The organism is Streptomyces sp. NPDC054765 (genome assembly GCF_053612065.1).
This window is the reverse complement of the sequence record NZ_JBSHBP010000002.1, coordinates 1-57,545: the sequence shown is the minus strand read 5'-3', so window position 1 is coordinate 57,545 and position 57,545 is coordinate 1. Positions and strand designations below refer to the sequence as shown.

General features: G+C 71.0%; 45 protein-coding genes and 1 pseudogene (1 of these 46 running past the window's edge). 28 read left to right on the top strand and 18 right to left on the bottom strand.

What is annotated here, in order from left to right:
- From ACWGJY_RS01825 to ACWGJY_RS01815, 3 genes and pseudogenes are all read left to right on the top strand, one after another.
- Nucleotides 1–76, top strand: the end of a protein-coding gene (locus tag ACWGJY_RS01825; RefSeq protein WP_453259043.1) for an NUDIX domain-containing protein. Its footprint begins 422 nt before the window's first position; only the last 76 of its 498 coding nucleotides appear in the window; its start codon lies off the left edge, out of view; the stop codon is at nucleotides 74–76.
- 102 nt (nucleotides 77–178) lie between these two features.
- Nucleotides 179–940: a TrmH family RNA methyltransferase gene (locus tag ACWGJY_RS01820; RefSeq protein WP_453258830.1), complete on the top strand. Its 762-nt coding sequence runs from the start codon at nucleotides 179–181 to the stop codon at nucleotides 938–940.
- 51 nt (nucleotides 941–991) lie between these two features.
- A pseudogene (locus ACWGJY_RS01815) lies at nucleotides 992–1,414 on the top strand (TrmH family RNA methyltransferase); the annotation flags it as partial.
- A 73-nt stretch (nucleotides 1,415–1,487) separates the two neighbouring features.
- Here the strand turns inward: ACWGJY_RS01815 and paaN are convergent.
- Nucleotides 1,488–3,170: a phenylacetic acid degradation protein PaaN gene (paaN, locus tag ACWGJY_RS01810; protein ID WP_453258829.1), complete on the bottom strand. Its 1,683-nt coding sequence runs from the start codon at nucleotides 3,168–3,170 to the stop codon at nucleotides 1,488–1,490.
- A 146-nt stretch (nucleotides 3,171–3,316) separates the two neighbouring features.
- On the opposite strand from paaN, the gene ACWGJY_RS01805 reads away from it, so the two are divergent.
- Nucleotides 3,317–4,828 carry a 3-hydroxyacyl-CoA dehydrogenase gene (locus tag ACWGJY_RS01805; protein ID WP_453258828.1) on the top strand — a complete coding sequence of 504 codons (1,512 nt, stop codon included), beginning with the start codon at nucleotides 3,317–3,319 and terminating at the stop codon, nucleotides 4,826–4,828.
- An 11-nt stretch (nucleotides 4,829–4,839) separates the two neighbouring features.
- Complete coding sequence (locus ACWGJY_RS01800) at nucleotides 4,840–5,430, top strand: TetR/AcrR family transcriptional regulator (protein ID WP_453258827.1); 591 nt, start codon at nucleotides 4,840–4,842, stop codon at nucleotides 5,428–5,430.
- Between the two features lie 159 nt (nucleotides 5,431–5,589).
- Here ACWGJY_RS01800 and ACWGJY_RS01795 read toward each other — a convergent pair whose 3' ends face one another.
- Nucleotides 5,590–6,108, bottom strand: a complete 519-nt coding sequence (locus ACWGJY_RS01795; RefSeq protein WP_453258826.1) for an Lrp/AsnC family transcriptional regulator — start codon at nucleotides 6,106–6,108, stop codon at nucleotides 5,590–5,592.
- A 225-nt stretch (nucleotides 6,109–6,333) separates the two neighbouring features.
- Here ACWGJY_RS01795 and pdhA (ACWGJY_RS01790) point away from each other — a divergent pair, with 225 nt between their 5' ends.
- The 5 genes from pdhA (ACWGJY_RS01790) to ACWGJY_RS01770 all read left to right on the top strand — a co-directional run bounded on the left by pdhA (ACWGJY_RS01790) (nucleotide 6,334) and on the right by ACWGJY_RS01770 (nucleotide 13,498).
- Entirely contained in the window at nucleotides 6,334–7,527 is a 1,194-nt protein-coding gene (gene pdhA, locus ACWGJY_RS01790; protein ID WP_453258825.1) for a pyruvate dehydrogenase (acetyl-transferring) E1 component subunit alpha, read from the top strand.
- Complete coding sequence (locus tag ACWGJY_RS01785; RefSeq protein WP_453258824.1) at nucleotides 7,524–8,558, top strand: alpha-ketoacid dehydrogenase subunit beta; 1,035 nt, start codon at nucleotides 7,524–7,526, stop codon at nucleotides 8,556–8,558. The genes pdhA (ACWGJY_RS01790) and ACWGJY_RS01785 overlap by 4 nt, the downstream gene beginning before the upstream one ends.
- Nucleotides 8,558–10,270, top strand: coding sequence for a dihydrolipoamide acetyltransferase family protein (locus ACWGJY_RS01780; RefSeq protein WP_453259042.1), 1,713 nt, complete (start codon nucleotides 8,558–8,560; stop codon nucleotides 10,268–10,270). Before ACWGJY_RS01785 ends, ACWGJY_RS01780 begins: the two co-directional genes overlap by 1 nt.
- A 253-nt stretch (nucleotides 10,271–10,523) precedes the next feature.
- Complete coding sequence (locus ACWGJY_RS01775) at nucleotides 10,524–11,627, top strand: DUF6457 domain-containing protein (protein WP_453258823.1); 1,104 nt, start codon at nucleotides 10,524–10,526, stop codon at nucleotides 11,625–11,627.
- Nucleotides 11,624–13,498 (top strand): molybdopterin molybdotransferase MoeA, encoded by a 1,875-nt coding sequence (locus ACWGJY_RS01770; RefSeq protein WP_453258822.1) that lies wholly within the window; start codon nucleotides 11,624–11,626, stop codon nucleotides 13,496–13,498. Before ACWGJY_RS01775 ends, ACWGJY_RS01770 begins: the two co-directional genes overlap by 4 nt.
- Before the next feature lie 38 nt (nucleotides 13,499–13,536).
- Here ACWGJY_RS01770 and ACWGJY_RS01765 read toward each other — a convergent pair whose 3' ends face one another.
- Entirely contained in the window at nucleotides 13,537–14,646 is a 1,110-nt protein-coding gene (locus tag ACWGJY_RS01765; RefSeq protein ID WP_453258821.1) for a potassium channel family protein, read from the bottom strand.
- A 474-nt stretch (nucleotides 14,647–15,120) separates the two neighbouring features.
- Here ACWGJY_RS01765 and ACWGJY_RS01760 point away from each other — a divergent pair, with 474 nt between their 5' ends.
- From ACWGJY_RS01760 to ACWGJY_RS01750, 3 genes are all read left to right on the top strand, one after another.
- The gene (locus tag ACWGJY_RS01760) at nucleotides 15,121–16,098 is read left to right on the top strand and encodes an NAD(P)H-quinone oxidoreductase (protein ID WP_453258820.1); all 978 of its coding nucleotides are present in this window, start codon (nucleotides 15,121–15,123) and stop codon (nucleotides 16,096–16,098) included.
- A gap of 211 nt (nucleotides 16,099–16,309) precedes the next feature.
- The gene (locus ACWGJY_RS01755) at nucleotides 16,310–17,200 is read left to right on the top strand and encodes a hypothetical protein (protein WP_453258819.1); all 891 of its coding nucleotides are present in this window, start codon (nucleotides 16,310–16,312) and stop codon (nucleotides 17,198–17,200) included.
- A gap of 137 nt (nucleotides 17,201–17,337) precedes the next feature.
- Nucleotides 17,338–17,889 (top strand): bacterial proteasome activator family protein, encoded by a 552-nt coding sequence (locus ACWGJY_RS01750; RefSeq protein ID WP_453258818.1) that lies wholly within the window; start codon nucleotides 17,338–17,340, stop codon nucleotides 17,887–17,889.
- A gap of 158 nt (nucleotides 17,890–18,047) precedes the next feature.
- Here the strand turns inward: ACWGJY_RS01750 and ACWGJY_RS01745 are convergent, their stop codons facing one another.
- Complete coding sequence (locus ACWGJY_RS01745) at nucleotides 18,048–19,721, bottom strand: protein kinase domain-containing protein (protein ID WP_453258817.1); 1,674 nt, start codon at nucleotides 19,719–19,721, stop codon at nucleotides 18,048–18,050.
- A 311-nt stretch (nucleotides 19,722–20,032) separates the two neighbouring features.
- Here ACWGJY_RS01745 and ACWGJY_RS01740 point away from each other — a divergent pair, with 311 nt between their 5' ends.
- Nucleotides 20,033–21,658, top strand: coding sequence for a protein kinase domain-containing protein (locus ACWGJY_RS01740; protein WP_453258816.1), 1,626 nt, complete (start codon nucleotides 20,033–20,035; stop codon nucleotides 21,656–21,658).
- Between the two features lie 25 nt (nucleotides 21,659–21,683).
- On the opposite strand, the gene ACWGJY_RS01735 is transcribed toward ACWGJY_RS01740, so the two are convergent.
- The 3 genes from ACWGJY_RS01735 to ACWGJY_RS01725 all read right to left on the bottom strand — a co-directional run bounded on the left by ACWGJY_RS01735 (nucleotide 21,684) and on the right by ACWGJY_RS01725 (nucleotide 23,983).
- Nucleotides 21,684–22,727 (bottom strand): phosphotransferase, encoded by a 1,044-nt coding sequence (locus tag ACWGJY_RS01735; protein ID WP_453258815.1) that lies wholly within the window; start codon nucleotides 22,725–22,727, stop codon nucleotides 21,684–21,686.
- A 52-nt stretch (nucleotides 22,728–22,779) separates the two neighbouring features.
- Nucleotides 22,780–23,196, bottom strand: coding sequence for a pyridoxamine 5'-phosphate oxidase family protein (locus ACWGJY_RS01730; RefSeq protein WP_453258814.1), 417 nt, complete (start codon nucleotides 23,194–23,196; stop codon nucleotides 22,780–22,782).
- A 127-nt stretch (nucleotides 23,197–23,323) separates the two neighbouring features.
- Complete coding sequence (locus tag ACWGJY_RS01725; RefSeq protein WP_453258813.1) at nucleotides 23,324–23,983, bottom strand: response regulator; 660 nt, start codon at nucleotides 23,981–23,983, stop codon at nucleotides 23,324–23,326.
- A gap of 328 nt (nucleotides 23,984–24,311) precedes the next feature.
- On the opposite strand from ACWGJY_RS01725, the gene pdhA (ACWGJY_RS01720) reads away from it, so the two are divergent.
- The 5 genes from pdhA (ACWGJY_RS01720) (at nucleotide 24,312) to ACWGJY_RS01700 (ending at nucleotide 29,439) form a co-directional block, all read left to right on the top strand.
- Nucleotides 24,312–25,529 (top strand): pyruvate dehydrogenase (acetyl-transferring) E1 component subunit alpha, encoded by a 1,218-nt coding sequence (gene pdhA, locus ACWGJY_RS01720; protein ID WP_453258812.1) that lies wholly within the window; start codon nucleotides 24,312–24,314, stop codon nucleotides 25,527–25,529.
- 2 nt (nucleotides 25,530–25,531) lie between these two features.
- Nucleotides 25,532–26,515, top strand: coding sequence for an alpha-ketoacid dehydrogenase subunit beta (locus ACWGJY_RS01715; RefSeq protein WP_453258811.1), 984 nt, complete (start codon nucleotides 25,532–25,534; stop codon nucleotides 26,513–26,515).
- A 23-nt stretch (nucleotides 26,516–26,538) separates the two neighbouring features.
- A complete protein-coding gene (locus ACWGJY_RS01710; protein WP_453258810.1) occupies nucleotides 26,539–28,035 on the top strand; it encodes a dihydrolipoamide acetyltransferase family protein in 1,497 nt (498 codons plus the stop codon).
- A 72-nt stretch (nucleotides 28,036–28,107) separates the two neighbouring features.
- Entirely contained in the window at nucleotides 28,108–28,965 is an 858-nt protein-coding gene (locus ACWGJY_RS01705; RefSeq protein WP_453258809.1) for a helix-turn-helix domain-containing protein, read from the top strand.
- A 51-nt stretch (nucleotides 28,966–29,016) separates the two neighbouring features.
- Nucleotides 29,017–29,439 carry a VOC family protein gene (locus tag ACWGJY_RS01700; RefSeq protein WP_453258808.1) on the top strand — a complete coding sequence of 141 codons (423 nt, stop codon included), beginning with the start codon at nucleotides 29,017–29,019 and terminating at the stop codon, nucleotides 29,437–29,439.
- Between the two features lie 26 nt (nucleotides 29,440–29,465).
- Here the strand turns inward: ACWGJY_RS01700 and ACWGJY_RS01695 are convergent, their stop codons facing one another.
- Nucleotides 29,466–29,642, bottom strand: a complete 177-nt coding sequence (locus ACWGJY_RS01695; RefSeq protein ID WP_453258807.1) for a hypothetical protein — start codon at nucleotides 29,640–29,642, stop codon at nucleotides 29,466–29,468.
- 207 nt (nucleotides 29,643–29,849) lie between these two features.
- Here ACWGJY_RS01695 and ACWGJY_RS01690 point away from each other — a divergent pair, with 207 nt between their 5' ends.
- The 3 genes from ACWGJY_RS01690 (at nucleotide 29,850) to ACWGJY_RS01680 (ending at nucleotide 32,908) form a co-directional block, all read left to right on the top strand.
- Nucleotides 29,850–30,722, top strand: a complete 873-nt coding sequence (locus ACWGJY_RS01690; RefSeq protein ID WP_453258806.1) for a GNAT family N-acetyltransferase — start codon at nucleotides 29,850–29,852, stop codon at nucleotides 30,720–30,722.
- A 159-nt stretch (nucleotides 30,723–30,881) separates the two neighbouring features.
- On the top strand, nucleotides 30,882–31,565 hold the full coding sequence (locus ACWGJY_RS01685; RefSeq protein WP_453258805.1) for a GntR family transcriptional regulator: 684 nt from the start codon (nucleotides 30,882–30,884) through the stop codon (nucleotides 31,563–31,565).
- Entirely contained in the window at nucleotides 31,562–32,908 is a 1,347-nt protein-coding gene (locus ACWGJY_RS01680; RefSeq protein ID WP_453258804.1) for an MFS transporter, read from the top strand. The genes ACWGJY_RS01685 and ACWGJY_RS01680 overlap by 4 nt, the downstream gene beginning before the upstream one ends.
- Before the next feature lie 167 nt (nucleotides 32,909–33,075).
- On the opposite strand, the gene ACWGJY_RS01675 is transcribed toward ACWGJY_RS01680, so the two are convergent.
- Entirely contained in the window at nucleotides 33,076–33,900 is an 825-nt protein-coding gene (locus ACWGJY_RS01675; protein ID WP_453258803.1) for a maleylpyruvate isomerase family mycothiol-dependent enzyme, read from the bottom strand.
- A 151-nt stretch (nucleotides 33,901–34,051) separates the two neighbouring features.
- Complete coding sequence (locus ACWGJY_RS01670) at nucleotides 34,052–34,582, bottom strand: LURP-one-related/scramblase family protein (RefSeq protein ID WP_453258802.1); 531 nt, start codon at nucleotides 34,580–34,582, stop codon at nucleotides 34,052–34,054.
- Between the two features lie 64 nt (nucleotides 34,583–34,646).
- On the opposite strand from ACWGJY_RS01670, the gene ACWGJY_RS01665 reads away from it, so the two are divergent.
- Complete coding sequence (locus ACWGJY_RS01665; RefSeq protein WP_453258801.1) at nucleotides 34,647–36,488, top strand: NHL domain-containing thioredoxin family protein; 1,842 nt, start codon at nucleotides 34,647–34,649, stop codon at nucleotides 36,486–36,488.
- 68 nt (nucleotides 36,489–36,556) lie between these two features.
- Here the strand turns inward: ACWGJY_RS01665 and ACWGJY_RS01660 are convergent, their stop codons facing one another.
- The 5 genes from ACWGJY_RS01660 to ACWGJY_RS01640 all read right to left on the bottom strand — a co-directional run bounded on the left by ACWGJY_RS01660 (nucleotide 36,557) and on the right by ACWGJY_RS01640 (nucleotide 44,167).
- Nucleotides 36,557–37,204 carry a DUF4232 domain-containing protein gene (locus ACWGJY_RS01660; protein ID WP_453258800.1) on the bottom strand — a complete coding sequence of 216 codons (648 nt, stop codon included), beginning with the start codon at nucleotides 37,202–37,204 and terminating at the stop codon, nucleotides 36,557–36,559.
- A gap of 408 nt (nucleotides 37,205–37,612) precedes the next feature.
- Entirely contained in the window at nucleotides 37,613–38,458 is an 846-nt protein-coding gene (locus ACWGJY_RS01655; RefSeq protein WP_453258799.1) for a DUF4232 domain-containing protein, read from the bottom strand.
- A 158-nt stretch (nucleotides 38,459–38,616) separates the two neighbouring features.
- Nucleotides 38,617–40,737 (bottom strand): BTAD domain-containing putative transcriptional regulator, encoded by a 2,121-nt coding sequence (locus tag ACWGJY_RS01650; RefSeq protein WP_453258798.1) that lies wholly within the window; start codon nucleotides 40,735–40,737, stop codon nucleotides 38,617–38,619.
- A gap of 1 nt (nucleotide 40,738) precedes the next feature.
- A complete protein-coding gene (locus ACWGJY_RS01645; protein WP_453258797.1) occupies nucleotides 40,739–42,034 on the bottom strand; it encodes a M18 family aminopeptidase in 1,296 nt (431 codons plus the stop codon).
- 306 nt (nucleotides 42,035–42,340) lie between these two features.
- Nucleotides 42,341–44,167, bottom strand: coding sequence for an acyl-CoA dehydrogenase (locus ACWGJY_RS01640; RefSeq protein WP_453258796.1), 1,827 nt, complete (start codon nucleotides 44,165–44,167; stop codon nucleotides 42,341–42,343).
- Between the two features lie 163 nt (nucleotides 44,168–44,330).
- On the opposite strand from ACWGJY_RS01640, the gene ACWGJY_RS01635 reads away from it, so the two are divergent.
- From ACWGJY_RS01635 to ACWGJY_RS01625, 3 genes are all read left to right on the top strand, one after another.
- Nucleotides 44,331–44,804 (top strand): SseB family protein, encoded by a 474-nt coding sequence (locus ACWGJY_RS01635; protein WP_189096659.1) that lies wholly within the window; start codon nucleotides 44,331–44,333, stop codon nucleotides 44,802–44,804.
- 280 nt (nucleotides 44,805–45,084) lie between these two features.
- Nucleotides 45,085–46,041: a pirin family protein gene (locus ACWGJY_RS01630; RefSeq protein ID WP_453258795.1), complete on the top strand. Its 957-nt coding sequence runs from the start codon at nucleotides 45,085–45,087 to the stop codon at nucleotides 46,039–46,041.
- Between the two features lie 98 nt (nucleotides 46,042–46,139).
- Nucleotides 46,140–47,276: an AI-2E family transporter gene (locus ACWGJY_RS01625; RefSeq protein WP_453258794.1), complete on the top strand. Its 1,137-nt coding sequence runs from the start codon at nucleotides 46,140–46,142 to the stop codon at nucleotides 47,274–47,276.
- Here ACWGJY_RS01625 and ACWGJY_RS01620 read toward each other — a convergent pair.
- Nucleotides 47,216–49,366 carry an ATP-binding SpoIIE family protein phosphatase gene (locus ACWGJY_RS01620; protein WP_453258793.1) on the bottom strand — a complete coding sequence of 717 codons (2,151 nt, stop codon included), beginning with the start codon at nucleotides 49,364–49,366 and terminating at the stop codon, nucleotides 47,216–47,218. The genes ACWGJY_RS01625 and ACWGJY_RS01620 overlap by 61 nt on opposite strands.
- A 278-nt stretch (nucleotides 49,367–49,644) precedes the next feature.
- Here ACWGJY_RS01620 and aspS point away from each other — a divergent pair, with 278 nt between their 5' ends.
- A complete protein-coding gene (gene aspS, locus ACWGJY_RS01615; RefSeq protein ID WP_453258792.1) occupies nucleotides 49,645–51,441 on the top strand; it encodes an aspartate--tRNA ligase in 1,797 nt (598 codons plus the stop codon).
- 273 nt (nucleotides 51,442–51,714) lie between these two features.
- A complete protein-coding gene (locus ACWGJY_RS01610) occupies nucleotides 51,715–53,439 on the top strand; it encodes a hypothetical protein (RefSeq protein WP_453258791.1) in 1,725 nt (574 codons plus the stop codon).
- Between the two features lie 176 nt (nucleotides 53,440–53,615).
- On the opposite strand, the gene metG is transcribed toward ACWGJY_RS01610, so the two are convergent.
- Nucleotides 53,616–55,334, bottom strand: coding sequence for a methionine--tRNA ligase (gene metG / locus ACWGJY_RS01605; protein WP_453258790.1), 1,719 nt, complete (start codon nucleotides 55,332–55,334; stop codon nucleotides 53,616–53,618).
- A 369-nt stretch (nucleotides 55,335–55,703) separates the two neighbouring features.
- Nucleotides 55,704–57,179 carry a DHA2 family efflux MFS transporter permease subunit gene (locus ACWGJY_RS01600; RefSeq protein ID WP_453258789.1) on the bottom strand — a complete coding sequence of 492 codons (1,476 nt, stop codon included), beginning with the start codon at nucleotides 57,177–57,179 and terminating at the stop codon, nucleotides 55,704–55,706.
- Nucleotides 57,180–57,545 lie beyond the last annotated feature (366 nt).

Here is a 57,545-nt window from a genome sequence, read left to right as displayed (position 1 = left end):
CCGAGCCCAGGCACACACCGCGTACCTGGAACACGGCGAGCCGCCGAAAGCCGAGCAAGACCGCGACACCCCCTGACCGGGACACCGAGGCAGCCTGATCCAGCCCGAGCGTGCAGTGCACCTGACGCCAGTTCTGGGTGAAGGCCCTGGTAGCGGCCGTCAGCCGTAGTCTGATGTGGTGAGCGAGGACGAGATCACAAGAGTCGTAGGACAGTGGCGGGACGCTGCGCCTGAGATGGTGCTGCTGGACGGGTTTCATGCCATGAAGCACGCTCTTCGCTTCGAGGCGGACATCCGCCTTGCGATCTCCAGCGACAAGGGCGCTGTCCTCACACTGGCCGACGAACTGGCCGATGACCTCACGAACCGGGTCGGGGATCTTGTGATCGAGGTGCCGGCCGAAACGTACCGGGATCTTGTGCCCAGGGTGCACCCCACGCAAGTGGCGGGTCTGGCTGTTCGACCCGACCCCCAACAAAATCTGGAAACCCTGTCGGGGATTCCGCGGCCGGCTCCGATTGTCGTCCTGGAGAACCCCCGCAACCTGGGGAATGTCGGCGCCGTGGTCCGGCTCGCTGCCGGGTTCGGGGCCACCGGGGTTGTCACTACCGGTGACATGGACCCGTGGCACCCCAACGTGGTGCGCGCAGCAGCGGGCCTTCATTACGCGACCGCGGTCGAGAGTCTCCCGCTCGACGACCTACCGCCGGGGCCGGTGTACGCGCTGGACGCGGAGGGAGACGACATCAGATCTGTGGTGCTTCCTGATGACGCGCTGCTGGCGTTCGGTTCCGAGCGGCACGGGATCTCTCCGGAACTCCGGAAGCGGGCCACCAAGCTCGTAGCCCTTCCGATGAGGCCCCAGGTGTCCAGCTACAACCTTGCTACGAGCGTCGCCATGGCTCTCTTCCACTGGGGAGGGCCACCGCCAGCGCTGTGAACAGCCATGATGACGGACTGGGCTCCACGCCCGTTATGTAACGGATACGTCAACATCGGCTCGGTCGTACGGGCCGCGAATGCGTTCCTGGCCCAGGAGATCCATATCGTCGGGCAGCGCCGCTGGAACCGCCGCGGCGCGATGGTGACCGACCGCTACCAGCATGTCCGCCACCACCCGGACACCGCGGACCTCACCGCTTGGGCGGCGGCCGAGGAGCTGCCGATCATCGGGATCGACAACCTCCCTGGCTCCGTGCCCCTGGAGACGACCGAGCTGCCGCGGCGGTGTGTGCTGCTGTTCGGTCAGGAGGGGCCGGGGCTGACGGAGGAGGCGCGCCGGCATGCCTCGCTGGTCTGCTCGATCGCGCAGTTCGGCTCGACCCGCTCGGTCAATGCAGGGGCCGCGGCCGCCATCGCGATGCATGCCTGGATCGGCCGCCATGCGCGGATCGAGGGGCCGGACGGTCTCTGACGGAGCCTGTGCCCCGTCGGCCGCGGGGCCCCGAGACCCGGGAGAACGCCCCGGGCCCCGTCGTCCCCATCCGTCACGCCGGCCGTCGTACCTCCACCGTGCGGAACCGGTTGGCCACGAAGGCGCCGTCGCACAGCGCCGCATTGGCCGCCGGGTTGCCGCCCGAGCCATGGAAGTCCGAGAAGGCCGCGGTCTGGTTCACATAGACCCCGCCGGTCAGATTCAGCGACAGCTGGGCGCACTCCTCCAGGCACGCCTCCTCCACCAGCTGCTCGACCTCGGCGGAGGTGGTGTACGCGCCGACCGTCATGGCGCCCTTCTCGCGGACCGTGCGCCGCAGCAGATCCACGGCGGCAGCCGCGGAATCGACGGCCACCGCGAAGGACACCGGACCGAAGCACTCCGACAGATATGCCGCCTCGGAGTCCGGCTCGGCCCCGTCCAGCTTGACGATCACCGGCGTACGGACCGTGGCCCCGGGGAACTCGGGGTTGGCCACCTCACGGGACGCCAACGCCACCTCGCCGAGCCCGGCCGCCGCGTCGATCCGCTCCTTGACCTGCGGATTGACGATGGCGCCCAGGAGGGCGTTGGCCCGCGCATCGTCGCCGAGCAGTCCGCTCACCGCGGCCGCGAGATCGCTGACGACCTCGTCGAACGGCTTCGGTCCGGCGTCCGTGGTGATGCCGTCGCGCGGGATCAGCAGATTCTGCGGGGTGGTGCACATCTGGCCGCTGTAGAGCGACAAGGAGAAGGCGAGGTTGCTGAGCATGCCCTTGTAGTCATCGGTGGATTCGATGATGACGGTGTTGACGCCGGCCTTTTCCGTGAAGACCTGTGCCTGCCGCGCGTGCGTCTCCAGCCAGTCGCCGAAGGCGGTCGAGCCGGTGTAGTCGATGATGCGGACCTCGGGGCGGACCGCCAGTGTCTTGGCCAGCCCCTCGTCCGGCCTGTCCACGGCCAGGCACACCAGGTCGGCGGGGAAGCCGGCCTCCGAGAGCACCTCGCGGGCCACCTTGACGGTCAGCGCCAGCGGGAGCACGGCGCGCGGATGCGGCTTGACCAGCACCGGGTTGCCGGTCGCCAGCGACGCGAACAGGCCCGGGTAGCCGTTCCAGGTCGGGAAGGTGTTGCAGCCGATCATCAGGGCCACACCGCGCGGCACGGCCGTGAAGCTCTTGGCCAGTTCGAGGGGGTCGCGCTTGCCCTGCGGCTTGGACCAGGGCGCCTGCTGTGGGGTGCGGACCTGCTCGGCGTACGCATACGCCACCGCCTCCAGGCCGCGGTCCTGGGCATGGGGCCCGCCCGCCTGGAACGCCATCATGAAGGCCTGGCCACTGGTGTGCATCACGGCCTGCGCGAACTCATGGGTCCGCGCGCTGATCCGGGCCAGGATCTCCAGGCACACCGCCGCGCGCGTCTCGGGGCCGGCATCGCGCCAGACGGGGAGCGCGGCACGCATGGCCGGCAGCAGCACGTCCACGTCGGGATGCGGATAGCTGATGTCCAACTTCAGGCCGTACGGCGAGATTTCCTCGCCCGTCCAGTCGTCCGTGCCGGGCTGGTCCAGCTCGAACCGATGACCGCGCAGTGCCTCGAAGGCGGCCAGCCCGTCCGGCGCGGCGCTCTCGCCGTACGCCTTCGGGTGTTCGGGGTGCGGGGACCAGTACGCGCGGGTGGAGATCGCCTCCAGGGTCTGGTCGAGGGTCGGGCGGTGCTTCTCGATCAACTGCGCTGCGGTCATTTCGGCGGCCATCGATGACCAACTCCTCGTCGAGCTGGGCGGAGAGCGGATAGGGGCTGGGAGTGACAGGGCAACAGAGCTAGAGTAACCGAACGATCGGTCGGGGCAAGGGTGCCCGACCAGCCTGTGGATAAGTCGGTCGGGGAGGATCAGCTGGCATGACGGCAATCGGAACCAGCAGCACCGTGGCAGTGGTGGGCACCGGCACCATGGGGCAGGGCGTCGCGCAGGTGGCGCTGGTCGCCGGCCATCGCGTACGCCTCTACGACACCGCTCCCGGGCGCGCCGGACAAGCCGTCGAGGCGATCGTGGGGCGGCTGGACCGGCTGGTCGAAAAAGGACGGATCCCGGCGGACGAGCGGGACGCCGCCCGTGCGCGCCTCTCCCCGGCCGGGGCACTCGCGGAGCTGGCCGACGCCGCGCTCGTCATCGAGGCGATCGTGGAGCAACTGCCCGCCAAGCAGGAGTTGTTCACGGCCCTGGAGGGCGTCGTGGCGGCGGACTGCCTGCTGGCCACCAACACCTCCTCGCTGTCCGTGACCGCGGTCGCGGGCCGGCTGCGCCACCCCGGGCGCTGCGTGGGCCTGCACTTCTTCAACCCCGCGCCGCTGCTGCCCCTGGTCGAGGTGATCGGTGGCTTCGCCACCGACGAGGCCGCCGTCGCCCTCGCGTACGACACCGTCGAGGCCTGGGGCAAGAAGCCGGTGCGCTGCACGGACACCCCCGGTTTCGTCGTCAACCGGATCGCCCGCCCCTTTTACGCCGAAGCCCTGCGCGTCTACGAGGAGCGGGTCGCCGACCCGGCCACCATCGATGCGGTGCTGCGCGACGGCACCGGCTTCAAGATGGGGCCCTTCGAACTGACCGACCTCATCGGGCAGGACGTGAACGAGGCGGTCACCCACTCCGTGTGGCAGGCCTTCTTCCAGGACCCGAAGTTCACCCCCTCCCTGGCGCAGCGCCGGCTGGTCGAGTCCGGACTGCACGGCCGTAAGGCGGGCCGGGGATGGTTCGACTACTCCGAGGGTGCCCGCCGGCCCGAACCGCGGACCGCGGGGCCCTGTCCGGCGCCCGCGTCCGTCGGCCTGCACGCGAAGCTGCCCGGCCCCGCGGTGGTGCTGCGCGAGCTCATCGAGGAAGCGGGCATCAAGGTCACCCGCGACCGGACCCCCGGGGAGTCGGAGGGGTTCCTCCGGCTGCCCGGCGGGGCCTGTCTGGCGCTGACCAACGGCTGTCCGGCGACCTACGACGTCAACGGGAAGTGCATCCGCTTCGACCTCTCGCTGGACTACCGCGCCGCGACCCGGATCGCCCTGGCGGCCTCGGAGGCGGTCTCCGAGGCCGATCTCGCGGAGGCCGTCGGGCTGTTCCAGGCGCTGGGCAAGCAGGTCAGCGTGATCGAGGACGTACCGGGGATGATCGTCGCCCGGACGATCGCGATGATCATCGACTTTGCCGTGGATGCCGCGGCCCGCGGTGTCGCGAGTCCCGAGGACATCGACACGGCCATGCGGCTGGGCGTGAACTATCCCGGCGGCCCCATGGAATGGGTCGGCCGGCTCAGCGCCCAGTGGGTGTGGGATCTGCTGGATTCGATGCACCACCAGAATGCCGGCGGACGCTACGTACCGTCCTGGGCGCTCCGGCGCCGTGCAGACCTCGAGGAATAGGTGCTCTAATCATGACCATGGCCAAGCGCGACACCTATACGCCCGATTCGCTGCTCGCGGTCGCCGTCGAGGTGTTCATCGAGCGCGGCTACGACGGCACGTCCATGGAGCACCTCTCCAAGGCGGCCGGCATCTCGAAGTCCTCGATTTACCACCACGTCCGCAGCAAGGAAGAACTGCTGCACCGCGCCATAAGCCGTGCCCTGGACGGGCTCTTCGGTGTCCTGGAGGAGCCGGGCGCCCTCCAGGGGCGGGCGATCGAACGGCTGGAGCATGTCACCCGGCGCGTGGCCGAGGTGCTGATGGACGAACTCCCGTATGTCACGCTGCTGTTGCGGGTGCGGGGAAATACGGACACCGAGCGCTGGGCCATGGAACGCCGCCGGGAGTTCGACCACGCGGTCTCCGACCTGCTCAAGCAGGCCGCCGCCGACGGTGATCTCCGGGACGACGTGGACATCCGGCTGGCCACCCGGCTGCTCTTCGGCATGATCAACTCGATTGTGGAGTGGTACCGGCCGGGGCGGGGCGGCGCGGTGAGCCGTGACGAGGTCGCCGAAGCCGTGGTGCGTACGGCGTTCGCGGGGCTGCGCAGGGCCTGACCTGCGCAATCCCCGGCCTTGACCCGGGCGGGCCCTGACCCGGGCGAGCCCTGATCCTCGTATGTGCCGGCCTGCGCGACGTGAGCCGGGCGGGCCCTGCGCCGGCCGCCACCGAGGCGTCCGCGCCCGGCGGGGGCGCTGCCCGCCGCCGGGCGCGGGTCACTCCTCCTCGGGCCCGAGGTTGGTCTCCTCGAAGACCAGCAGGGTGCGCGTGCTGAGCACTTCCGGTATTGACTGGATACGGGTGAGGACCAGCTCCCGCAGCTCGCGGTTGTCCTTGGTGTGGACGAGCAGCAGCACATCGAAATCGCCGCTGACCAGCGCGATGTGGGTGGCCCCGGGCAGCGTGGTGAGCTGCTTGCGCACGGTCCGCCAGGAGTTCTGCACGATCTTCAGCGTGATGTAGGCGGAAGCGCCCTGACCTGCCCGTTCCTGGTCGACAAGGGCACTGAAGCCGCGGATCACACCCTCGTCGATCAGCCGGTTGATCCGTGCGTAGGCGTTGGCGCGCGAGACGTGCACCCGCTCGGCCACGGAGCGTATCGAGGCCCTGCCGTCGGTCTGCAGCATGCGCAGGATCGAACGGTCGATGGTGTCCAGCGGGCGTGCGGCCGGTGAGGGCGGGGCGTGCGCCGCGGGCGGCTGCCCGCTGGAACTGGCCATCTGTTCGTCCGGCATATGGTCCCGCCTCCCCTTTGTGGACGCCCTGTCTTCATCTCAAGCTGTGGAGAACCGTTTGTCCACAGGCTGAGCCCGCCTGTAGCCAAAATGCATCAGCGACCGAACAATCGGTAGGGCAGGGGCGTACCCGCCCTGGCCGAATCCATCCTGCCCAACCGCCGTCCGCCCACCACCCATATGAGGCGCATCGCGCCACCCCTTCGATCCGAGGAGGTGCTCGACATGACGGTCCTCGAGCAGCCCGGCAGCAGCAGGAGCAAGAGCAGCCTGGCCGGCCCGCCGCCCGCCTGGCGCCCGCGCGTCGATCCCGTGCCCCTCCTGCCCGACGAGGAGCCGTATCGTCTCCTGGGCACGGATGCCGCAGCCCAGCTCGATTCCGGACTGCTGACCCGGCTGTACGCCCAGCTGGTGCGCGGTCGCCGTTACAACGCCCAGGCCACGGCCCTGACCCGGCAGGGACGCCTGGCGGTCTACCCGTCCTCCACCGGACAGGAGGCCTGCGAGGTCGCCGCGGCGCTGGCCCTCGAGGACAGGGACTGGCTCTTCCCCAGCTATCGCGACACCCTCGCCGTTGTGGCCCGTGGCCTCGACCCCGTACAGGCACTGACCCTGCTGCGCGGCGACTGGCACAACGGCTACGACCCGCACGCACACCGCATCGCCCCCCTGTGCACCCCGCTCGCCACCCAGCTCCCGCATGCCGTGGGCCTGGCGCACGCCGCCCGCCTCAAGGGCGACGAAGTGGTGGCGCTGGCCATGGTGGGCGACGGCGGCACGAGCGAGGGCGACTTCCACGAGGCGATGAATTTCGCGGCGGTCTGGCAGGCGCCGGTGGTCTTCCTCGTGCAGAACAACGGCTTCGCGATCTCCGTGCCGCTCGCCAAGCAGACCGCCGCGCCGTCCCTCGCCCACAAGGCGGTCGGATACGGCATGCCCGGCCGCCTGGTCGACGGCAATGACGCGCCCGCCATGCACGAGGTGCTCACCGAGGCCGTGCAGCGGGCCCGCAGGGGCGGCGGCCCCACCCTGGTCGAGGCGGTCACCTACCGCATCGAGGCGCACACCAACGCCGACGACGCCACCCGCTACCGCAGCGATGCCGAGGTCGAGACCTGGCGGGCCCATGACCCGATAGCCCTGCTGGAGCACGAGCTGGCGGCCCGCGATCTGCTGACCGACGAATTCGTCGCCACCACCCGGGACGGAGCCGAGCAGCTGGCGGCCGACCTCCGGGAACGGATGAACGCCGACCCGGAGCCGGACCCGATGGACCTGTTCACCCATGTATTCGCCGAGCAGACCAGCCAACTGCGCGCCCAGGCGGCACAGTTGTGCGCCGAGCTGGATGCCGCGGCCGACGGACACACCGAGGACGCAGCGGGCGCCGACGGCTCCGCCGAGGAGGCCAGGCCATGACGACCACCGCTCCGGCGACCGCGCGCAAGCCCGCCACCATGGCGCAGGCACTGACCCGCGCGCTGCGCGACGCCATGGCCGACGACCCCTCCGTTCATGTCATGGGCGAGGACGTCGGCGCCCTGGGCGGCGTCTTCCGGGTCACCGACGGCCTCGCCAAGGAATTCGGCGAGGACCGCTGCACCGACACCGCGCTCGCCGAGGCCGGCATCCTGGGCACCGCCGTCGGCATGGCGATGTACGGTCTGCGGCCGGTCGTCGAGATGCAGTTCGACGCCTTCGCCTACCCGGCGTTCGAGCAGCTGATCAGCCATGTCGCCCGGATGCGCAACCGCACCCGCGGCGCGCTGACGATGCCGCTGACCATCCGCATCCCGTACGGCGGAGGGATCGGCGGGGTCGAGCACCACAGCGACTCCTCCGAGGCGTACTACCTCGCCACCCCCGGGCTCCAGGTCGTCACCCCGGCGACTGTCGAGGACGCCTACGGGCTGCTGCGCGCCGCCATCGCCTCCGACGACCCGGTCGTCTTCCTGGAGCCCAAGCGGCTGTACTGGTCCAAGGCCGACTGGTCCCCCGATGCACCCACCGAGGTCGCCCCCCTGGGGCGCGCCGTGGTCCGGCGCCGCGGCAGCAGCGCCACGCTGATCACATACGGCCCGTCGCTCCCGGTCTGCCTGGAGGCCGCCGAGGCCGCCCGCGACGAGGGCTGGGACCTGGAAGTGGTCGATCTGCGCTCGCTGATGCCGTTCGACGACGACACGGTCTGCGCGTCGGTGCGGCGGACCGGGCGGGCCGTGGTCGTTCATGAGTCCAACGGGTTCGGCGGTCCCGGAGGGGAGATCGCCGCACGGATCACGGAACGCTGCTTCCACCACCTGGAGGCGCCGGTGCTGCGCGTCGCCGGCTTCGACATCCCCTATCCGCCGCCCATGCTGGAGCGGCACCATCTCCCGGGCGTGGACCGGATTCTGGACACCGTCGCCCGTCTCCAGTGGGAGTCGGACTGGACCGAGGGACGTGGTGAATGATGGCCGTGGTCCGTGAATTCACCCTGCCCGACCTGGGGGAAGGCCTCACCGAGGCGACGATCGTGCACTGGATGGTCGAGGTCGGCGAGGTGGTGGCCATCGACCAGCCGGTGGTGGAGGTTGAGACCGCCAAGGCGATGGTGGAGGTGCCGTGCCCGTATGGGGGCGTGGTGACCGCCCGCTTCGGTGCGGAGGGGGTGGAAGTCCCGGTGGGAGCGCCGCTCGTGACGGTCGCGGTGGGGGCGGTGCCCGATGACCTGGCGGGCATGGGACCCGGGGCGGGTGTGGCAGACGGGGCACCCGGTGCGGGGCCCTCGGCGCCGGCGTCCGGCGGGCCCTCGGGCCCGGCCGCGGAGGGCTCGGCGGATGCCGGTTCCGGGAATGTGCTCGTCGGCTACGGCACGAGCGCGGCGGCAGCACGGCGACGCCGGATCCGGCCGGGTGGCGGAGCGGGTCCCAGGGGGGGAGCGCCGCGGCGGACCGGAGGGGCGGCGGACGGCGCGGCCGGGGCCGGGGCCGGAATGGTCAGTGGTGCGCCTGGTGCCTTCGGAGCGGCTGATGCCGGGGCGACTGCTGGGGCAGTAGGCGTCACCGGAGCAGCCGGGCCCACACGGGCGGACGCATCGGTCATGACGGCTGAAGCGGCTGAAGCGGCCGGGGCGGCCGGGGCGGCCGGGGCCGGGGCGACGGACGCCGGTGGTCGTACGGTGGCCGTCATCTCCCCGCTGGTGCGTCGGATGGCGCGGGAAAACGGCCTGGATCTACGGGAGGTGACGGGATCCGGGCGCGACGGGCTGATTCTCCGTACGGACGTCGAGTGCGCGATCCGGGCGCTACGGGAAGGGGAGACGGTGGGGGCTGCCGGGGCGGTCGCCACGATCGCCGCGGTTGGTGCCAAGGGGATGAGCAGTGCCAACGGGATGAGCGGTGCCGACAGGATGACCGGTGCCGGTGCGACGGGCGTGGTGGGGGCCGCAACCGCCGCCGGAGCCGTGCCGGCCAAGGGAGCCGGTGCCACGGCGGGTGAGGAGCGGATCCCGCTGAGGGGGATGCTCGGTGCGGCCGCCGAGAAGTTCAGCCGTAGCCGTCGGGAAATCCCGGAGGCGACATGCTGGGTGGAGGCCGATGCCACCGAACTCCTCGCCACCCGTAGGGCGATGAATGCGCCGGGCGCTCCCAAGGTGTCGCTGCTTGCGCTGCTGGCCCGGATCACCACGGCCGCACTCGCACGGTTCCCCGAGCTCAACGCCACCGTCGACACCAAGGCCCAGGAGATCGTCCGGCTGTCCGCCGTCCATCTGGGCTTTGCGGCGCAGACCGACCGCGGCCTGGTGGTGCCGGTCGTACGGGACGCTCATGCCCGTACGGTCGAGACGCTGTCGGCCGAGATCACCCGGCTCACCGAAACCGCCAGGGCCGGCGGGCTCACCCTGGCCGAGCTGACACACGGCACCTTCACCCTCAACAACTACGGCGTCTTCGGTGTCGACGGCTCCACGCCGATCATCAACCACCCCGAGGCGGCGATGCTCGGCGTCGGCCGGATAGCCGCCAAACCCTGGGTGCACGAGGGCGAGTTGGCCGTCCGCCAGGTCGTCCAGCTCTCGCTGACCTTCGATCACCGGGTGTGCGACGGCGGCACCGCCGGAGGCTTCCTGCGCTTCGTGGCCGACTGTGTGGAACAGCCCGCGGTGTTGCTGCGGGCACTGTGACGTCGGAAGGCCGATGACACCGGGGGACGGGGGACCGAGGAGGACAGTGGTCGCCGCATCGGGGTGGCCGAGGAGGACGGTGGTCGCCACATTGGGGTGGCCGACGGCACCGTGGCGGCCGGTGGCAGCTGCCACGAGTGGGGGCAGAGCGCTGCCCGGCCGTGGCCGGCCCTGGCGTCCGTTGTGGCGGAACTGACATCTTCCGCAGCTTCGGCTCCGGTGTGATGCCGTTGTCCCCGGCGATACTCAAGGGGTGGACGACCTCACCGACTACGACACCATCGTGCTGGCCGGGGGCGCGGCGCGGCGGCTCGGCGGGGCGGACAAACCCGCCCTGTCCGTCGGCGGCCGTCCCCTCTTGGACCGGGTGCTCGCCGCCTGCCCCGATGCGGCGACCACCGTCGTGGTCGGCCCTCGTCGCCCGACCACCCGCGCCGTCATCCGCGCCCTTGAGGACCCGCCCGGCGGCGGCCCGCTCGCCGCGCTGGACGCCGGCCTGCGGCACACCACCGCCCCGACCGTGCTCGTGCTGTCCGCCGATCTCCCCTTCCTGACCGCCGCGACCGTACGGAGCCTCCTCGCGACGGCGACGGCGACGGCGACGCGAACGACCGGCACGGCCGGGCCGGGCGTGGGTTCCGGGACCCACGACGCTCCCGAGCCCTACGGTGCTCCCGAGCCCCACGATGCTTCCGTGCCTCATGACGCTCCCGTGCCCCACGGCGCTTCCGCATGTCGTGAGGCATTTGCGCCCGTTGACGCTTCCGTCCGCTGCGACGGAGCGATCCTCCAGGACGCCTCGGGACGGGACCAGCCGCTGGTGGCCGCCTATCGGGCCGGACCGCTGCGCCGTGAGCTGGCGCGAGTGCGGGCCGAACACGGCACTCTGGGCGGGCTGCCGCTGCGTGCGCTGATGACCGGGTTGCTGCTCGAACGGGTACCGGACGCCACGACCACGGCATCCTTTGACTGCGACACCTGGGAAGACCTCAGCGCGGCACGCGCCCGCATCAGGGAGCATGGGAACGTGTTGGACGAATGGATCACTGCAGTCAAGGCCGAACTGGGCATCGAGCTCGATGTCGATACGGCGGCGCTTCTCGATCTCGCGCGCGACGCGGCGCACGGTGTGGCCCGGCCGGCCGCACCGCTGACGACCTTCCTGATCGGATACGCGGCGGGTCGGCAGGGCCGGGACGTGCAGGAGCTGACCGACCGGGCCACCGCGCTGGCCCACCGCTGGGCCGCGGAGGCCGCGGAGGCCGAGGGGGCCACGGGGGCCGAGGGGGCCACGGGGGCCGAGGACGCCGCGGATGCCGGCGGTGCCACGGGCGCTGGAACGAAGCCCGCAGAATGACCGACGACATTTTCCACAGCATTTTCCACGGCTATTTCGACGGTGAGTCCGACGGCGAGTCCGGCGGGGAGCCCCGTGGCACGGCGGGCCAGGCGCGGCGAGATACGGCGGGCGAGGAGCGCGACGACCCGTTCGACGTGGCACTCGCGCTGGCCAACGCGGCGGCTCCGCTGCGCGTACGGCCCCAGGCCCAGGCCCAAGCCCAGGCGGGGGCCGAGCCGGCGACCGTGCGGGTGCCGTACGCCACTCGCAAGACCGCGGCAACCGGCTCCTGCCCCACCGGAGGCGGCGACGTCCCCTATACGCCGGACGATCCCTTCTCCCTCGACGACCCCGCCGCTTCCGGGAACAGCCCCTCCCGCCTCTCCAGGAACCCCAGATCTTCTGGTCCCTCCCACTCCTCGGGTCCCTCCCACTCCTCGGGTCCCTCCCACTCCTCGGGTCCCTCCCACTCCTCGGGTCCCTCCCACTCCTCGGGTCCCTCCCACTCCGCCCACTCCTCCCACTCGCCTCATTCCTCCGGCACCGAAGACCCCTCGGCTCCCACCGCCCCCGGCGCCCGCTCCACCCCGGCCGCTCTTCCCTGGCACACCGCCCGGGACATCGCCGAGCGCGCCGTACCCGGCCCGCCCGCGGCCGAGACCTCGGCCCTCGGCGATGCGCTCGGCCGTACGCTCGCCGCGCCGCTGAACGCGCTCACCGATCTGCCGTCGTTCGACACCTCGGCGATGGACGGCTGGGCGGTGTCCGGCCCCGGCCCCTGGCACATCGACCACCCCGCGGGTGCCTCCGAGGCCGGGCCGCCTCCCGGCATCCTCGCCGGTCAGGCCTCCACCGAGACGCTCCACGACGGTCATGCGATCGCGATCGCCACCGGCGCGCGCGTCCCGCCCGGCGCCACCGCCGTGCTGCGCAGCGAGCACGGCGAGGTACGGGACCTGAGTGACGGCGCACGGCGGCTTTACGCACCGCAGCCCGCGCCGCCCGGCCAGGACATCCGTCCGCGGGGGCAGGAGTGCCGGCGCGGCGACCAACTGCTGCCCGTCGGCGCCCTGGTGACCCCTGCCGTTCTCGGACTGGCCGCCGCGGCCGGCTATGACGAGTTGACCGCCTACCCCCGGCCGCGCGCCGAAGTTCTCGTCCTGGGCGATGAGTTGCTGAACGCCGGTCTGCCGCGGGACGGCCGGATACGGGATGCACTCGGCCCGATGCTCGCGCCCTGGCTGCATGCGCTGGGCGTCGAGGCGGCCGCGCCGCGCCATCTCGCCGACGATGCCGACACCCTGTACGCCGCCGTCGCGGAGTCCACCGCCGACGTGGTGATCACTACGGGCGGCACGGCGTCGGGCCCCGTCGACCATGTGCACCCCACCCTGCGGCGGCTGGGTGCCGAGGTGCTGGTGGACGGCGTTGCGGTACGCCCCGGGCACCCCATGCTGCTCGCCCGCCTGGCCCCGCACCGGCATCTCGTCGGCCTGCCCGGCAACCCCCTCGCCGCTGTCGCCGGCCTGCTCACCCTCGCCGAACCGCTGCTCCGTGCGCTCGCCGCCCGTCCTCCTGCCGCGCCGTACCGCACGCCGCTGGCCGCCCCCGTCCACGGGCATCCGCAGGACACCCGGCTCGTTCCGGTCGCCTACCTCGATGACGCACGACACGGTCTGATGGCGGCGCCGCTGCGCTTCCACGGCCCCGCCATGCTCCGGGGGATCGCCGCCGCCGATGCGCTGGCCGTTGTCCCACCCGGCGGCGCGGAGCGCGGCGCCGAGCTCGAACTACTGGAACTTCCCTGGTCAGCGGGCTGGTCGCCGGGCTCGTCGCCGGGTTGGCCGCCGGGCTCAGCGACGGGCCGGACCGCCCCCGGGGGCGCGTAGCACCCCACCGAGACCGGCGCCGGCCGGCAGCCGCCCCCTCAACTGCTCGGCAGTGCCTGCCTGATCGTGATCACCCGGTCGGTGAGTTCGAGCGTTGCGGCCTGCGGGTCGGTGTAGTTCAGCACACGGTGCCCGCGTACCACCGCCACCACCAGATCATCGAGTTCGCGGGGCGAGCGACCGGCTTCGCTCCTGGTCACCGGCCGCTCGTCGAGATCCAGACCGCTCCCGTATGTCAGCAGATCCTCCAGGATGGTGCCGACGTTCGGGCTGGCCATGGACATCCCGAGCAGCCGCCCCGCCGCGCTGGAACTCGTGATCACCATGTTGGCGCCGCTCTGCTTCAACAGCGGTACGTTCTCGTCCTCCCGGACCGCCACCACGATGGACGCGTGCTTGTTGAGCTGGCGTGCCGTCAGGGTGACCAGGGCGGCGGTGTCGTCCCGCTGGGTCGCCACGACCACTCGCGCGGCACGCGGCAACTCGGCTCTGGCCAGGGTGTCGGAGCGGGTCGCGTCCCCGTGGACGGCCACGAAGCCGTCGCTGCCGGCGGCGTCCACGGCGGTCTTCTGCGGGTCGACCACGACGATGTTCTCTTTGGAGACGCCCTGGCCGATCAGGGTCTTGAGGGTGTGGCGGCCCTTCGTCCCGTAGCCGATGACGACGACGTGATCTCGCATACGGGACCTCCAGCGATGAATACGTACTTGGTGCCGGGTGCGCGCGGTGAGGACTTCGAGCGTGGTGCCGACCAAGATGATCAGGAACAGTACGCGCAGCGGCGTGATGACCAGGATGTTGATCAGCCGTGCGCTGTCGCTGACCGGAGTGATGTCGCCGTAGCCGGTGGTCGAGAGGGTGACGGTCGCGTAGTAGGCGGCCCCGAGGAAATCGACGTGCGGGTGGGCGCTGTCGCGGTATCCGTCGCGGTCGAACCAGACGAGCAGCGTCGTGACGGCCAGCACGCCGAGCGCCATGACCAGCCGCCGCAGGACCTGTTGGAGCGGCGGTGCCATGCCCTGGGCGGGCATCACGATGGAGCGGCCGGCCTCGGCGTCGTCCTTGGCCTCGGTCCGGGTGCGGGACCAGAGGGAGCGGAGGATCGAGAATCTGCCGGGCGTGCGGCGCGGTTGCTGCTCGTCACTCATCCGGCCGACGCTCCCGGAACGGAGCGAGCTGCGACGGGCTGTCCAAGGGGCATGCCTCCCATGGTCCGGGATTCAGGCACCCTTACGCCCCGTGCGCGCCGAGCGGCGGGGCGGGCCGACGTCTTGAGCATGGAGCGTTGATATCGCCGGCAGCGGGGCCGGCGTGGGGCAATGCCGCGGTCCTCACCCGGTGGAGTGGCAAGTCGTACCGGAGCGACAAGACGCCGTGTCCGAAGCGCCGCCCCGCCACCGGGCAAGCTCCGCCGGCCGCTGTGGTCCGGGCGGGCTCCGCCCGCAGCGGTGCGCCCGTACTCCGCCGGGCCGCCGCTTTCCCCCCTTTTCCCCGCGGCGTCGCCCTGACCCACCGGCCGGACGAATGACCGCACTTCATACGGGGGCCGGTGGGCGACCCGGCGGCAGTCGTCGGCCCCCGCACCGTCGCCCCGTGCGCGGACGGCGAGTAGCCTCGCGCCCATGCGAGCGATCACTATCCCCGAGCCCGGTGGCCCCGAAGCACTTGTCTGGGCGGAAGTGCCCGACCCGAAGCCCGCCGAGGGCGAGGTCCTGATCGAGGTCGTGGCCAGCGCCGTGAACCGCGCCGACCTGCTCCAGCGCCAGGGCTTCTACGACCCGCCGCCCGGGTCCTCGCTGTATCCGGGGCTGGAGTGCTCGGGGCGGATCATCGGGCTCGGACCCGGCATACACGGCTGGGCCGTCGGCGACGAGGTGTGCGCGCTGCTGGCGGGCGGCGGATACGCGGAGAAGGCCGCCGTCCCGGCCGGGCAGCTCCTGCCGGTGCCGGACGGCATGAACCTGGTCCCGGCCGCCGCGCTGCCCGAGGTGACCTGCACGGTCTGGTCGAACGTCTTCATGATCGCGCACCTGCGGCCCGGTGAGACGCTGCTGGTCCACGGCGGTGCCAGCGGCATCGGCACCATGGCGATCCAGCTCGCCAAGGCGGTCGGCGCACGGGTCGCGGTCACCGCGGGCGGTCCCGAGAAGCTGGCCCGCTGTGCCGAGCTGGGCGCGGATATCCTCATCGACTACCGCGAGCAGGACTTCGTCCAGGAGATCCGCAAGGGCACCGACGGCAAGGGCGCGGACGTCATCCTCGACATCATCGGCGCGAAATATCTGCAGCGGAACATCAAGGCACTCGCGGTCAGCGGACGGCTGACGATCATCGGGCTGCAGGGCGGGGTGAAGGCCGAGCTGAATCTCGCCGCCCTGATGGCCAAGCGCGCCGCGATCACCGGCGCCGGGCTGCGCGCCCGCCCGCTGAACGAGAAGGCGGCCATCGTCGCCGCTGTACGGGAGCACGTCTGGCCACTGATCAGCAACGGTCAGGTGCGGCCGATCGTGGACCGTACGCTCCCGATGGCCGAGGCTGCCGAGGCACATCGCATCGTGGAGGCAAGTGCCCATGTCGGCAAGGTCGTGCTGACGGTCTGAGCCGCCCGCCCGCCCACCCGGCCGCCCGCTCCGTAACCCGCGCCTCCCGCGCTCGCCCCTCCCGCGTTCCCGTCGAACAACCCGGACGATATGTCCGAGATGCCGTGAATCTCATCACATGTGACGCTGGGGAGGTCACTCGACGGCTCGGCACGGGAGGGGCACTGTGGTCGCTCCAGGTTTCCGTTCGCGCATTGCTACCGGCTTGTTGGTGGCCGCCGTCGTCCTGCCCGTTCCGATAGGAGCCACCTCAGCGGCGGCTGCGGGCCGGCGGGCCACACCGGTCGACCGCCCCCCGCAACTCGTCCGTCCGGGCGACGAACCCGACGACTATGCGCAGGAGGAAGCCGGGGCCGCCGACGACTACGGGCTCGGCGGCTACGCGGCCGACGACTCTGTGGCCGACCCTCGCCCCGGCGACGGGCAAGGAGTCGGGGTGGACCGGGGCCACCCTGGTCACCCCGGCCATCCGGGGGCCCCGGCACGCTTCCCGGACCTGCCGCCCCGTTTCCCCGGTATGCCGGACGCCTTTCCGGGATTCCCGCATCGGCCTCCGCACCACCACTTCGGTGGGTTTCGTGGGTACGGACGATGGCACCACCGCCCGCATCACCCGTTCGGCCCTGCCTACCTCGGACCGGATGCTCCGCCGTTCCCCTTCCCCGGAGCCGACGACGGCGCGTACTTCCCGGGCCCGGGGAACGAGGGGTCGTCCGCCTCGGCCGGCTCGCCCGACGCCGACCGTGCGCACCCCCGGCCTGGCCGGCGCGCCCCGTCGCCGAAGCGCCACAAGCCCGCGGCGTCCGCACCCCGGACAGAGGGGAACCCGGCACGGCCGTCCCCCTCGCACCGCTTCAATGTCGCGGACCGGTTCACCCAGCGCTCCTACGAGGCGTTGCCCCCGCTCCCGACCCCTGCCGCCCCGGAGAAGGAGGCGCGCTCCGTCACGGAGAACGCGGATGGCGAACCGGCCGCAACGGCGAGTCCGTACGCCATGGAAGCCCCGGGCGCACCGGTCGAGCGGGTCCTTCCGATGGGCGCCGGCCTCGCGCTGACGGGACTGGGCCTGGCCTTCTTCGCCCTTCGGATGCGCCGGAGCTGATTTCGGTGGTTTCACGTGAAACGGTGGGAATCCGTTGTTTCACGTGAAACCACGGCAGCCGAGTCTGCCCAGAAGGGTGGACCACCTTCTCTCAGGGGCACCACCTTCCAAGACCCCTCGTACGAGAGAATGGCGGCATGGATATGCCGATGAATGAACGGTCGCAGGAGAATCCGCACGTCCTGGTTGTCGGCCCGGACGGCATGGCGCTCGGCGGTGGCGGGGACGAAGGCCACGAGTCCCGTGAGACCCCCGTGACAGACATGGTCGAACAGCCTGCGAAGGTCATGCGCATCGGCAGCATGATCAAGCAGTTGCTGGAGGAGGTGAAGTCCGCTCCTCTGGACGAGGCGAGCCGGGTCCGGCTCAAGGAGATCCACGCCAGCTCGGTCAAGGAGCTGGAGGACGGGCTGGCGCCCGAGCTGGTCGAGGAGCTGGAGCGGCTGTCGCTGCCGTTCACCGATGAGTCGGTGCCGACGGAGGCGGAGCTGCGGATCGCCCAGGCGCAGCTGGTGGGCTGGCTGGAGGGCCTCTTCCACGGCATTCAGACCGCATTGTTCGCCCAGCAGATGGCCGCCCGTGCCCAGCTGGAGTCGATGCGCCGCGCGCTGCCGCCCGGCGCCGTTCCGATGGACGCCGAGGAGGGCAAGCCCGGCCAGGGCGGCGCCCGCTCGGGTCCGTACCTCTAACGCTGTCCCGGGATCTTCACGGTCGAGCAGGCGCATCGCGCGCGGAACAGACGGAAGCGGATAACGGCAGAAGAAGCGGATAACGGCAGCAGGGGCCGGCACGCATGGCGCGTGCCGGCCCCTGCGCTGTCCACGGGAGACCCGTGGGCCGTCTGCCGTCAGCCGCTACGACCGGTCGAGATGGTCAGCTCGATGGGGTCGTTCTGGCTCGGGAGCCACCAGGTGATGGCCGCCGGGGTCTGATTCGTGACCGTGTTCTTGCCCCAGATCGCGCTGTCCTCCTTCCCGACGATCTTGTACTTCCAGCCCGCGGCCTCGATGCACTTCTTCACCGAGTCCAGATTCTTGAAGCGGAACGAAGGGACGAGGATCTTGCCCTTCTCGCTGTAGCTCTTGCTCGGGTTGGTGCACTCGGACGCCAGGATCGTCGCCGTCTTGTCCTCGGGCCGGATGCTCTCGGTGGGCGACGAGGTGTCGGAGAACGCCGATGTCGGACTGACATCACCACCGTTGTCGTCGCTGGAGCCGGCGCTCAGACCGATGCCGATCGCGATCGCGGTGACCACGATCACGCCGACTATCGCCGAGACGACGATCACCGCGGAGTTGTTCTTCCGTCCGCCGGGCCTGCCGCCCGTCGGCATCGGGGCCGTCACCGGCGGCGGGTTGTACGCCGGCGGGGGCTGGTAGCCACCCGCGTTGAACGGCACCGGTCCCGGGACGGGGCCCGGCACCGGACCCGGCAGGGGCGTCGGGTAGGGGTTGTTCGGCGGCGGGGGCGTCGAAGGACCGAACCCGGCCGCCTGCGTCGGCTGATACGGCTGCTGCACACTCGGCGGGGCAGGGGTCTGCAGGCTGCCGGAGGCGGTGGGGAACACCGCGGAGGAGACCGACGCGCCGCTGGTGCGCGCCCGCGGGCCCTCGCCGATGATCAGCGGCGTCGCACCGGACTGCCCGGACCCGACGATTCGCAGGCACTCGTCCCGCATCGCCTCGGAGGTGGGGAACCGTTCGTTGGGATTCTTCTTCAGTGCACGGGTCACCAGCGCGTCCACGGCCGGCGGCAGCGAGCTGTTGATGCTCGACGGGACCGGGGGCTCTTCCTGGACATGGGCGTAGGCGATGGCGAGCGGGGAGTCCGCATCGAACGGCAAATGGCCGGTCAGCAGCTCGAAGAGCATGATGCCGACGGAGTAGAGGTCGGAGCGGGCGTCCACACCGCGGCCCAGGGCCTGCTCGGGCGACAGATACTGCGGAGTGCCGACGACCATGCCGGTCTGCGTCATGGACGTCACGCCGGACTGCATGGCGCGGGCGATGCCGAAGTCCATGACCTTGACGACGCCACGCTTGTTCAGCATGACGTTCCCGGGCTTGATGTCCCGGTGGACCAGGCCCATCTCATGGCTGACCTCGAGCGCGGCGAGCACATCGGCCGTGATCTTCAGGGCTTTTTCCGTCGGCATCGCGCCAAGTTGCGCGATGTCGTTGTCCAGATCGGAGCGCAGCGGCTGACCCGCGACGTACTCCATGACGATGTACGGCACCATGCCGCCGTCGAGCTCGTCCTCACCGGAGTCGTAGACCGAGACGATGTTGGTGTGGGTGAGTTTCGCCACGGACTGGGCCTCGCGGCGGAAGCGCTCACGGAAGGCCTGCTCGCGGCCGAGCTCGGTGTGCAGGGTCTTGATTGCGACCTCGCGATCCAGCACGCTGTCATAGGCGAGGTGCACGGAGGCCATCCCGCCGGCGCCCAGAAGATCACGAAGCTGGTAACGTCCTCCGCCGACCGAACGGCCCTCGTGTTGGCCCTGAGCGCCGTCCTGGCTCATCGTTCCGCTTCCCCCTAGGCGCACTACCCACGTAGAGCTATCAACATCTGGAATTCCGCAGCCAAGTCTGCCCCAGGCCTCGGACACGTCAAGCTGTGTGCCCGTTCCGTGACCAGATGTGCAAGATCCCGTCACGGCCATGCGACTTTTACGCGCCCGATTACCCCTGGTGAACTTGCGACGTTTGGCTTCCGGCAGGTTTGATGGCCGGTCCACGACGGACCGGCGGGTGCCGCGGAGCCTGTAGCGTGCTCTAGCGAAGACCGATGACCTTACCGCTCTCATGCGGATTGATTCGACGGCGAGGACCGATGGCACCGACGCAGAGCCCCCAGGGCCCGTCCGATCCTGACGCCACCGGCTCCAATATCCCCGATGCACCGGAGATGTGGGGCAACGGCGGGCTGGTCGGCGATGGCCGCTACCGGCTCACGCGACGGCTCGGCCGCGGTGGAATGGCGGAGGTGTTCGCGGCCGAGGACGTACGTCTTGGCCGGACCGTCGCCGTGAAGCTGCTGCGTGCCGACCTCGCCGAGGACCCGGTCTCCAAGGCCCGCTTCACGCGGGAGGCACAGTCCGTGGCCGGGCTGAACCACCACGCGGTGGTCGCGGTCTACGACTCCGGCGAGGACCTGGTCGGCGGCAACACCGTGCCGTACATCGTGATGGAGCTGGTCGAGGGCCACACCATCCGCGATCTGCTGCTCAACGCCGATGCCCCGCCGCCGGACCAGGCGCTGATCATCGTCTCCGGTGTGCTGGAGGCGCTCGCCTACAGCCATCAGCACGGCATCGTGCACCGTGACATCAAGCCCGCGAACGTGATCATCACGAACAGCGGCGCCGTCAAGGTCATGGACTTCGGTATCGCCCGCGCCCTGCACGGCGCCGCGTCCACCATGACCCAGACCGGCATGGTCATGGGCACCCCCCAGTACCTCTCCCCGGAGCAGGCGCTCGGCAAGACCGTCGACACCCGCTCCGACCTCTACGCCACCGGCTGTCTGCTCTACGAACTCCTCACGCTGCGGCCGCCGTTCACCGGCGAGACCCCGCTGTCGGTCGTCTACCAGCACGTCCAGGACATGCCGGTGACGCCGTCCGAGGTCGCGAACGTGCCGCCGGAGCTGGACGGCCTGGTCATGCGGTCGCTGGCCAAGGACCCCGACGACCGGTTCCAGTCCGCCGAGGAGATGCGCGGCCTGGTTCAGTACTCGCTGCAGATGCTGCACGAGCAGGGTGGCCACACCGGCACCTGGAACACCGGCCCGGTCGCCCTGCACGAGGGCGGTCTCGGCCCGTCCATGGGCACCGCGGCCACCACCGCGCTGCCGTACCACGACGCCGGTCACACCACGGCGCAGCCGATTCTGACGCCCGGGAGGCGGGACGACGACGGCGGTTTCGACGGCGGCCCCCGGCCGGCCAAGGGCGGCCGCGGCAAGGCCTGGCTGATCGCGGCGCTCGCGGTGATCGCCATCGCCGTGGGTGTGGCCTTCGCGCTGCAGAACACCGGCGGCCAGGGCAAGAAGCACGACACCCCCGTGTCGCAGTCGCCGAAGCCGACGAAGGACGACAAGCCGAGCGAGCCGCCGTCGGAGGAACCGACCGTCCCGCAGACCGATCCCGGTAGCACGGGCGGTGGCGACAACACGTACAGCGACCAGCCGAGCGCGCAGCCCAGCACGCCGAAGACGTCCCAGCCGCCCAGCTCGCCGCTGCCGTCGTCCGAGCCGCCGTCGTCCCAGCCGCCCACCGACTCCAGCGCCGGGACGTCCGACGGGGGCCCTTCGACCGGCACCGCTGACGGGGGTGCCGCGAACGGTGGCGCCGCGAACGGTGGCGCCGCCAACGGCGGGACGACCACCGGTGCGGACGGCGGGGCCACCACCGGCAGCGGCACGAACACCGGGACCACGCTCGGTACCACCGGCTGACCGGCGCTCCGCCCGGTTCAGCGGGTCAGCGGGTGAACGCGTTCCGTACGGCGCGGTACTCGCGGGTCCACCACACGGCCAGTGCGGCCGCCGCCGGGAACTGCGGATCGGTGCGGCGGTCGCCCAGCTGGTAGCGCCAGGTGAGCATCCAGAAGTCGTTCAGCCGCTCCCACCACACCCGGTGGACGGCCGCTGCGAGCTCATCGGCGCCGGCTCCGCAGGTGCTGCGGTAGGCATCCGCGTACGCCGCCACCTTCGCCAGGTCCAGCGTGCCGCAGGGGCGGACGAAGAAGATCGCTGCGGCGCGTACCGCCTCCTCGGCGCGAGGCTGGACGCCCAGCCGGTCCCAGTCGACGATCGCCGTCGGTTCCGCGTCGCGGTAGAGCACATTCAGCGGGTGGAAGTCGCCGTGTACCCAACCCGCCGGGGGTTCCGCGCCGGGGGCCGGGCGATGGTGCGCCTGCTGCGCCAGCAGGGCCCGGCGCTCCAGGAGGCGGTGTTCGGCCAGTTCGTCGAAGCTGGTGCGCGGCCGGGCGCCGCGGGCCAGCGCCAGCAGCTCGTCGATCATCTCGAAGGTCCGCTCGGGGTCGGCGCCGGCGTCCGCGCAGGGGAGCCGGGGCGGAGGCGGCTCATCGGCCATGACCTGCTCCAGGGCCGTGTGAACCAGCCCGAGCAGGGCGCCGAGCTGCCAGGACTGGCCGCGGCTCAGCGCGGCGCCGTCCAGATGGTGGCCTTCGACCCACGGGTGCAGGGCGTAGCAGCGGCCGTCGAGGACGGTGACGGTCCGGCCGTCCGCGTCGGCGACGGGCGGGGCGGCCGGCAGGCCGAGCGCGGCGAGCCGGCGGGTGGCGCGGTGCTGGCGGGTGAGGGCCGCGTGGTCGCCGTCGAGGTGGTGTTTGAGGAAGTAGCGGCCGCGGGTGGTGGCGAGGAAGTAGCCGTGGTTGAGCAGGCCCTCGGCGACGGGTTCGCAGGACAGCGGCGCGCCGGCGCCGGTGTAGTGGCGGAGGAGCGATCCGAGGGTGTCTTTGTCGGGCGTCGCCGCCGTCCGGACTACAGATGAGCGCAGCACGCGCCAGATGTTAGATCAACTGCGCCCGTCGGAGTGGGTGTACCGGAAAGAATTACGCAGAGTGCGCATAGCGGAAGACCGGCACATCGGTGAGGTGGTGCAGGGTCACGAACTCCGGCTCGATGCGCAAGAAGACCGGGTCGAAGGGGGCACCGTCGGCCAGCAGGGGGGTGCGGCCGAAGAGCTCCCGCTCGGCGGGGGTCGGCTCGACGACCCGGGCGGTGCCGGTGAACTGCACCGACCATGTGTCGTGCGCACCGCTGTTGACGTTGTCCGCCTCGTAGGCGACCACGCTGCCGTCCAGCGCCTGGTGGTAGCCGTAGCCGCGGTGCAGCCGCAGGATCAGCCGCCCGTCCAGGACGAGATGCCGGGTGACGGTGGTGAAGGGCAGCGCCCGCCGGCTTGCCGAGACGCGCCCGTACGGCGTGCGGCTCAGCAGCTCGATGGCACGGTAGTTGTCGGTGGGCATGTCACCACCTTGCCGGGCGGGTCCGGTCGGCAAGTAGGGACCGGCAGCCCCGAGGAACCGGGGCGATAGTCCCTAATCACTACGAGCCGGGCGGGACGCTGCCGGCCCCTGCCGGCCGGCCTTGGTTTCAGTGCCGCTCCGCCTGCCTCCGCGCGACATACGCGGCGGCCTGGGAGCGGCGCTCCATGCCGAGCTTGGACAGCAGGCTGGAGACATAATTCTTGATCGTTTTCTCGGCGAGATGGAGCCGCTCGCCGATGGCGCGATTGGTCAGTCCCTCACCGATCAGATCGAGGATCCTGCGCTCCTGCTCGGTGAGGCTCGCCAGCCGGTCGTCGCCCTTCGGGGTGTTGCCGTCGCGCAGCCGCTCCAGCACCCGGGCGGTGGCCACGGGATCGAGCAGAGACTTCCCGGCCGCCACATCGCGTACCGCGGAGAGCAGTTCGTTGCCCCGGATGGCCTTGAGGACATATCCGGCCGCACCGGCCATGATCGCATCGAAAAGGGCCTCGTCATCCGCGAACGACGTGAGCATCAGGCATTTGATGTCCTCGTCCTGTGAACGGATCTCGCGGCAGACCTCGACACCGCTGCCATCGGGCAGCCGGACGTCGAGCACCGCGACGTCGGGGCGCGCCGCCGGGATCCTGACCAGGGCATCTGCGGCGGTACCCGCCTCGCCGACCACCTCGATGTCGTTCTCGACCGACAGCATTTCGTGAACGCCACGCCGGACAACTTCGTGGTCATCGAGCAGGAATACCGTGATTTTTCCGTCTTCGCGCACCACACCAGTCTCACACATCAACCCTTCCCGTGCTCCAGGTCACCGATATAACGTGCCGTTGTCCCGGCGGCCTGCAACGCTGTGACCAGGAGTTGTTCCAAGCCATTGCGATTTACTTGGAAATCCAAGCAAAATCGCAGGTCAGCGCCGTTTCCACTTCGGCTTTGACAATGGGTAACGTGCAATGAAGCAGGCCACTGTCCGGGAGCTTTGTTCCACCCGGATCCGGCCGCGTTCGCACACACCCCGTGCGCCGTATCGGATACCGGGTGAGCCGCAATACGGCCACCGGCGGACCCCGGGGGCCGGACAGACGGAGGAGCAGCACGTGACCGTGGAAGGCACTGCGCAGCGGAAAAACGCCCGCGGCAGCAGCAAGCGCACCACCGCCAAAAAGGCGACGTCGGCGAAGAAGGCGTCCCCGGCCAAGACCCGGAACTCCGGTCGGCCCGAGCAGGCGGAGCAGGACCAGCTCGTACAGCTGCTGACCCCCGAGGGGAAGCGGGTCGAGCACCCGGATTACTCCATTGATCTTTCCGCCGACGAGCTGCGCGGGCTCTACCGCGACATGGTGCTGACGCGGAAGTTCGATGCCGAGGCGACCACCCTCCAGCGCCAGGGCGAGCTAGGTCTGTGGGCCTCGCTGCTGGGCCAGGAGGCCGCCCAGATCGGCTCCGGCCGCGCGCTGCGCGACGACGACTATGTCTTCCCGACCTACCGCGAGCACGGTGTGGCATGGTGCCGGGGCGTCGACCCGACGAACCTGCTGGGCATGTTCCGCGGGGTCAATCACGGCGGCTGGGACCCCAACACCAACAACTTCCACCTCTACACCATCGTCATCGGTTCGCAGACGCTGCATGCGACCGGCTATGCGATGGGGGTGCAGAAGGACGGCGCGGATTCCGCGGTCATCGCCTATTTCGGTGACGGCGCCTCCAGCCAGGGCGATGTCGCGGAATCCTTCACCTTCTCCGCGGTCTACAACGCCCCGGTCGTGTTCTTCTGCCAGAACAACCAATGGGCGATTTCCGAACCCACCGAGAAGCAGACCCGGGTGCCGCTCTACCAGCGCGCCCGCGGTTACGGATTCCCCGGTGTACGGGTCGACGGCAATGACGTACTGGCCTGTCTGGCGGTGACCAAGGCGGCGCTGGAGCGGGCGCGCACCGGCCAGGGACCGATGCTCGTCGAGGCGTTCACCTACCGCATGGGCGCGCACACCACCTCCGACGACCCGACGAAGTACCGGGCGGACGAGGAGCGGGCGGCCTGGGAGGCCAAGGACCCGATCCTGCGGCTGCGGACATATCTGGAGTCCGAGGGCCTGGTCGACGAGGCGTATCTCGCCTCGATCGACCAGGAGAGCGAGGCCCTGGGCAAGCGGGTCCGCGATGCCGTGCGTGCCATGCCCGACCCGGACACCATGGCGATCTTCGAGAACGTCTATGCCGACGGGCATGCGCTCGTCGATGAGGAGCGCGCGCAGTTCGCCGCGTACCAGGCGTCGTTCGCCGACGCCGATGCCGTCGCGGAGGGGAACTGACCATGGCAGTCTTCGAGAAGATCACCATTGCCAAGGCGATCAACGAGTCGCTGCGTGCCTCCATGGAGGCCGACCCCAAGGTCCTCGTCATGGGTGAGGACGTCGGCAAGCTCGGCGGCGTCTTCCGTGTGACGGACGGCCTGCAGAAGGACTTCGGTGAGGAGCGGGTGATCGACACCCCGCTCGCCGAGTCCGGCATCGTCGGCACCGCGATCGGTATGGCGCTGCGCGGCTACCGCCCGGTCGTCGAGATCCAGTTCGACGGCTTCGTCTTCCCCGCCTACGACCAGATCGTCACCCAGCTCGCGAAGATGCACGCCCGTGCGCTGGGCAAGGTCAAGGTGCCGGTCGTCATCCGCATCCCGTACGCGGGCGGCATCGGTGCGGTCGAGCACCACTCCGAGTCCCCCGAGGCGCTGTTCGCGCATGTCGCGGGCCTCAAGATCGTTTCTCCCTCGAACTCCTCCGACGCCTACTGGATGCTCCAGCAGGCCATCGCGGGTGACGACCCCGTCATCTACTTCGAGCCCAAGCGCCGCTACCACGACAAGTCGCGGCTGGACACCGAGTCGATCCCCGACCCGCTGCACAAGGCCCGGATCGCCCGTACCGGCTCCGACCTCACGCTGGCCGCCTATGGCCCGATGGTGAAGGTCTGCCAGGACGTCGCCAATGTCGCGGCCGAGGAGGGCAAGTCGATCGAGGTCGTCGACCTGCGCTCGCTCTCCCCGATCGACTTCGACACCGTGCAGTCGTCGGTGCAGAAGACCGGCCGGCTGGTCGTCGTCCACGAGGCCCCGGTCTTCTTCGGCGCGGGGGCGGAGATCGCCGCCCGGATCACCGAGCGGTGCTTCTACCAGCTGGAGGCCCCGGTTCTGCGGGTCGGCGGTTTCCACTCCCCGTATCCGCCCTCCCGTCTGGAGGACGAGTACCTTCCGGGGCTGGACCGGGTGCTCGACGCCGTCGACCGTGCGTTGGCGTACTGAGGGTTTGAGGAGAGTTCGTAACCATGACTGCAAGTACCGCCCGTGCCCAGCGCTTCCGCGAGTTCAAGATGCCCGACGTGGGCGAGGGGCTCACCGAGGCCGAGATCCTCAAGTGGTACGTCCAGGTGGGCGACACCGTCACCGACGGCCAGGTCGTCTGTGAGGTCGAGACCGCCAAGGCCGCCGTGGAACTGCCCATTCCCTACGACGGAGTGGTGCATGAGCTGAACTTCGGCGAGGGCGTCACCGTCGATGTCGGCACCGTCATCATCTCCGTGGACACCGATCCCGGAGCCGGGCCCGCCGCGGCACCGGCGGCGCAGCAGGCGCCGCAGGAGGCCGCCGCGTCCGACGAGGAGGATGCCGAGCCGCAGGGCCGGCAGGCGGTGCTGGTCGGCTACGGCGCCGCGCCGTCCTCGACCAAGCGCCGGGCACGCAAGCCCCGGGCCGGGGTGCCGGCCCAGCCGGAGCCCGCGAGAGCCGCTCTCCAGGCGGAGCTGAACGGGCGGGCCGCGTCCGTACCGACGCCTGCCCCGGTGCTCCCCGCCGCCGCGGCCGCTCCCGTGACTCCGGTCGCGAACGGCGCGGGTGCCGGGTCCGCCGGCCGGCCGCTGGCCAAGCCGCCGGTGCGCAAGCTCGCCAAGGACCTCGGCATCGACCTGGCAGCGATCGCCCCGACCGGGCCCGACGGCATCATCACCCGCGAGGATGTCCATGCGGCCGCCGCCCCGGCAGCGGCCCCGTCCCCGGCCGCCCCGGCCGAGGTCCCCGGGCCGGTCACCGCCGCCCCGGCCGAGCCCGGCATCGTCGACGCCGCCGCCCGCGAGCGGCGGGTGCCGGTCAAGGGCGTACGCAAGGCCACCGCCCAGGCGATGGTCAGCAGTGCCTTCACCGCGCCGCATGTCACGGAGTTCGTCACCGTCGATGTGACCCGCACGATGAAGCTCGTCCAGGAACTCAAGCAGGACCCGGACATGGCGGGGCTGCGCGTGAACCCGCTGCTGCTCGTCGCCAAGGCCTTCCTGGTCGCCATCAAGCGCCACCCGGAGGTCAATGCCTCGTGGGACGAGGCGCGTCAGGAGATCGTCTACAAGGACTACGTCAACCTCGGGATCGCGGCGGCCACCCCGCGCGGGCTGATCGTCCCGAACATCAAGGACGCCGGAGTCAGGACACTCCCCCAACTCGCCGCGGATCTGGGCGATCTGGTGGCCACCGCCCGCGAGGGCAAGACCTCCCCGGCGGCGATGAGCAGCGGCACGGTCACCGTCACCAATGTAGGCGTCTTCGGCGTCGACACCGGTACGCCGATCCTCAACCCGGGGGAGTCGGCGATCCTTGCCTTCGGCGCGGTCAAGCTTCAGCCGTGGGTCCACAAGGGCAAGGTGAAGGCGCGCCAGGTCACCACCCTCGCGTTGTCCTTCGACCACCGGCTCATTGACGGCGAGCTGGGTTCCAAGCTGCTCGCGGATGTCGCGGCCGTGCTGGAACGGCCCAAGCGTCTGATCACCTGGGGATGAGCCAGGATGCGGGGCCGGGCGGCGCGGAGCGGTGTTTCACGTGAAACACCGCCTCGGGACCGCCCCGGCCCCGTGGACGAGCATCCGCTCGCGCCGCCCGCGCCCCCGCTCCGGCCGTACGTCAGCTCGTACGCCGGATACCGGCAGGCCGGGGTCCCACCGATGCGGCACCGTGGGCTCCCCTCGCCGCGGCTGACCCTGATCTTCACCCTCGACGAGCCGCTCACGCTGGCCGGCCACCCGGACCCCGGGCAGGCCCCCGGCACCTACGGCACCCTCATCGGCGGCCTGCACACCCGCCTCGCATTGATCACCCACCAGGGCCGCCAGTCCGGCATCCAGGTCGGCCTGCACCCGCTGGGCGCCCGTGCCTTGCTGGGACTGCCTGCCGGGGAACTGGCGGATCTCGACCTTCCCGCGGACGCCGTGCTCGGACGGCCGGGCGCGGACATCGGTGAGCGGCTGCGGACGGCTCGCAGCTGGCCGGAGCGGTTCGCGCTGCTGGACACCTATCTGCTGAGCTGCCTGTCCGGGGCACCGCGCGGCTCCGGCCTGGGGCCGGCACCCGAGGCCGTCCGCGCCTGGCGGCTGCTGGCCCGGTCAGGGGGTGCCGCACCGGTGGCGGCGCTCGCCGCGGACGTCGGCTGGAGCCCCCGCCATCTGACCGCCCGCTTCCGGCAGGAAACCGGTCTGACGCCCAAGACCGCCGCGCGGGTCATCCGGTTCGACCGGGCACGCCGGCTGCTCGGCGCCGCGGCCGGTTCGGGCACACCGGTGCTGCTGGCCGATCTGGCCGTGCGCTGCGGCTACTTCGACCAGGCCCATCTCGCCCGGGAGTTTCGTTCGCTGGCCGGCTGTCCGCCCAGCCAATGGCTCGCCGAGGAGTTCCGAAACGTCCAAGCCCCCGGGGAGGTCATCGAGGAAAGCTGAGGTCAGCGGCCCGCCAGGGGGCGCCTACCCGACCCAGGAGGTCCGGTGAACATGCCCGAGAACCTGTCCGACACCACACCCGCACCGCAGGTATGGCCGACGCTGCGGGCCCACGACGCCCGTGCGCTGATCCGTTTCCTGGTCGATGCGTTCGGCTTCGAGGAGACCGTGGTCCACGGGGAAGGCGAGCGCGTCGAGCACGCCGAGCTCTCCTGGCCGGAAGGCGGCGGCATCATGCTCGGCTCCGTCAAGGACGCGGACGAGGACAGCTGCGGGCTGAACCCGGGGTCCTTCGGGGCCTATGTCGTCACCGACCGCCCCGACGAGCTGTGTGGCCGGGCCAGAGCGGCCGGTGCGGAGATCACCGATGAGCTGACCGACACCGACTACGGTTCACGGAGCTTCGGCGCCCGCGATCCCGAGGGCAACCGCTGGTCGTTCGGTACGTATCGGGGTGAGCCGCGGAAGGTGTAGCGGACGCCGCGGCGCACCCGTGCCGGTCAGCCGCGGATGAGCTGCACCGCGCGGCTGAAGTGAGCCACCGGCCCGACCGGGCCGGATTCATCGGCGTGCGCGGCGCCGCGGGTCAGTGCGACACCTGCCCACAGGCCGGCGACGATCAATGCCAGCACGACGGTGTTCCGCGTACGGCGGCCGGCGTTCGTCCTGGGCTGCATGGTCAACTCCCCTTGGATATGGGAGCCTCCCCGGCTCCCTTCCTCTATTCACCCATGAAATCCGCGCCGATCCGTACGCGGCAGGTAGGGACTCCTGTCCGACCTGAGGCGGACCCGAAGCCGCTCTGCGGTCCCCCTTTCGGCAGAGTCCGGGCCCGGCGCGGAAAGGGTTTGCGGGAGTCGGCGGTGCTGTTTACGGTCGGCGAAATGAGCAGCGAAATGATCATTCGGCGTTACCGGGCGTCCGACCAGGACGTTGTCACCGATCTGTGGTCCCGGGCCGTGCGGCAGGCGCACCCGTTCATCGACGGGGAGGGCGAGGGGGAACGGTCCCGGATCCTCCGTGAGATGTATCTCGTCCAGGCGGAGAACTGGGTCGCCGAGCGTGAGGGCATCGTCATCGGGCTGCTGGGACTGCTGCCCGGCGGTCCCGGGGAGGGCAACGGGGGCGGTCCCGGGGCCGAGGTCGGGGGCCTGTTCGTGGCACCGGAGGCCCAAGGGTGCGGCGCCGGGCGGGAGTTGCTGGAGCATGCGGCGGCGCGGCACGGGGCGCTGGCCCTGGAGGTCTTCGGGGACAACGGCCGGGCGCGCCGGTTCTTCGCGCACCTGGGCTTCACGGAGCGGGGGCGGCGGACGGACGGGGAGACCGGCCATCCGCTGATCGCCCTGGAGCGTGCCGCGCCGCTGAAGTCGGTGAGCTGGCTGCATCTGCGCGACGGGCGGCTGCTGAGCGTGCGGACGCGGGGGAATGACACGTTCTATCTCCCGGGCGGCAAGTACGAGCCGGGGGAGACCGCGCGGGAGGCGCTGGCGCGTGAACTGGGCGAGGAACTCGGCCTGGTGGTGCCCGCCGCGGAGCTGTCGGAGGCGTTTGTCATCCATGACGTCGCCCACGGCAAGAACGGCCGCCGACTCCATATGACCTGCTTCACCGGGGGGCCGCAGGACATCGCACCGGCCCCCGGCCGGGAGATCGCAGAGTTCGCCTGGTTCGACCGCCGGGAGGCGCGGGAGCGCTGTGCCCCGGCGCATGCGCAGGTCGTGAACCGGCTGGTCGCCCAGGGGCGGATGCCGGGCTGACGGTGCGGCCGGGCGGCGCACGGCTCGCCGCCGGCCCGGCTGCCGGCCAGCCGTGACGGCGGCCCCGATAGCGCCTTCTACCAGGACAAATACCCTCTCCGTTGTCCGTATCGTGGACCAGGCTGCCGGACGCATACCTGTTGTATCTATCCTGTGTGCATGCCCTCCGCCAGCACGTCCACCGCTCCTGCCAGAGAGCCCGCCGCCAAGCAGCCGCCCGCCGCCGAGCGGGTCTATGCGCATATCAAGGACGCCGTCCTGGACCGCCGCTACGAGGGCGGGATGCTGCTCACCGAAGGTGAACTGGCCGATGCCGTGGGAGTGTCCCGGACGCCGGTCCGTGAGGCGCTGCTGCGGCTGGAGGTCGAGGGGCTGATCAAGCTTTACCCGAAGAAGGGCGCGCTGGTGCTGCCGGTCTCCGCGCAGGAGATCGCCGATGTCGTCGAGACCCGGCTGCTGGTGGAGAAGCATGCCGCGGCCAAGGCGGTGCCCGTGAGCGGGGCGCTGATCGGCGAGCTGACCGAGTTGCTGGAGACGATGCGGGAACAGGCCGCATCGGGTGATCTGGCCGCCGTCTCCGTCACCGACCGCGCCTTCCATGCCGCCATCGTGCGCAGCGCCGGCAATCAGATCCTGGACCGGCTCTACGAGCAGCTGCGCGACCGCCAGTTGAGGATGGGCGTCGCGGTGATGCATGCCCGCCCGGACCGGATCGCCAAGAACATCACCGAGCATGCGGAGATCCTCGAAGCCCTGCGGGCAGGGGATGCGGACGCCGCGACCGACGCCGTGCACCGGCACGTCAGCTGGGTCCGTAACCTCGCGCAGGGGGATGTGCGATGAGCGGTGGTACCGACAGCGCCGGCAGCTCCGGCATAGGCGGCGGCTCCGCCCGGCTGCTGCCCGCCGATCCACCCGGCGGCCGTAAGGCGATCGCCGTCTGGGGCATCGGCGTTGCGGTCTACTTCGTCGCGATCACCTACCGCACCAGCCTCGGTGTGGCCGGTCTGGACGCCGCCGAGCGCTTCCACATCAACGCCTCGGCGCTGTCGACGTTCTCGATCCTTCAGCTGCTGGTGTACGCGGGGATGCAGATCCCCGTCGGTCTGATGGTCGACCGGCTCGGCGCCAAGAAGGTGCTGACCCTCGGCGTGGTGCTCTACACCGTCGGCCAGTTCGGCTTTGCGCTCTCGTCGTCGTACGCCATGGCGCTCGGCTCGCGGGCACTGCTCGGCTGCGGGGACGCGATGACCTTCATCAGCGTGCTCCGGCTGGGCTCCCGGTGGTTTCCGGCCCGCCGCGGCCCGATGATCGCGCAGATCGCCGCGCTGGTGGGCATGGCGGGCAATCTGATCTCCACGCTCGTCCTCGCCCGTTTCCTGCACACCTTCGGCTGGACCCCGACGTTCGCCGCCAGTGCCGCCGGCGGCATTGTCGTGCTGATCGTGCTGCTGGTCTTCCTCAAGGACCACCCCCAGGGCTTTGAGCCGCCGCCCGCTGCCGCCGAGCACACCGGTGCCGGATTCGTGCGCCGGCAGATCGTGGACGCCTGGCGTGAGCCCGGCACCCGGCTGGGCATGTGGGTGCACTTCACCACCCAGTTCCCCGCGATGGTGTTCCTGCTGCTCTGGGGCCTGCCGTTCCTCGTCCAGGCGCAGGGCCTGTCCCGTGGCACCGCCGGTGAACTGCTGACCCTTGTGGTGCTGTCCAACATGGCGGTGGGCCTGGTCTACGGCCAGATCATTGCCCGTCATCACGCGGCCCGTACGCCGCTGGCACTGGGCACTGTCGGCGCCACGGCGCTGATGTGGGCGGTCGTGCTGTGCTGGCCGGCCGCTCATGCACCGATGGGGCTGCTGATCGCGCTGTGTGCGGTGCTGGGTGCCTGCGGCCCCGCCTCGATGATCGGCTTCGACTTCGCCCGGCCTGCCAACCCGCCGGAGCGTCAGGGCACCGCCTCCGGCATCGTCAACATGGGCGGCTTCACGGCCTCGATGACGACCCTGCTCGCCGTCGGTCTCCTGCTGGACGCGACCGGCGACAACTACCGGATCGCCTTCACCTCGATGTTCGTTCTGGAAGCGGCCGGGGTTTCCCAGATCCTGCGGCTGCGTCGTCGCGCGGCACGGCGCGAGCGCGAACGGCTGGTCGTCAGCCGTGTCGAGGCGGTCCACGTGCCGGCGTGAGAACCGGAGGGCGAGCGGTCGGCGGCCGGGTCCGTTTCACGTGGAACGGACAGGGCTGTTTCACGTGAAACGGCTCGCTCCGGGGCCGACTCCTCGTGTGCCGGCCGGCCGACGGTCAGAGCATCGGGTGAGGCGGCCCGCCGGGACACCGCCAGGCCCCGCCGCCGCTACGGCGTGATGGCGAAGTTGTCCAGGATCGCCTGGGCCAGCTCATGATCACCGTCGACCTTGATCTGCTCGGCCACGGCCGCCGGGCGGACCCGGCCGCAGGCCAGCCGGTGGAAGGTGTCCCAGTCCAGGGCGAGCGTCACGGTGGGGCCGAGCGAGACACTGCCGTCGATCGTGGCATTGCCCTGGGCGTCGAGGCGGACCGTGCGCAGGAATTCCAGCGGGCCGCTGACGTCGAATACCACCGCCGAACCGGCGGGCGCCTGGGCCCTCTTGGCGACCACGCCGGGCAGCGCCTTCACCAGCAGATCGCGCGTCACATATGCGCCGGGGGAGTCGAGATTGCCGGGCTTGCCGAACACCCGGCGCAGGTCCTGCTCATGCGCCCAGACATCGAACGCCCGCTGCCGCAGCACGTACTCCAGCGAGCGGTCCTCACCAAGCGGGCTGCGCACCACGGCGTCCGGTTGGCGGGACTCGTTGCGCAGCTGCCGGGAGCGGCGGATGACGGTGTATTCGAGCTCGCTGAGCATCTCCGGCGCGGTGTGGTGCCGGCGGACGTCGACCTGTACCTCCATACGTCGCGCCGATTCGCTCCGTACGTGGTAGAGATCGCGCGGCAGCGTATGAATCGGCCGCGGGTCGCCCAGCATTTCGCATTCCAGGCCGATGACATGGGAGACCACATCGCGAACGGACCATCCTGGGAGGTCCGTCGCCCTGTTCCACTCGCCTTCGACGAGCGGAGTCACCAGCTCGGTTATCGCTTCTATGGAGTGAGTCCAGGCATCGATGGAGGACTGAAGGCTGGGATGGACGGTCACGGGACCCCTCGGACGGTTCGTACGCGGGCTGCTGTCTGTGCAGTTAAGTTACGCTGCGCACGGGCACCCCGGCAGTGCTTTCGGGCCACCATCGTAGGCCGATGTTTCCGGGCCGCAGAGGGCTGCGCCGAACGGCGGGGAAGCCCGCTCCTCAGTCGTCCCCGTGCTCCCGCTCGGCCAGCCGGATCACACACACCGCGATGGCGATCAGCAGCGGCGGATCCGCGTCGTCCCGTACGACGTTGACCGCATAGGTGTCACGCACGGTCAGCCACCGCCGCGAGATCTCTGCGAGCAGTTCGCCCTCGTACTCGATCGCGAACTCCCGGTCCAGGATCTTCCCGCTGACATCCAGCTCGGTGCCGTCCACCAGCGCGACGCGGTAGTGGTTGCGCAGCAGCGAGAGCCGCTTGCGCTTGATCGTGGCCAGCGGCCGGTCGTCCCGCTCGATGGTCATCGTGTCGCGCAGGCTGAGCATCTTCTTGCGGAGGGTGATGAGCACCCGACGCTCGGTGTCCTTCAGCTCGAAGGTCTCCCGCAGCCGCAGTGCCTTCCCGTCCACCAGGTAGGCGTGCCGCCCGTGCTCGTCGTCGATCCAGTAGTCGTCGCCGATGCCGAAAATGCGGTCACGCACCATGTACTTGCCCGAGTGCGGGGGCGGCCCCCCGGGAGAATGCTGCATGGCTGACGTGTTCCCCCGGGGACCGGTGGAATGCGTGCGCACCGGAGTGACGTTGAATGTGCACATGGCTTCACGTGCACGCGTCCGCGCCCCCGAGCTGATCGGCAAGGGCGGCTGGCTGAATACCGGCAACAAGGAACTCACCCTTTCTGACCTGCGAGGACGCATTGTCGTCCTGGATTTCTGGACGTTTTGCTGTGTGAATTGTCTGCATGTCCTGGACGAGCTGCGGGAGCTGGAGGAACGGCACCGCGACACGGTCGTGATCGTCGGTGTGCACTCCCCGAAATTTGTGCACGAGGCCGAGCACCAGGCCGTCGTGGACGCCGTGGAGCGCTACGGCGTCGAGCACCCGGTCCTCGACGACCCCGAGCTGGCCACGTGGAAGCAGTACGCCGTACGGGCCTGGCCGACGCTCGTGGTGATCGACCCCGAGGGGTATGTCGTCGCCCAGCACGCCGGTGAGGGCCATGCGCACGCCATCGAGAAGCTCGTCGAGGAGCTGGCGGCCGAGCACGGTGCGATGGGCACGCTGCGGCGCGGCGACGGCCCGTACGTGCCGCCGGAGCCGGTCGCCACCGATCTGCGGTTCCCCGGCAAGGCGGTGCGGTTGCCCGCGGGCAGTTTCCTCGTCTCGGACACCACCCGGCATCAGCTGGTGGAGCTGGCGGCGGACGGCGAGCAGGTGCTGCGCCGGATCGGCTCCGGCGAGCGCGGGCTGACCCCGGACTCCTTCAACGAGCCGCAGGGCCTGGCACTGCTGCCCGATGGCCGGGTGGCCGTCGCGGACACCGTCAACCACGCCATCCGCGTCTTCGACCCGGAAACCGGCGCGCTGGAGACGGCGGCCGGCACCGGCAAGCAGTGGTGGCAGGGCTCGCCGACCTCCGGACCCGCGCATGCGGTGGATCTCTCCTCGCCCTGGGACGTCGCCTGGTGGCAGGACCGGCTGTGGATCGCGATGGCCGGGGTGCACCAGCTGTGGACCTATGACCCGGCCGCCGGCACGGTCGAGATGGCGGCCGGCACGACCAACGAGGGCCTGGTGGACGGCCCGGCCGCCGAGGCGTGGTTCGCCCAGCCGTCCGGGCTCGCGGCGGCCGGCGACCGGCTGTGGATCGCGGACTCGGAGACCAGCGCGGTCCGCTGGGTGGAGCCGGCCGGGGAGGGCGCCGGGGAGGGCGCCGGGGAGGGCGCCACCCGCAACGGCTACGTCATCCGTACGGCCGTCGGCACCGGCCTCTTCGACTTCGGGCACCGTGACGGCGCCGCCGGCCAGGCGCTGTTGCAGCATCCACTGGGCGTGACCGCCCTGCCCGACGGCTCGGTCGCGATCGCGGACACCTACAACCACGCACTGCGCCGCTTCGACCCCGCGAGCGGCGAGGTGACGACGCTGGCGACGGATCTGCGCGAGCCGTCGGCCGCGGTGCTCGTCGACGACGACATCGTGGTGGTGGAGTCGGCGCGGCACCGGCTGACCCGGCTGCGGCTGCCCGAGGAGGCCATCCGCGTCGAGTCGGTGGCGCACCGCACCCGGCGCGCGGCCACCGCGGTCGCCCCGGGCACGCTGCGGCTGGATGTCGTCTTCCAGGCCCCCGCCGGTCAGAAGCTCGACACCCGCTACGGCCCCTCCACGCGGCTGCTGGTCAGCGCGACGCCGCCGGAGCTGCTCGCCGACGGGGCGGGCGCGGGCACCGATCTCGCCCGGGACCTGGTGCTCGCGGACGGCGTGACCGAGGGCGTGCTGCATGTCTCGGCGATGGCCGCGTCCTGCGACGACGCCCCGGACGTCGAGTACCCCGCCTGCCATGTGCACCAGCAGGACTGGGGTGTTCCGGTCGAGATCACCGAGGGCGGAGTGACCCGGCTGGGGCTCGTCCTGGCCGGGCTGGACGCCGAGTAGGAGCGCGATCCCGGGCCCGCCGGCCGGGCCCGGGACGGGGCGGCCTGGGGGCGGGTCGCCGCGGCGGGTCAGTTCCCGACGCCGCCCGCCAGCTGAGCCCCGTGAATGCTCGAGCTCCAGTTGGTGATCTTGCTCTTGCCGACGGAGATGTGGAGCCGCTTCTCCGCGAAGTTGACGGTGACCGGACCGTGCGTGACAGAACTCGCCGAGACGCCCATGAAGTCGATGGTCACCGACTTCTGCTCGGTGCCCTTGGCGGCTGCGGTGTCGGTCGGGATGACCGCGTAGGCGTAGCCGTGGGCGGGCACGGTGATGCGGGTGCCGTCGAGGTGGCCGGGCGTGCCCTGCAGCAGGGGCAGCGGGGCCTTGGCGTTGTTGAAGCGCAGCAACGGTGCGTTGTAGAGCTTGCAGTCACGGCTGGTGGTGTTCTTGAACTTCACCGCCACATGGCTCTTCGGGCCGGTCTGCTGGGAGAACGTGACCTTGTACGTGCTGGGGTAGCAGTCGGGGACCCGCTGCGACGCCACGCCCGCGCCCGCCGCGGCCGCACCCCCGCCGATGATCCTGCGCTTCTTGGAAGACGAAGACGAAGACGAGGACTTCTTCGACTTCTTCGAGGAGTGGCTGTTGCAGCCGGTCAGCGCGAGCGAACCGGCCAGTCCGAGGGCCAGCGCGGCGTACGCGGCGGAGCGGCTGCGGGAGCGGCGTGCGGTCATGGGTGGGTCCCCCAGTGGGTTGCTGCAGTCAGCGAGGTGTGTCTGTCATGGCACGGCCACGATATCCATTGCCGGTCGATGTGCCGGGGCGGGTGCGTCGTGCCCGCTGTCGAAGTGGTGCCCTAGCAGGTCAGAGGGGGCGCAGGGAGGCGCGGCCGGCCCGTGGTGAGGGGTGCGGACCGGCTGCTGACCTGCGCAGAGGCGCGGAGTGCGGGACAGGACGGGCCGCTGTGTGAGACCTGACGGGACGCCGGGCATGCGAAAGGGCGCCCGCTGGGGGATGCGGGCGCCCTGGTCCAGGAGGATCCTCGTTCGCGCTTGCGTCAGCCGGAACCGGGTGCGGGACGGTCTGCCAGGAGGCCGTTCACCAGCCGTCAGCCGACGGCATTCCGGATCACCGGACGCGGCTCACCAGGCCGCTGCCTCGCTCGGGTCCGACTGCCAGTAGGTCACCCACGCGCTGTCGTCGATGTACGCCGACCCGCCGGGGATCGCCACCGCCGCCGAGCCGCCGATGCTGCCCTTGCCGTCACGGCCGGGGAGGCAGACCGACAGCGCGGTGACGGTGTGGCCGTGCCGGCCGGAGCCGTCGGCGGACGAGGTCAGCACGCCGGCGTAGCCGGACTCGCCGGGGGCGAGGGTGACCACGGCCTGCGGCCTGCTGGCCGGCAGCTCGGGGAGCGGGGCCTGCGCCTCGTCGAAGCGCAGATACGGGGCCAGGTAGAGGTCGCAGGTGGCGCCCGAGGTGTTGGTGGCCTTCAGCAGCAGATGGTTGACCGGCCGCGTCAGCGGCTGGGCGACGATGCGGATCTTCGCGGCGTCGCAGGCGGTGTGCCGGATGACGGGGGCGCTGCCGGACTTGCCCGCGTTGCCGGTGCGCGCGCCGGTGGTCCTCGTCCCCGCATCCGCTCCGCTGCCGCCACGTCCCGCTGACACCTGCTCCGTCCGGGCGTCTTCGGTCCGGCCGCCGTCGGTCCGGGTGCCGCCCTGCGCCGCGCTCTCGGCCTTCGCGGCCGGGGCCGCGGAGTCCTGGGACGGGAGCACCGGGTGGAACGGCTTCGCGGCGCTGGTCTGGAGGGGGTTGTCCTGGCCGCCGCAGGCGGTCAGCCCGAGCGCCGCGACGGTGGTCAGTCCGGCCGCGGCGGCCATCCGCAGCGTACGGCGGCGGGCGGTACGGGACCCCTGAGGGGCGCCGGTGGCCGTCCTGGCGCCGGACTCGACGGCGGGTTCGGAGCGGGTGTGGCTGCGCAGCATTTCCGGTCTCCCCCGGTCGGCGGTCCGCACCGTGTCAGCGGTACGCCCTGTGGTCTGGTGTGCGACCTGTCCTTCGGTCTGACACCAGGTTGCCGTCCGCCGCTGCCGTATCGCTAACGTGCGCCTAACGCCCCGCACACGGGGCGCCCGGCCATGCATCAGTCGCGGCCACCACTCCCCTGGCTCCCGTCCGTTGCCCCGGTGCCCTCCTCGCCGCTCCCTGCGCCTTCACCGCGCTCGTCCCGCGCGAACAACTGCGTCAGCGCGCTGATCGTGTAGACGTCGGTGGCCTCTTCGTCCACCAGATGCATCTCCGTGAGCCGGTCCAGACCGTCCTGGGTGCGCTCCGGGTCGTACCCGGCGAGCGCCGCCGCCAGCGATGCGTTGAGGTGCCCGTCCGCGCTGGTCGCCAGCGCGCTGAGCAGCCGTGCATCGTCCGCCGACAGCCGGGCGACGGACATCCGCAGCGCCGCCGCGATGCCGGTGTCCTCCGCCGACAGCAGCGCCAGCCGCCGCCGTTCGTCGCGCAGCGCCGCCGCCAGCCGGGCCAGCCGCCAGCGCGGCCGGGCGGTCAGCTGGGCGGCCGCGGCCCGCAGCGCCAGCGGCAGACCGTCGCACAGGTCGACCAGTTCCCGTGCGGCGGCCGGGTCCTCGGCGACCCGGTCCGGGCCGAGCATCGCGCCGAGCAGCGCCGTGCCCTCTTCGTGGCCGAGCGCCTGGATCCCGACCGGCCGGGCCCAGTCGGTGGCGACCAGCCCGTCGAGACGGCTGCGGCTGGTGACGACCGTGGCGCAGTGCGGGCCACCGGGCAGCAGTGGCCGTACCTGCGCCGAACTGCGCGCATTGTCGAGGACCACCAGCAGCCGGCGCTCGGCCACCAGCGACCGGAAGAGCGCCGACGCGGCCTGCGCCGAGCCGGGCACCCGCTCCGGGGGAGTGCCGAGCGCCAGCAGGAAGTCGCGCAGAATCTCGGCCGGCGGTGCCTCGTCGCCCTCGCCGAAACCGCGCAGATCGGCGAAGAGCTGTCCGTCGGGGAACGCCCCGGCGTGCAGATGCGCCCACTGCACGGCGCAGGCCGTCTTGCCGACACCGGCCGGTCCCGCCACCACCGCGAGCGGGCTCTCGCCGGTCGTACGGTCCGTCAACACCGTCGTCAGTGCGGAGAGCTGGTCTTCCCGGCCCAGGAAGCGGGCCGGCGGACGGGGCAGCAGCCGTGGTGGCAGACCGGCCCGTCCGGAGCCGGACCCGTCGCGGCCGCCGGCCGCCGTCCCTTCGCTCGTCCCGCCCGCACCTGGCGCACCGGCGCCACCGCGGGCCTCGTCCCGGCCGGCGCTCCCCGGTGCGGACGCCCGCCCTGCACCGTCAACGGGGCGCTGCCCGCTGCCGGTTGCGGAGCGTCCGGCTCCGGAAGCCCCGGGACGACCGTCTCCGGCGGCCGCCCCGGGACGAGCCGCTCCCGACGGTGCGCCACCGGAAGCGCCGCCCGTGCCGCGCGCCCCGCCCGCGGGCGCACCCGCACCCGTCCGTCCCCCGCCGGCCGCCTCCGCCCGCAGGATCTCTTCGTACGCGCCGCGCAGCCGCTCGCCCGGATCGACCCCCAGCTCCTCGTTGAGCAGCCGGCGGGTGCGATGGAACCACTCCAGCGCATCGGACTGCCGCCCCGTGTGGAACAGCGCCCGCATCAGCCCGGCGATCAGGCCTTCCCGCAAGGGGTGGTTGACGGCCGCGGAGTACAGGATGGCCGCGGCCTGTTCGTGCTCGCCGAGCGCGCCGTGCGCCCGCCCCAGCGCCTCCACGGCCGTCAGCCGGCGCTCCTCCAGCGCATGCGCGGCGGCCGCGAACGGCGGGCTGGTGACCGTGCCGGTCAGCGCGGGCCCGCGCCACAGCCCCAGTGCCTCGCGCAGCAGCGGTACGGCATCGGCCGGCGCCGCCTCGGGGCGCGCCAGCCCCACCAGCTCACCGAAGCGGTGAGCGTCGATCAGCTCCTCCGGCAGCCGCAGCAGATACGCGGAGCCATGGGTGGCCAGTTCGATGCCGTACGCCTCCGCACCGCCCTCGGCGAGCGTGGCGCGCAGCCGCGAGACATGCCCCTGGACGACCGTACGGGAGTGTTCGGGCGGCTCGTCCTCCCACAGAGAGTCGATCAACTGCTCCAGTGGGACGGTGGTGTTGGGCTGCAGCAAGAGCAGCGCCAGCACACTGCGCCGTTTGGCGGGCCCGAGCGACAGCTCCGCGGAGCCGGTCGTCACGGCGATCGGACCGAGCAGTGAGAATTCCAACTCAGCCCTCCAGAAAGGCCGACAGGGCGTTCGCCAGCAGATACGGGTCCTCGGCGCCGCACAGCTCACGCGCCGAGTGCATGGACAGGATGGCCACGCCGATGTCGACCGTGGCGATGCCGTGGCGGGCCGCGGTGATCGGCCCGATGGTGGTACCGCACGGCATCGAATTGTTGGACACAAAGCTCTGCCACGGCACCCCGGCACGCTCACAGGCCGCCGCGAAGACGGCCCGTCCGCTGCCGTCCGTCGCATAGCGCTGATTGACGTTGACCTTGAGGATCGGTCCGCCGTTGGGCATCGGGTGGTGCCCCGGCTCGTGCCGTTCGCTGTAGTTGGGGTGGACGGCGTGGCCCGTGTCGGACGAGAGACAGACGGTGCCGGCGAAGGCCCGTGCCCGGTCCTCGTACGAGCCGCCGCGGGCGAAGACCGAGCGCTCCAGCACCGTGCCGAGCAGCGGCCCGTCGGCGCCGGTGTCGGACTGACTGCCGTTCTCCTCGTGGTCGAAGGCGGCCAGCACCGGAATGCTGGTCAGCTCGCTCCCGGTGGCCGCGGCGGCGATGAGCGCGGCCGTACCGGCGTGGACGGACAGCAGGTTGTCCATCCGCGGGCCGGCCACCAGCTCGCGGTCGCGGCCCATATAGGCGGGCGCCTCGATACTGTGCATCATCAGGTCCCAGCCCTTGATGTCGTCGGCCGGGATACCGGTCTCCTCGGCGACGAAGCTGATCATACCGCCTTCGGCCACCTCGCCCAGGCCCCAGATCGGCGTCATATGGCGCTGCTTGTCCAGCTTCAGGCCGTCGGCGTTCACCGAGCGGTCGAGATGCACGGCAAGTTGCGGCACTCGCAGCAAGGCCCGGTCGACATGGACGAGCCGGTGGCTGCCGTCCCCGAGCGTCACCCGCCCGCTCAGCCCCAGATCCCGGTCGAGCCAGGTGTTGAGCAGTGTGCCGCCGTAGATCTCGACGGCGATCTGCCGCCAGCCCCGGGAACCGGTGTCAGGAATCGGCTTGACGCGCAAATTGGGAGAGTCGGTGTGAGCGCCGACAATTCGGTATGGAGTCGAGGCGTTCGCGCTCTCGGGCACGTACCAGGCGATGATCGCGCCGCCGCGCAGCACATACTTCCCGCCGGTCCCGCTGTCCCATTCATCGACCTCGGCGACCTGCCGGAACCCGGCCTTCTCCAGCCGCTCCGCCGCATTCGCCACTGCGTGGAAGGGCGACGGGCTGGCGGCGAGGAAGGACATCAGGTCGTCGGTGTGGCCGCGATCGAAGCGGGCGGAGTTGGTCATGGATTCAGCATAAGGAGCCGGAGCCCGCATTCCTCGTGCGCAGGCGTCGTGACTCCGTTCCCTTCCGGCCAGGATTTCCGTGTGCGGGACCGAACGGCCCCGTGGAGCGGGGGATTGCGGGGTGCCGGGCGATGCTCCCGGCGTGCGGGCCGCGCGCATTTGGCGCAGCCCCGGCGACCGGCCCTCCCGTATGCCGGGAAGGACGAAGCCCGCCTCTCCGGGGGAAGAGAGGCGGGCACCGTCAGTCTGCACGGCCCGTCCGGGAGACCTTTGGGAGACGCCCCGCAGCAGGGCCGCGGACCCGCTTCAGAACGCGGCCTCGTCGAGCTCCATCAGCGACTGGTCGACGGACTCGGCCAGACCGCGCTGGACGCCGACACCCGGCAGGACGTGGTGCGCGAAGAACTTCGCGGCGGCGATCTTGCCGGTGTAGAAGGGCTTGTCCTTCGCCGAGGCGCCCGCCAGCTTCCCGGCGGCCACGGCGGCACCCTTGAGCAGGAGGTAGCCGATGATGACATCGCCGGAGGCCATCAGCACGCGGGTGGTGTTCAGGCCGACCTTGTAGATGGACCTGACGTCCTTCTCGGTCGCCGCGAGGTCGGTCAGCATGGCGCCGACGATCGCCTCCAGATCGGCGGCGGCCTTGGCCAGCTCGCCGCGGGCCTGCTCCAGCTCCTCGCCGCCGGTGTTGTCGGCGAGGAACTTCTTGATCTCGTCGGAGAGGGCGGTGAGCGCCTGGCCCTGGTCACGGACGATCTTCCGGAAGAAGAAGTCCTGGCCCTGGATCGCGGTGGTGCCCTCGTAGAGGGTGTCGATCTTGGAGTCCCGGATGTACTGCTCGATCGGGTACTCCTGGAGGTAGCCGGAGCCACCGAAGGTCTGCAGCGACTGCGCCAGCTGCTCGTAGGACTTCTCCGAGCCGTAGCCCTTGACGATCGGCAGCAGCAGGTCGTTGAGGCGGACCGCGGCGCTCGCGTCCTCGCCCGCGGCCTCCTTGACCAGGATCTCGTCCTGGACCGTCGCGGTGTAGAGCACCAGGGCGCGCAGGCCCTCGACGTACGCCTTCTGCGTCATCAGCGAGCGGCGCACGTCGGGGTGGTGGGTGATGCTGACGCGCGGGGCGGTCTTGTCGGTGAAGGCCGCCAGGTCAGGGCCCTGTACGCGCTCCTTGGCGTACTCCAGCGCGTTGAGGTAGCCGGTGGAGAGGGTGGCGATGGCCTTCGTGCCGACCATCATCCGGGCGAACTCGATGATCTTGAACATCTGGCGGATGCCGTCGTGCTTCTCGCCCAGCAGCCAGCCCTTGGCCGGGTGGTTGGCGCCGAAGGTCATCTCGCAGGTGTTGGAGGCCTTCAGGCCCATCTTGTGCTCGACGTTCGTGGCGTAGGCGCCGTTGCGCTCGCCCAGCTCGCCGGTCTCCCAGTCGAAGTCGTACTTCGGCACGATGAAGAGCGACAGGCCCTTGGTGCCCGGACCGGCACCTTCGGGGCGGGCGAGGACGAAGTGCACGATGTTCTCGGACATGTCGTGCTCACCGGAGGTGATGAAGCGCTTGACGCCCTCGATGTGCCAGGAGCCGTCCGCCTGCTGCACGGCCTTGGTGCGGCCGGCACCGACGTCCGAACCGGCGTCCGGCTCGGTGAGCACCATCGTGGAGCCCCACTGCTTGTCCACCATCAGCTGGGCTATGCGGTGCTGCTCCTCGGTGCCCTCCTCATGGAGGACGCCGGCGAAGGCGGGGCCGGAGGCGTACATCCACACGGCCGGGTTGGCGCCCAGGATCGTCTCGGCGAAGCCCCACAGGAGGGAGCGCGGCGCGGTGGTGCCGCCGAGCTCCTCCGGGATGCCCAGACGCCACCACTCGGCGTCCATGAAGGCCTGGTAGCTCTTCTTGAAGGTGTCCGGGACCGGCGCGGTGTTGGTGTCCGGGTCGAAGACCGGCGGGTTGCGGTCCGCGTCGGCGAACGACTCGGCCAGTTCGTTCTCGGACAGCCGGGCGATCTCGGACAGCACGCTCTTGGCGGTGTCGACATCCATCTCCGCGAACGGTCCGGTGCCGTACACGCTGTCACGGCCGAGCACCTCGAAGAGGTTGAACTCGATGTCGCGGAGATTCGACTTGTAGTGCCCCATGGATACGGCTCCGTAAGGGTTCGGGAGGGAGGACCTCAAACGCAATACCAGCAAGTAGCAAGTGCCTACGATGATGCTACCCACCGGTAATAAGAATCAACCCCTACCGCCCATCTGTGACGAGCGTCCCCCGGCGAATCGCCGACTCAGTACGCTGTGGCGCATGTACGGCTACGACCAGAACGCGGGTGCCGGGCAGCAGCAGTACGGAGCGCCGCCCCCGCCGCAGCAACCGGCCCCCGGGGGCTACGGCGAACAGCCGCTGTATCCCGAGCCGTCCCCGCCCTCCCTCGCCGATGCGGTGCGTGCCTTCACCACCGGCTCGATGTCGGCCGAGGACTTCCAGGGCATCTTTTCCACGTCCAAGATCTACTGCCCGCGTGGTGACAATCCGGGCTTCCTGGCGCTGCACAACACCCAGCAGCCGGTGATCCCGATGTTCACCTCCCTCAAGGAGCTGCGGCGGTATGCGGGCAAGGAGTCCAAGTACTTCGTGATCACCGGCGCCGAGGTGCTCGACCTGCTGCCGACCGGCTACGGGTTCGTCCTCGATATGGAGGGTGATCACCGGATGGTCTTCGACGCGAAGGCCGTGGAGCAGATGGTCGACTTCGCGATGCGGCGCATGTATGGCTGACCGCCGTCGTGGCGCAGCGGGCTGATGGCCGCTGCGGCGGCTGATCCGAGGGCCGGTCCCGGGGGCGGGGCCGGCCCGACTCATGTCCCGGCCCGGGGGCGGGGCCGGTTCGGCTCATGTCCCGGCCCGGGGGTGAGGTCGGTCCGGCTCATGTCCCGGCCCGCGGGCGAGGCCGGTTCGATCGGCCTCCCCGGCCTGCGGTAATGCGGGCGGGAATACCGCAGGCCTTGCGGGTTGTTCACCATTCAACTAAGTTGGACGAACGACCGAGGAGGCCGTCATGCCCGCTGTGACCGTAGAGAACCCGCTGACCCTGCCGCGTGTGGCGGCGCCCGCCGCGGCGCACGCCCGTCCCGTGCTGGCCGTTGCCACCGCTCCGAGCGGTTTCGAGGGCGAGGGCTTCCCGGTCCGCCGGGCGTTCGCCGGCATCGACTACAAGCACCTCGACCCGTTCATCATGATGGACCAGATGGGTGAGGTGGAGTACGCGCCCGGAGAGCCCAAGGGCACGCCCTGGCATCCGCACCGCGGGTTCGAGACGGTGACGTATCTGATCGACGGCACCTTCGTGCACCGCGACTCGCACGGTGGCGGCGGCGTCATCAACGACGGTGACACGCAGTGGATGACGGCCGGCTCGGGGCTGCTGCACATCGAGGCGCCGCCGGAGTCGCTCGTCCTGTCCGGCGGTCTGTTCCACGGCCTCCAGCTGTGGGTGAACCTGCCGAAGAGCGACAAGATGATGGCCCCTCGCTACCAGGACATCGGCGGCGGCCAGGTCAAGCTGCTGACCTCCGGTGACGGCGGCGCGCTGCTGCGGCTGATCGCCGGTGACATCGGCGGCCACAGCGGTCCGGGCATCACGCATACGCCGATCACGATGGTGCATGTGACGGTGAACCCGGGCGCCGAGCTGACCCTGCCCTGGCGCAAGGACTTCAACGCCCTCGCCTACGCCCTGGCCGGACGCGGCTCGGCCGGTGCGGAGGGGCGTCCGTTCCGTATGGGGCAGGCGGTCGTGTTCGGCAGCGGGGGAGACTCGCTCACGATCCGGGCGGACGAGTCCCAGGAGTCGCGCAGCCCGAACTTCGAGGTGGTGCTGCTGGGCGGGCTGCCGATCCGCGAGCCGATGATGCATTACGGCCCGTTCGTGATGAACACCCACGCCGAACTGGCCCAGGCCTTCGAGGACTTCCAGGCCGGCCGGCTCGGGACGATCCCCGCCGACGAACACTGACGCCCCATCGGCGGCAGGGGCGGTGTTTCACGTGAAACACCGCCCCTGACCCGTTTCGGGGCACATGACCGGGCCGGTGGCCATGGTGGACTGTCCGGGTGCAAAACGAATCGGAGGAAAACGGGCGCGGCGCCGGGCGCGAACGACCGCGGCCCTCACCGCCGTTGCTGCCGGTCGAGGCCCGCCGCGCCGCGGCCTGGTGTGTGGTGGTGCTGCTGATCGCGACCGTGGTGGCCCTCGGGGTGTGGCTGTGCGTCGAACTGAGCGCGGCGGTCACGCCCGTACTGCTGGCACTGCTCGGCAGCGGGCTGCTCGGGCCGCTCTACCGGCGGCTGGTGGCAATGAGGCTCAACCGGTCGCTGGCGGCCGGGCTGACCTGTGCCGTCCTCGTCGTGGTGGTCGGCGGCGCCGGATACATCGTCGTCAGCGCACTGGTCGACACCGGTGACCAGATCATCTCCTCGCTCAAGGACGCCGCCAAGGACCTCTCCCAGCACTTCGGCGCGGCCGGTACCTCGCTCGACGATCTGGCGTCCCGGTCGAAGGGGCTGGTCTCCAAATTCGGGGGCACCGCGGCCTCCGGGCTGCTGGCCGGTGTCAGCGTCGTCGGCCAGTTCCTCGCCGCCTCGGTGCTGGCCCTGCTGCTGACCTTCTTCTTCCTGCGCGACTCCGACAAGGCCGTACGCGCGCTGAACGACTGGGCGCCGGGCAGCTCCGCGCCCCAGCTGGAGCGGATGGCACGTCGCGGCTTCCAGGCCATTGAGGGCTTTATGCGCGGCACCACCGTCATCGCGCTGATCGACGCCACCTGCATCACCATCGGGCTGCTGATCCTCCGGGTGCCGGGCGCCGTCGGGCTGGGTGCGCTGGTCTTCGTCGGCGCCTACATCCCCTACCTCGGTGCCTTTATCTCCGGCGCCGTGGCGATCCTGGTGGCGCTGGCCGACCGCGGCTTTGTGATCGCGCTCTGGGCGCTCGGTGTCGTCCTGGCCGTGCAGGTGCTGGAGGGGCATGTCCTACAGCCGATGATCCAGAGCCGTACGGTCCAGATGCATCCCGCGACGGTGATGCTGGCGATCACCGCGGGCGCCGCCGTCGCCGGAATCCTCGGCATGCTGCTGTCCGTTCCGCTGACCGCCGCCGTCTCCGGTGTACTCCACGAGCTGCGGATGCACTACGCCGCGGGCCCGGACGCCGATGACACCGGACCCGCCGCGTCCCCCGCGTCCTCGTAGAGCTCGAACCACGTGGACTTGCCGTCCCCGCGCGGATCCACGCCCCATGCCCCGGCGAGCAGCTCCAGCAACAGCAGACCGCGCCCCGACGACGCGAGTTCGCCGGGGCAGCGGCGGTGCGGCAGCTCATCGCTGCTGTCGGCGACATCGACGCGGATGCGCCGGGTCCCCCGCGCGCCGGTGATCTCGGCGACCAGCAGCGCGTCCCCGTCGGTGTGCAGCAGGACATTGGTGACCATCTCGGAGACCATCAGCACCGCCGAGTCCACCTGGTCCGGGTCGGCCCAGTCGTGCAGCACATCGCGGACCTGCCGGCGCGCCTCGGCTATCCGCTCCGGCTCGGCCTGCGCGACGGAGAGCACGGTACGCCGTACGGGCTGCGGTGCCGGCCCGCCGGTCCCTACCCCGCAGCCGGCGCCCTCGCGGCGCAGCAGCAGTACGGCGATGTCGTCCTCACGGCGGTCCACCAGCGGTCCGGTGGTGTGGTGCGAGGGCGGCCCGTGCACGGCCTGGACCAGGGCGTCGGCGAGCCGCTCCAGGCTCTCGCCGTCCTCGCCGGGCTCATGCGCCTCGAGGATGTCGCGCAGTCGCGCCCAGCCGGTCTCCAGATCGTGGCCGCCGGTCTCGATCAGCCCGTCGGTGCACACCATCATGGTTTCGCCGGGCTCCAGCACGAGCCGGGTGGTGGGGTAGTCGGCGTCCGGGACGATGCCCAGTGGCAGCCCGCCCGCGGTGGGCCGCACCAGCATCGTGCCGTCGCTCATCCGGATCGCCGGGTCGGGGTGGCCGGCCCGTGCGATGTCCAGCAGCCCCGTCGCCGGATCCACCTCGATGTAGAGGCAGGTCGCAAAGCGCTGGTCCTCGCCGTGTCCACGGAGCTCGGTCTCATTGATCCCGGCCAGGAACCGGGAGGCGCGCGAGAGCACCGCATCGGGGTGGTGGCCCTCGGAGGCGTAGGCCCGCAGGGCGATCCGCAGTTGCCCCATCAGGCCGGCGGCCCGTACGTCATGCCCCTGGACATCCCCGATGACCAGCGCGATCCGGCCGGACGGCAGCGGGATCATGTCGTACCAGTCGCCGCCGACCTCCAGCCCGCCGCCGGTCGGGACGTAGCGGGCGGCGACCGTCATCCCCGGGATGTCCGGTTGCACCGTCGGCATCATGCTGCGCTGCAACGCCAGCGCCAGCTCCTGCTGTTCCTCCTGCACACCGGCCCTGGCCAGCGCCTGCGCCAGCATCCGGGCGACGGTGGTCAGCACCGAGCGTTCGTCGGGGGTGAACGCCACCGGCTGGGCGAACGCCGCCATCCAGGCGCCGATCGTCCGGCCCGCGTTCACCAGCGGCAGGAACGCCCAGGACGTACGGCGGAAGGGGGCGCCCGGCGGCCGGGTGGCCGGGTAGCGGCGGCGGTACTCCTCGGGAGTGGGCAGATAGATGGCCCGGCCGGTGCGGACGACCTCGGTGGCCGGATAGTCGGTGTCCAGCGTCATGGCGGCGAATGGCCGCTCGTCGTCGGCGTGGTGGCCGTGGTGGCCGATCACCGACAGCCGGTCACCCTCGATGCCGAAGACCGCCAGGCCGTCCGGCATGAACCCGGGCATCGACAGCCCGGCCGCGACCCGCAGCACTTCGGCGGTGGACCGCGCCTCGGCCAGGCCCCGTCCCGCGTCGAGCAGGAACGCCTCGCGCGAACGGCGCCAGTCGCCGGTGATCGGGGTGTGTGCGGCGGATGTCCCGGGCTGTGGTTCGGGCACCTCCTGGAGGGTGCCGACCAGCTCGAAGCCGCCGTCGACGATCCGGGGGCGGGAGCGGGAACGGACGATGCGCTGCACCCGCCCGCGCTCGTCCACGATGCGCAGCCGGGCCTCGGCGAGCGTCTTCTCGGCGACCGCGAGCTGCACGATCCCGTTGATCTCGGCGAAGTCGACGGGATGAAAACGGGAGCGCACCGCGGCCTCGGTCAGCTCCACCGGGCCGGTGGGCAGCCCGAGCAGCCGGGCCGCTTCGGCGTCGAGGGTCACCCGTCCCGATGCGTTGTCCCAGCGCCACAGGCCGGTCGCGATGGCGGCCAGGAGATCCTCGGTACGCATTGCCTCACTTTATGTGCCTTTGGAGAAGCCCGACCAGCGCGCCGGACGTGACCCTCGTCCCAGTCGGGATGTCCCGCCCGGCCTCCGGTGACCTTGATGCGTCTATGCCAACGAAGAGGCACGGGCCGGGACGGTAACCTGGAGCGGTTATGTCAATCCTGGGGTGGCCTTTCGGGTGGTCCACGGGGAGAGCGACCGGGCGTCCGAGCCCGTACTCCTTTTCCGCTCCCTCTCCCGACAACTCCTCACCTCGACACTCGCGACGACTTGGATGAGCGATGCACCGGTACCGGTCCCATAACTGCGGCGAGCTCCGAGCCGCGGACGTCGACACGGACGTCCGCCTCAGCGGCTGGCTGCACAATCGTCGTGACCTGGGCGGCATCCTCTTCATCGATCTGCGCGACCACTACGGTCTCGTCCAGCTCGTCGCACGCCCCGGCACCCCCGCCAACGAGGTCCTCGGCTCCCTGACCAAGGAGACCGTCGTCCGTATCGACGGCAGGGTCAGCGCGCGGGGCGCCGACAACGTCAACCCGGACCTGCCGACCGGCGAGATCGAGATCGAGGTCTCCGACGTCGAGGTGCTCGGCGCCGCCGACCAGATCCCGTTCACGATCAACGCGGACGACGGCGTCAACGAGGAGAAGCGCCTCGAGTACCGCTTCCTCGACCTGCGCCGCGAGCGGATGCACCGCAACATCATGCTGCGCACCGCCGTCATCTCCGCCATCCGCCACAAGATGGTGGCACTCGGCTTCAACGAGATGGCGACCCCGATCCTGTCCGCGACGTCTCCCGAGGGCGCCCGCGACTTCCTGGTCCCCTCGCGTCTGCACGCCGGCAAGTTCTACGCGCTGCCGCAGGCCCCGCAGCAGTTCAAGCAGCTGCTGATGATCGCGGGCTTCGACCGCTACTTCCAGATCGCGCCCTGCTTCCGCGACGAGGACGCCCGTGCGGACCGCTCGCCGGGCGAGTTCTACCAGCTCGACATCGAGATGAGCTTCGTCGAGCAGGAAGACGTCTTCCGGCCCGTCGAGAAGCTGATGACCGAGCTGTTCACCGAGTTCGGCAACGGCCGCAGGGTCACCTCCCCCTTCCCGCGCATCCCGTTCCGCGAGGCGATGCTCAAGTACGGCTCCGACAAGCCCGACCTGCGCGCCGAACTGGAACTGGTGGATGTCTCCGACGTCTTCGCGGGTTCCGGCTTCAAGGCCTTCGCGGACAAGCATGTGCGCGCCCTGGCCGTGCCGGACACCGCCGACCAGCCGCGCAAGTTCTTCGACCAGCTGGGTGACTTCGCGGTCCAGCAGGGCGCCAAGGGTCTCGCCTGGGTGCGGGCCGCCGAGGCCCCCCAAGGCATTGAGGGCCAGGGAGGCGCCCCCATCGCGCTGACCGGCCCGATCGCCAAGTTCCTCACCGAGGACGACATCAAGGCGCTGGTCGCCGCCCTGGACCTCAAGCCGGGCCACGCCGTCTTCTTCGGCGCCGGCGAGTTCGACGAGGTCTCCAAGATCATGGGCGCGGTCCGGGTCGAGGCCGCCAAGCGCGCCGGCCGCTTCGTCGAGGACGAGTTCCGCTTCTGCTGGATCGTCGACTTCCCGATGTTCGAGAAGGACGAGGACACCGGCAAGATCGAGTTCTCGCACAACCCCTTCTCCATGCCGCAGGGCGGCCTGGAGGCGCTGGAGACCAAGGACCCGCTGGACATCCTGGCCTGGCAGTACGACATCGTCTGCAACGGCACCGAGCTGTCCTCCGGCGCCATCCGTAACCACGAGCCCGAGGTCATGTACAAGGCCTTCGCGCTCGCCGGCTACGACAAGGAGACCGTCGAGGCGGAGTTCGGCGGCATGCTCCGCGCCTTCAAGTTCGGCGCCCCGCCGCACGGCGGCATCGCCCCCGGTGTCGACCGCATCGTCATGCTGCTGGCCGACGAGCCCAACATCCGCGAGACCATCGCCTTCCCGCTCAACGGCAACGCCCAGGACCTGCTGATGGGTGCCCCGAGCGAGGTCGACGAGGCGCGCCTCAAGGAACTGCACCTCTCCCTCCGCAAGCCGCAGGCGAAGTAGCCCTCGCCCAGGGGCGGCAAGCCTCACCAGGGGCCGGGGCGGCGTTTGACGTGAAACGCCGCCCCCGCCCGGTGGCGGAACGCCCCACCCGGGGCGGGGGGGGGGTTTCACTTTAACCGCCGCCCCGGCCCTTTTGCGGCTCCCTGAGCCGTCGGACGGACGGCCGCGGTCTGCTCGCCGGCGAGGCGTCCCGACACGCTCCGACACGCCCCGAGTGCCCCGACCGCCCCACCTGTGTGGCCGTGCCCCGGTACGGCACGCACTGTGGTGCCCATGCAGCAAGCCAGTCTCCTCTCCGCCAGGTCCGCCCTGGGGCCGCCGGCCCGTGCGACGCGTCCCGTGCCGGCCGGCGATCTGTGGTGGCTCACCGCCGTGGCCGCCGTCTTCACCGCCTGCCTGGCCGCCTCCGCCCTCGCCACCCCCGGACTGGGATGGGACGAGACGGTCTACGTCAGCCAGGTCGACCCCCATGCGCCGACCGCGTTCTTCAGCGCCCCGCGCGCCCGCGGCGTCACCCTCCTCCTGGCACCGGTGGCCGCCCTGACGGCGTCGGCCACCGTGCTGCACTGCTATCTGGCCGTGCTCTCCGGCGCCGCGCTCCTGCTCACCCTGTGCATCTGGCGGCCCCTGCTGCCCGCACCCGTACCGGCCCTGGGCGGCGCGCTGTTCGCCGGTCTGTGGGTCACGCTCTTCTACGGTCCGCAGGCGATGCCGAATCTGTGGGTCGGCTACGCCGCGCTCGCCGCCACCGGCTGCTTCCTGCGGGCCGTACGGCAGCCGTCCCGTCAGCTGGCGCCGCGCGCCGACCGGCGCGCGGCGGCCGGACTCGCCGCCGCGGTGGCCGTGGCCGCGCTGATGCGCCCCACCGACGCCGTCTGGCTGGCCGTACCGCTCTTCGCCGCGGCGCTGTGCGTACCGGCATGGCGGCGTCCCGCGGTGCTGCTGGCGCTGCCCGCCGGTCTGGCCCTGGGGTGCGCCGAGTGGGTCGTGGAGGCGTATCTGTCCTACGGCGGGCTCCTGGCACGGCTGCGGAGGGCCGGGCAGATCCAGGGCGGCCTCGGCTGGCATCTGTCCTTCGACGACCACGCACGGGCGCTCCAGGGCAAGACGCTGTGCCGCCCCTGCCATCTGACCTGGGAACATCCGGTGACGGCGGTCTGGTGGTTCGTGCTGCCCCTGGCGGTCGCCGGGGCGGTGTGGGCGGTGCTGCGCGCCCGCGAGCCCCGCGGCGCCTTGCACGGGTACGGTCCGGCGGCGCGCAGCGGCGCCCACCACCCCCTCGGGCTGGCTCCCATCCGGCCGGGCAGCCTCGTACCGGACCCGGCGGACGACCCCGCGGCCGCCGGTGAGCGGCACGGCGCCGGTCCCGCATGGCCCGTGGTGCGCCTTCGTGACCCCCGTGGTCCGCTGCACCGGAACGGACCGGCCCCCGTCGTCCTTCCGGCCCTGGTGGGCCTCTGCCTCGCCGCTCCCTACCTCCTGACGGTGGACTACGCCGCCCCCCGCTTCCTGCTGCCCGCCTACGCCCTGCTGATGATGCCCGCGGCCTGGTTCCTGTACTGGCTGACGCTGCTGCCGCGCCGACGGCATGCCTGGGCGGTGGCCCTCCTCGTCCTCGTGCTGATGAGCCATGAGGTCATCCAACTGGCGATCGTGCACAAGATGGTGCGGAGCACCGCGCACTCCCAGGCCGGTATCGACCGGATCACCAGGACGCTGCACGACGCCGGCGTCCGGCCGCCCTGTGTGGTGAGCGGCGAGGAAGCGGTACGGGTGGCGTACCGGGCGGGCTGCGCGTCCCGTCAGACCGACGGTCACGATGCCGGCATCACCCCCGCGGGTCTGGCCCGGCTGGGTGCGGGCCGTCCGGTCGCCGTCGTCCTGGCCAACGGCCACCGGCCGCCGGCCTACGCCCGTGGCTGGCGGCGGGTAGCCCTGCCGCCGGTGCTGGGCTTCGCCTCGCTGAACGCCTATGTGTCCCGGCCGGCCCGGCATTGAGCCAGGGGCGGCCCGGCGGCCGTACGGCGCCCGGACCTGCGTGCGCCCGTCCGGCCCCGGGGGCCGGACGGGCGCATGAGGTGTCGCAGGTGTCCGCGCGGCAGAGATACTCGCGCTCGGACGGCCTCACCGCCGGGGTGCTCCGGCCGGCAAGGCCGCTCGCGGGCGGGCCCGGCCTACTGCTCCGCGCCGCCGAAGCGCTCGCGGTAGGACTCCAGGTCCTCATCGGTGATCTTCGCGAAGAGCACCGGCGGCACCGTGAAGGGCGTCCCGGCCGGCACCGAGGCCAGCGCCTTCGCCTCCTTCGGGGAGACCCACACCGCGGTGTCGTCCTCCAGCGCGAAGGCCCGGCGCATCGCGTTGGCCGACGCCGGGATGAACGGCTCGGAGACGACCGCGTACAGATGGATCAGGTTCATCGCCGTACGCAGCGTCAGCGCCGCCGCGTCCTTGTCGGACTTGATCTCCAGCCACGGGGCCTTCTCCTCCAGGTAGGAGTTGCCCGCGCTCCACAGGGCACGCAGCGCGGCCGCGGCCTTGCGGAACTGGAGGGCCTCCATGTGGCCCTCGTACTCCGCCAGCAGTCCGGCGATCTCCTCGCCCAGCTTCTGCTCCGCGGCGCCGGCCTCGGCGCCCGCGGGCACCTCGTCACCGAATCGCTTGCGGGAGAACGACAGCACCCGGTTGACGAAGTTGCCGAGGGTGTCCGCCAGGTCCTTGTTGACCGACGACGCGAACAGCTCCCAGGTGAAGGAGGTGTCGTCCGACTCCGGGGCGTTGGCGATCAGGAAGTAGCGCCAGTAGTCGGCCGGCAGCAGCTCCAGCGCCGCGTCCGTGAAGATGCCGCGGCGCTGCGAGGTGGAGAACTTCCCGCCGTAGTAGTTCAGCCAGTTGAAGGCCTTGAGGAAGTCGACCCGCTTCCACGGCTCGCGGGTGCCCAGCTGCGTCGCCGGGAACATCACGGAGTGGAACGGCACGTTGTCCTTGGCCATGAACTCCGTGTACCGGACGTTCTCGGCCTCGTACCACCACGACTTCCAGTCGCGGCTGCTGTCGGAGACCGCGTCCGCCCACTCCTTCGTCGCGCCGATGTACTCGATCGGGGCGTCGAACCATACGTAGAAGACCTTGCCCTCGGCCGCCAGCTCCGGCCACACATCGGCCGGCACTGGAACGCCCCAGTCCAGGTCACGGGTGATCGCCCGGTCCTGAAGGCCTTCGGTCAGCCACTTGTGCGCGATGGACGAGGCCAGCGTCGGCCACTCCTTGCTGCCGTTGCCTTCCAGCCAGCCCTCGACCTCGTGCTGCAGCTTCGACTGGAGCAGGAAGAGGTGCTTGGTCTCCCGCACCTCCAGCTCACCGCTCCCGCTGATCGCCGAGCGGGCATCGATCAGATCGGTCGGGTCGAGCACCCGGGTGCAGTTCTCGCACTGGTCGCCGCGCGCCTTGTCGTAGCCGCAGTGCGGACACGTACCGACGATGTAGCGGTCCGGCAGGAAGCGGTCGTCGGCGATCGAGAAGACCTGGCGGATCGCCCGCTCCTCGATGAAGCCGTTCTCGTGCAGCTTGCGCGCGAAGTGCTGCGTCAGCTCCACGTTCTCCCGCGACGAGCTGCGCCCGAAGTAGTCGAATGCGAGGCCGAAGCCGTCGTAGATCGCCTTCTGCTTGTCGTGCTGCTCCGCACAGAACGTGTCGACGGACTGCCCCGCGTCCTTCGCCGCCAGCTCGGCCGGGGTCCCGTGCTCGTCCGTCGCGCAGATGTAGAGCACATCGTGGCCGCGCTGCCGCATGTACCGCGCATACACATCGGCCGGGAGCATGGACCCCACCATGTTGCCCAGGTGCTTGATCCCGTTGATGTACGGAAGGGCGCTGGTGATGAGGTGTCGAGCCATTGCCGGCTGCTCCCAAGTCGCTACGGTGAGTGAGGATTTGCTTTACGGAACGTCAATATCGTACTGGACGGGGCAGGGGCGGCCGCGCGGCCTTTTCGGGGCGCGACGGCCCTGCCCCGCACCCTACGGACCGCACCGCCGGCGCCTGGGCCCCGCCCTGGCCCGTGGGTCCAGCCCCTGTGCTGCGCCCCATAGGGGCGACCCTGCCCTGTCCCATGAGGCCGGCCCTGCCCAGTGCCCCAAGGGGATGCCTCCGCCCGGCGCCCTGAAGGTGTACTCCCGTCCGCCTCGCCGCACACCGCCGCGTTCGCCGCACACCGCCGCGTTCGCCGCACGCCCCCGAGTCCGCCTCGCACCCCCGAGTTGGCCTCACACCGCCGCGTCCGCCGACTCCGCGCTGTCCGTCGCCGGGGCCTGGCCGTGCCGGGGAGTCCGGCCGGTGACCAGCAGCCCGGCGATGAGCGCGGCCAGCAGCATGACCGCCGACCCCACCCCGATGGCCACGGTGAACCCGTGCACCACTCCGCCCTTCACGATTCCCTCCCGTACCGCCGGGGTGAGCCCGAGCCCCCCGCTCCTTTGGGCCGCGGCCGCCAGATGAGCCGCGATATACGCCGCACTCGTCGAGGTCGCGATCGTGTTGAGCAGTGCCGTACCGATCGAACCGCCCACCTGCTGCGCCGTGTTGACCGTCGCGGATGTGACGCCGGAGTCGCGCGGTGCCACCCCGGACGTGGCCGTCGCCATCACCGGCATGAAGATCAGTCCCATGCCGAGGCCGACCAGCAGCATGGCCGGAAGCACATGCGAGACATACGCGGGCTCGGCCGTCAGGAAGGTGAGCGTGACGAGCCCCGCGGAAGCGAGCAGGGCGCCCGGGACCATCAGGAACCGCGGCGGGATCCGGTGCAGCAACCGCGCGGATATCTGCGTCGAGCCGACGACGATCGCCGCCACCATCGGCAGGAAGGCCACCCCCGCCTTGACCGGTGAATACCCGAGCACGGTCTGCAGGTAATAGGTCATGAACAGGAACATCCCGAAAAGCGCGATGACCGCCAGCGCCATGGTCAGGAAGGCGCCACCGCGATTCCGGTTCCGCACGATGTGCAGCGGCAGCAGGGGGTGCCGGGCCCGCGTCTGCCACCACGCGAAGGCGCCGAGCAGCGCCACACCTCCCACCAGCAACCCGATGACCAGCCCGTCTCCCCATCCCCGCGGCTCCGCCTCGCTGCACCCGTAGACGATCGCGACCAGACCGCCGCAGCCCAGCACCACGCCGGGGACGTCGAGACGGACGCGCCCCCGCTCGGGCTTGTCGTGCAGAAATACGGCAGCACCGACGAAGGCGATCACGGCGATCGGGATATTCACGTAAAGGCACCAGCGCCAGGTCAGGTATTCGGTCAGCAGCCCGCCGGCGATCAACCCGATGGCCGCGCCCCCGCCCGCAATGGCCCCGTAAATCCCGAAGGCCTTGCTCCGTTCCTTTCCGATGGTGAATGTGATGGTCAGCAGTGACAGTGCGGACGGTGCCAGCAGCGCCGCGAAGGCGCCCTGCAGCGCCCGTGCCCCGAACAGCAGCCCGGACCCCGTGGCCGCGCCGCCCAGCCCCGACGCGACCGCGAACCCGACCAGCCCGATCATGAAGGTCTTCTTCCGCCCCACCAGGTCGGCGATCCGCCCGCCGAGCAGCAACAGCCCGCCGAACGCCAGCGTGTACGCGGTGATCACCCACTGCCGGTTCGCATCCGATATCCCCAGATCCCGCTGGGCCGACGGCAGCGCAATATTCACGATGGTTGCGTCGAGCACCACCATCAACTGCGCGATCGCAATCACCACGAGTCCCCACCAGCGCCGCGGATCGGGCTCCGCCTGCGCGGCCCAACTGGGAGTACGGGCACGGGGAGGGGGAGCGGGGCCTCCCTCTTGGCTCGCGTCACTCATCACGACCCGCCTTGCTCGGCTGGTACGGCCACCCCGACCACCCCGCCGCCCACGCCGGAGCAACCGGATCAAACGGAGCACTTCACCCATTCAGGGTAGGTAGCGGGGCGGGGGCTCGCCTCTTGTGGTGAGGCCCGGGGACCGGGGCCGGGGCCTGGGCCTGGGCCCCGGCCCAGGCCCCTGGGGTGGGACGGCCGCCGTCATCAGTGCGTGCACACGACGCCGGGCCCGCGGGGGGGGCCGCCGGCCCCCCGCCCCCCC

Coding starts and splice junctions, on each gene's coding strand:
- paaN (WP_453258829.1), bottom strand. CDS start 3,170: ATGGCCGCCGAAATGACCGCAGCGCAGTTGATCGAGAAGCACCGCCCG.
- ACWGJY_RS01805 (WP_453258828.1), top strand. CDS start 3,317: ATGACGGCAATCGGAACCAGCAGCACCGTGGCAGTGGTGGGCACCGGC.
- ACWGJY_RS01800 (WP_453258827.1), top strand. CDS start 4,840: ATGACCATGGCCAAGCGCGACACCTATACGCCCGATTCGCTGCTCGCG.
- ACWGJY_RS01795 (WP_453258826.1), bottom strand. CDS start 6,108: ATGCCGGACGAACAGATGGCCAGTTCCAGCGGGCAGCCGCCCGCGGCG.
- pdhA (WP_453258825.1), top strand. CDS start 6,334: ATGACGGTCCTCGAGCAGCCCGGCAGCAGCAGGAGCAAGAGCAGCCTG.
- ACWGJY_RS01785 (WP_453258824.1), top strand. CDS start 7,524: ATGACGACCACCGCTCCGGCGACCGCGCGCAAGCCCGCCACCATGGCG.
- ACWGJY_RS01780 (WP_453259042.1), top strand. CDS start 8,558: ATGGCCGTGGTCCGTGAATTCACCCTGCCCGACCTGGGGGAAGGCCTC.
- ACWGJY_RS01770 (WP_453258822.1), top strand. CDS start 11,624: ATGACCGACGACATTTTCCACAGCATTTTCCACGGCTATTTCGACGGT.
- ACWGJY_RS01765 (WP_453258821.1), bottom strand. CDS start 14,646: ATGAGTGACGAGCAGCAACCGCGCCGCACGCCCGGCAGATTCTCGATC.
- ACWGJY_RS01760 (WP_453258820.1), top strand. CDS start 15,121: ATGCGAGCGATCACTATCCCCGAGCCCGGTGGCCCCGAAGCACTTGTC.
- ACWGJY_RS01750 (WP_453258818.1), top strand. CDS start 17,338: ATGGATATGCCGATGAATGAACGGTCGCAGGAGAATCCGCACGTCCTG.
- ACWGJY_RS01745 (WP_453258817.1), bottom strand. CDS start 19,721: ATGAGCCAGGACGGCGCTCAGGGCCAACACGAGGGCCGTTCGGTCGGC.
- ACWGJY_RS01740 (WP_453258816.1), top strand. CDS start 20,033: ATGGCACCGACGCAGAGCCCCCAGGGCCCGTCCGATCCTGACGCCACC.
- ACWGJY_RS01730 (WP_453258814.1), bottom strand. CDS start 23,196: ATGCCCACCGACAACTACCGTGCCATCGAGCTGCTGAGCCGCACGCCG.
- ACWGJY_RS01715 (WP_453258811.1), top strand. CDS start 25,532: ATGGCAGTCTTCGAGAAGATCACCATTGCCAAGGCGATCAACGAGTCG.
- ACWGJY_RS01710 (WP_453258810.1), top strand. CDS start 26,539: ATGACTGCAAGTACCGCCCGTGCCCAGCGCTTCCGCGAGTTCAAGATG.
- ACWGJY_RS01700 (WP_453258808.1), top strand. CDS start 29,017: ATGCCCGAGAACCTGTCCGACACCACACCCGCACCGCAGGTATGGCCG.
- ACWGJY_RS01695 (WP_453258807.1), bottom strand. CDS start 29,642: ATGCAGCCCAGGACGAACGCCGGCCGCCGTACGCGGAACACCGTCGTG.
- ACWGJY_RS01690 (WP_453258806.1), top strand. CDS start 29,850: ATGAGCAGCGAAATGATCATTCGGCGTTACCGGGCGTCCGACCAGGAC.
- ACWGJY_RS01685 (WP_453258805.1), top strand. CDS start 30,882: ATGCCCTCCGCCAGCACGTCCACCGCTCCTGCCAGAGAGCCCGCCGCC.
- ACWGJY_RS01680 (WP_453258804.1), top strand. CDS start 31,562: ATGAGCGGTGGTACCGACAGCGCCGGCAGCTCCGGCATAGGCGGCGGC.
- ACWGJY_RS01670 (WP_453258802.1), bottom strand. CDS start 34,582: ATGCAGCATTCTCCCGGGGGGCCGCCCCCGCACTCGGGCAAGTACATG.
- ACWGJY_RS01665 (WP_453258801.1), top strand. CDS start 34,647: ATGGCTTCACGTGCACGCGTCCGCGCCCCCGAGCTGATCGGCAAGGGC.
- ACWGJY_RS01660 (WP_453258800.1), bottom strand. CDS start 37,204: ATGACCGCACGCCGCTCCCGCAGCCGCTCCGCCGCGTACGCCGCGCTG.
- ACWGJY_RS01655 (WP_453258799.1), bottom strand. CDS start 38,458: ATGCTGCGCAGCCACACCCGCTCCGAACCCGCCGTCGAGTCCGGCGCC.
- ACWGJY_RS01645 (WP_453258797.1), bottom strand. CDS start 42,034: ATGACCAACTCCGCCCGCTTCGATCGCGGCCACACCGACGACCTGATG.
- ACWGJY_RS01640 (WP_453258796.1), bottom strand. CDS start 44,167: ATGGGGCACTACAAGTCGAATCTCCGCGACATCGAGTTCAACCTCTTC.
- ACWGJY_RS01635 (WP_189096659.1), top strand. CDS start 44,331: ATGTACGGCTACGACCAGAACGCGGGTGCCGGGCAGCAGCAGTACGGA.
- ACWGJY_RS01630 (WP_453258795.1), top strand. CDS start 45,085: ATGCCCGCTGTGACCGTAGAGAACCCGCTGACCCTGCCGCGTGTGGCG.
- ACWGJY_RS01620 (WP_453258793.1), bottom strand. CDS start 49,366: ATGCGTACCGAGGATCTCCTGGCCGCCATCGCGACCGGCCTGTGGCGC.
- aspS (WP_453258792.1), top strand. CDS start 49,645: ATGCACCGGTACCGGTCCCATAACTGCGGCGAGCTCCGAGCCGCGGAC.
- ACWGJY_RS01610 (WP_453258791.1), top strand. CDS start 51,715: ATGCAGCAAGCCAGTCTCCTCTCCGCCAGGTCCGCCCTGGGGCCGCCG.
- metG (WP_453258790.1), bottom strand. CDS start 55,334: ATGGCTCGACACCTCATCACCAGCGCCCTTCCGTACATCAACGGGATC.